The following is a 57,671-nucleotide window of genomic DNA, read 5'->3' on the forward strand; positions in this document are numbered from 1 at the left end:
CCGATCGACCTGATCGACGGCATCGACCTGGAAGGCTTGATCGTCAAGCGCACCACGGGCCTGATGAACCCGCGCGACGCGGAAAAGATCACCAAGGCGACGCGCAAGGAATTCCCGGAAGGCATTTCGGCCTACGGCACGGACGCCGTGCGCTTCACCATGGCCAGCTATGCCTCGCTGGGCCGCAACATCAATTTCGACCTGGGCCGCTGCGAAGGCTACCGCAACTTCTGCAACAAGATGTGGAACGCCACCCGTTTCGTCATGATGAATACGGAAGGAAAAGATTGCACGCCAAATGACGCCGACCTGTCGCAGGCGGACAAGTGGATTATTTCCCTGCTGCAAAAGGCGGAACTGGACGTGGCCAAGGGCTTTGAAGACTTCCGTTTCGACAATATCGCCGCATCGATCTACAAATTCGTCTGGGACGAGTATTGCGACTGGTACCTGGAAGTAGCCAAGGTGCAAGTACAGCAAGGCACGGAAGGCCAGCAGCGCGCCACCCGCCACACCTTGCTGCGCGTGCTGGAAGTGGTGCTGCGCCTGGCCCATCCGATCATCCCGTTCGTCACGGAAGCCCTGTGGCAGACGGTGGCGCCATTGGCCGGCAAGACCTTGAAGGCCGAAGGCGATTCGATCATGATGCAGCCGTATCCGATCGCCAACACCGACAAGATCGATGAAAGCGCGGAAGCGTGGATGCAGCAGCTGAAAGCCTTGACGGACGCGACGCGCAACCTGCGCGGCGAAATGCAGATCTCGCCTTCCGTGCGCGTGCCGCTGATCGTCGAAGCGGGCAATGCCACTGAAAAGGCCGCGCTGGCGTCGTACGCACCGTACATCCAGTCGCTGGGCAAGCTGGCGGAAGTGCAGATCGTCGATGCGTTGCCGGACTCGCCAGCAGCCGTCGCCATCGTCGGCACCACCAAGCTGATGCTGAAAGTGGAAATCGACGTGGCTGCCGAACGTGAGCGCCTGGGCAAGGAAATCGCCCGCATCGAAGCGGAAATTGCCAAAGTCAACAGCAAATTGGGCAATGAAAGCTTTGTCGCGCGCGCTCCGGCCGCCATTGTTGCGCAAGAAAACGAGCGTTTGCTCAGTTTTTCGGCGACAATTGAAAAACTGCGCGAACAGTTTGCTAAACTAGCCAGCGCATAAGGCAAGTTTGGAAGGATTGCGCGGCCGTCCCAGTGACGCCGCGCAGCACTGCTGGTCTTGCCTTGGTATATAACTGTTCGTGACACGATCAAAAAACCAATGGAGACTAGCGATGCATAAAGTATTCAAAGCAAGTGTACTGGTGGCCGCCCTGGCCATCGCCGGCAGCGCCACCGCGCGCGATGGCAACTATACCCCCGTGGGCACGTGGAAAACCATCGACGACGCCAGCGGCAAGCCGAAATCCCTCGTCGTCATCACGGAAAACAACGGCGTCTTGCAAGGCAAGATCGAAAAACTGTTCCGTGCCCCGAATGAAGATCAAAATCCCAAGTGCGACAAGTGCGCGGGCGCCAACAAGGACCAGCCCATCATCGGCCTGGTGATCCTGTCCGGTCTGAAATATGACGGCAAGGAATGGACGGGCGGCGAGATCACGGACCCGGCCACCGGCAAGGTCTACAAGAGCAAGGCCGAGCTGATTGAAGGCGGCACCAAGCTGCAAGTGCGCGGCTATGTCGGCGTGCCGATGTTTGGCCGCTCGCAGACGTGGGTGCGCGAAGAGTAAGCAACCACCCCGCCCTGTCGAAGCCGGCCATGCGCCGGCTTTTTTGCGCCTGCCTTGCGCACACTGGCGTTGTTTTTCAGGCCGAATCGTGTCCTTTCGAACCCATTCGCAGCCAGAGACCAGCTATGCGCGCCACCGAACATACTTGAAGTTTCCTAAATGAAATAGTGCATGCCTGTGACGCCATCGCCCTGTAGCGACAGGCGGCATGGCTCTGCCGGATGACCCCATCCGCGGATGTCCGGCAATGACTGCCATGCACAAAGGAATTATATGAATCTCTTCAAGCGATATCTGAACCCGCTGCTCATCTCGGCAGGCTTGCTGACCATGGCCGCCCTCGCCGGCTGCGGCGGCGGCGACCAGGGGCGCGATCCCATCCTCGGCTTGCCGGGCGCTACCCTGTCCAGCCTCGTCGTCACGCCAGCCACGGCCACGGTCGCCATCGGCGCGGGCCAGCAATTCACGGCCATCGCCACGTATAGCGACGGCTCCTCGCAAGACGTCAGCGCCAAGTCGGCCTGGACGTCGGCCACGCCGGCCAGCGCGACCGTCAATGCCGCCACAGGCTTGAGTACCGGCATCGCTGTCGGCAGCAGCGGCATCAGCGCCGCGTTTGGCGGCAAGAGCGCCAGCACCGTGCTGACCGTCACGCCAGCGACCCTGCTGTCGATCGCCGTCACGCCGCAAAACCCGACCGTGCCAGTCGCCGCGACGCGCCAGCTGGCCGTCATTGCCACGTATTCGGATGGCAGCAGCGCTGACGTCACGGCCGGCAGCAGCTTCCTGTCCGCTACGCCAGCCTCGGCCACCGTCGCCAGCGGCGGCCTCGTCACCGGCGTTATCTTTGGTAGCAGCGTCATGAATGCCAGCTTCAACGGCAAGACGGCCAGCACCACCGTCACCGTGCCTGCCATTACCGTGGTCAGCATCGCCGTCACGCCGGCCACCGCCAGCATCGCTGTCGGCGCCACGCAACAATTCATTGCCACCGCAACGTATTCGGACAGCTCGAACGCCATCATCACCAACGGCGCCGCCTGGACCTCGGGCACGGTTGCCAACGCCAGCGTACTGAACATGGGCGTCGCCACCGGCATCGCCGCCGGCACCAGCAGCATCACGGCCACCGCTGGCGGCCAGTCGGGCAGCGCGCTGCTGACCGTCACGGCAGTGGCCATCCCGCCCGTCCTGAACCCGATCATCCTGGGCCGCGCGGCACCGTTCGGCGTACTGGCCGGCACTTCGATCACGAATAATTCGGGCGGCACCACCCTGATCACAGGCGACGTCGGTGCGCCGTCGCAGACCACCGATCCGACCCAGGCGGCCGGCTTTACCAACTACAAGTCAGGTGCCATCCTGGCCGGTGCCATGACGGACCTGCAGGCGGCGATCACGGACGGCAACAGCCGTACCTGCGACGTCAGCTTTGCCGGCGGCATCGACCTCGGTGGCCAGACCTTCGGTCCCGGCGTGTATTGCTATGCGGGCGCCATCAGCATCACGGGCACCCTGACACTGAACGGTCCTGGCGTGTACATCTTCCGCACGGCGCTGACCTTGAACTCGACCGTCAACTCGGTGGTTGCCCTGAACAATGGCGCCACGGCCGACAACGTCAGCTGGCTGCCCGTCGGCCCGACCACCCTGGCCGCGAATAGCGTCTTCAAGGGCAATATCCTGGGCCAGTCGGCTGCCATCACGGTGGGCGACAACACGACCCTGCTCAATGGCCGCGTGCTGACGGCTGCTGCCGTTACCCTGCGCAATAACCAGATCACCAAATAACCGGGACATGACCATGACTATCGCACACACATTGGGCGCACTGAGCGTCATGACCGGCGCCTTGCTGGCGGCGCAATCGGCGCAGGCGCAGGACAACACTTTCATCAACCCGGACTGGGCCAACAGCGCCTGGTACATCGGCGCGGGCGTGGGCCAGTCGCGCGCCAACATCGACGAGCCGCGCCTGCGCGCCAGCCTGGCCGCCAACGGCGAAACCGTTACCGGTTTTACCAAGGACCAGCGCGACACCGGCTATAAACTGTTTGTCGGCCGCCAGCTGAACCAGTATTTCGCCGTGGAAGCGGGCTACTTTGACCTGGGCAAGTTCGACTTCAAGTCGAGCACCAGCGGCAACGGCGTGCTGAACGGGCAAGCGGGCTTTCGCGGCGTGAACCTGGACTTGCTGGGCCAGCTGCCGCTGTCGCAGCGCCTGTCCCTGCTGGGCCGTGTCGGCATGCACTACACCAAGACCAACACGGAATTCAGCGGCAACCGCCTGCTGGGTTCGACCAATACCCATGCCAGCGAGCGCAAGCTCAACGCCAAGCTGGGCCTGGGCCTGGAATACAAGTTCAGCGAAGCACTGGCCTTGCGCGGCGAAGTCGAGCGCTATCGCCTGAACGATGCCGTCGGCAACCGCGGCGATGCGGACCTGTACTCCGTCAGCCTCGTGTATAAACTGGGCCGCCCGGCCAGCGCCACGCCCGCCTACCAGCCGGCGCCCGAAGTTGCCCCTGTCGTCGCCATGCCGGCGCCCGTCATCGTGGCCGCACCGGCGCCAGCCCCCGTGTCGGAAAAAGTGTCGTTTGCCTCCGAAGCGCTGTTTGATTTCGATCAATCGACGCTCAAGCCGCAAGGCAAGGCGGCGCTGGACCAGTTGCTGGGCCAGTTGTCGGGCATGGATCTGGAAGTCATCGTCACGGTGGGCCATACGGATGCCGTCGGCCCGGACGCCTACAACCAGAAACTGTCGCAGCGCCGCGCCGAAGCCGTCAAGGCCTATCTGGTGGCGCAAGGCGTGGAAACGAACCGCGTCTACACGGAAGGCAAGGGAGAAACGCAGCCCGTGGCCGACAACACGAGTGCCGCCGGCCGCGCCAAGAACCGCCGCGTCACGGTGGAAGTGGTGGGCACGAAAAAAGTTGCACGCTAAGTTAGATGCACGTAAAAAACCGGCTTGCGCCGGTTTTTTTTCGTCCACAGATTACTGCGCCGGGGCCGGCTTGCGGTGGTGCTTGCTCAAATGCCGGTCCAGGCTGTTGGCGAACTGCTGCCGGTCGGACGGGCTGAAGGCGGCCGGGCCGCCGGTGTCGACGCCGCCGCTGCGCAACTCTTCCATGAAGGCGCGCATCGTCAGTTGCTGGGCGATATTGTCCTTCGTGTAAAACTCGCCACGCGGGTTCAGCGCAAAACCGCCCTTGGTCAGCACGTCGGCGGCCAGCGGAATGTCGCCCGTGATGACCAGGTCGCCCGGATTCAACAGCCGCACGATTTCCTGGTCGGCCACATCGGCACCGGACGCCACTTGTACGGTACGGATAAAACGCGAGGGCGGCACGCGCAAGCCCTGGTTGGCGACCAGGGTGAGCGGCAACTCCAGGCGGTCGGCGACCCTGTACAGGATTTCCTTGATGACAACGGGACAGGCGTCCGCGTCGATCCAGATTTGCATACCCGGCATACCTTCTTGCACCATCACAGTTCCCACGCTTCGCCGCCCGGACCCATGCGCGGTGCGCTGACGCCGAAGTGCAAATAGGCGGCCGGCGTGGCGACACGGCCACGCGGCGTGCGCTGCAGGAAACCTTGCTGTATCAGATACGGTTCCAGCACGTCTTCGATGGTATCGGCCGCTTCGCCGATGGCTGCCGCCAGGTTGCCTATGCCGACGGGGCCGCCGCCGAACTTGAACAGCACGGCTTCAAGCAGCTTGCGGTCCATCACATCGAAGCCGGCGGAATCGACGTCGAGCATGGCCAGCGCGCGGTCGGCCACCACCTTGGTGATTTCACCATTGCTTTTGACTTCCGCGAAATCGCGCACGCGACGCAGCAGGCGGTTGGCGATACGGGGTGTGCCGCGCGCGCGCTGGGCGATTTCGTGCGCGCCTTCCGGGTCGATCGGCGCCTTCAGCAAGGCGGCGCTGCGCGTGACGATCTTCGTCAATTCGCCCGTGTTGTAAAACTCCAGCCGCGCGACGATGCCGAAGCGGTCGCGCAGCGGGTTGGTCAGCATGCCGGCGCGCGTGGTGGCGCCAACTAATGTAAACGGTTGCAGATCGAGTTTCACGGAACGGGCGGCCGGGCCTTCGCCGATCATGATATCGATTTGATAATCCTCAAGCGCCGGATATAAAATTTCCTCGACAACCGGCGACAGCCGGTGGATTTCATCGATGAACAGGACGTCGTTCGCTTCCAGGTTCGTCAGGATCGCCGCCAGGTCGCCTGGACGCTCCAGCACGGGGCCGGAAGTCTGGCGCAAGTTGACGCCCATTTCGCGCGCGATGATGTGCGCCAGGGTCGTCTTGCCCAGGCCCGGCGGGCCGAACAGCAAAGTGTGGTCGAGCGCTTCCTTGCGCTGGCGCGCGGCCGTGATGAAAATCTCGAGCTGGTCGCGGATCTTTTCCTGCCCGACATACTCATCGAGCTGCTTGGGACGCAAGGCCCGTTCGATCGCCTCCTCGTTGTGCGAGATGGGCGCCGCGTCGATGATGCGCTGTTCCGTGAAGATGTCGGTCTGGATGCTCATGCCCTATCAGCCTTTCGACAGCGCTTTCAGCGCCAATTTGATGCCGTCCGACACGCCGGTACCGGCCGGCACGTTCTTCACGGCGGCCAGCGCTTCCTTGTCCGAGTAACCGAGCGCAACGAGCGCGTTCAAAATATCCGATTGCGCGTCGGGCGCCGCGTGCGCGCCCAGCGGACCAAGATCGGCACCGATCTTGCCCTTCAATTCCAGCAACAGCCGTTCCGCCGTCTTCTTGCCGATGCCCGGCACCTTCACGAGGCGGCCGGAATCCTGCAGGGTGATCGCTTGCGCCAGGTCCGCAATCGTCATGCCGGAGAGAATCGACAAGGCCATGCGCGCGCCCACGCCCGTGATCTTGATCAGCTGGCGGAAGACGGCACGCTCGGCCGCATTGCCAAAGCCAAACAGCAAATGCGCATCTTCGCGGATGGCCTGGTGCGTAAACAGCACGACTTTTTCGCCCACGTGGGGCAAGTTGTAAAAGGTGCTCATCGGCACGTCGACTTCATAGCCGACGCCCTGGCAATCGACCAGCAATTGTGGCGGATTCTTTTCAAGCAAAATACCGGAGAGACGGCCTATCATCGCGTGTTCCTAATGTTGTGTATATATATGGGGGCCATGCGCCTACCCTACTAAACGGCCGCGCTTCATACGCAAACCCTGCAGTTGCGGCGCCAGCGCGCCGAGCATGGCCAGCGCATCGATGCTGTTGGCGTGGCAAATGGCCACGCCCAGGGCATCGGCCGCATCCGAGCCGGGCAAGCCAGGCAAGGACAGCAGCCGGGACACCATGTCCTGCACCTGCTCCTTGGCCGCCTTGCCGTGGCCCGTGACAGCCTGCTTCACTTGCAACGCCGTGTACTCGGCCACCGACAGGTCAGCATGGACGAGCGCGCAAATGGCCGCGCCACGCGCCTGGCCCAGCAGCAAGGTCGATTGGGGATTGACGTTGACAAACACTTTTTCGATGGCAGCGCAATCGGGCTGGTAGGTGCCGACGATCTCGCTCACGCCCCGCAGGATGACCTTCAGGCGCGGCGGCAATTCCCCTTCGGAACCCGTCTTGACGGTACCCGACGCGATATAGCGCAGCTTGTTGCCAAGTTTTTCAATGACCCCAAAGCCGGTCGTGCGCAGGCCAGGATCGATGCCAAGAATAATCATCGCCAGATTCTATAATGAATACGGCAGGCACCGGTGAATAACCGGTGCCTGCCGTATTGTGTCGCAGCAACCCAAAACAACATCTGGGGTCGGACCCTCAGGGTCCGACCCCGGTCATTGCCGTTGGGTTCAATTATTAATGACGGAAATGACGCGTGCCCGTGTACAACATCACCACGCCACGCTCGTCCGCCGCATCGATCACTTCCTGGTCGCGCATCGAGCCGCCCGGGTGAATGACGCAGGTCGCGCCCGCGTCGACGACGACGTCGAGGCCGTCGCGGAACGGGAAGAAGGCGTCCGACGCCACGACGGAACCGGTCAGCGACAGGCCGGCGTTTTGCGCCTTGATGGAAGCGATGCGGGCCGAGTCGATACGGCTCATCTGGCCAGCGCCCACGCCCAGGGTCATATTATTGCCGCAGAAGACGATGGCGTTCGACTTGACGAATTTCGCCACTTTCCAGGCGAACATCAGGTCGGCCAGTTGCTGCGGCGTTGGCTGCAGTTTGCTGACCACGCGCAAGTCGCCGATACCGACGTTTTTCGCGTCCGGCGATTGCACCAGCAAGCCGCCACCAACGCGCTTGAAGTCCATGGCGTGCACGCCGCTGCCCAGCGGGATTTCCAGCATGCGCACGTTTTGCTTGCTCGACAGAATCTGTTTCGCTTCGGCGGAGAACGACGGGGCGATCAGCACTTCGACGAACAGCTTGGCGATTTCGCCGGCCGTGGCGCCGTCGAGTTCCGTGTTGAAGGCGATGATGCCGCCGAATGCCGAGGTCGGGTCCGTCTGCAGGGCGCGCGCATACGCTTCCGCCGCATTCTTGCCCAGGGCCACGCCGCATGGGTTCGCATGCTTGACGATGACGCAGGCGGCGCTCTGCTCGAAGCCGCCCATGCTCTTCACGCATTCCCAGGCCGCATCAGCGTCGGCGATGTTGTTGTACGACAATTCCTTGCCTTGCAGCTGGCGATAGTTGGCCAGCGCGCCATCGGTGGTGACGAGGTCGCGGTAGAAGGCGGCGCTCTGGTGCGGGTTTTCACCGTAGCGCATGTCTTGCACTTTTTCAAAGGCCACGTTGAGGATTTGCGGATAAGCGCCGCGCTCGGCGTGCACTTTCGTCGGGCCCAGGCTGGTCAGGTAGTTGGTGATGGCGCCATCGTATTGCGCCGTGTGCGCAAAGACTTTTTTCGCCAGCATGAACTTGGTGTCATAGCTGACGTCGCCTGCCTTGCCGTCGGCCGAGCGCATTTCCGCCAGCACCGCGTCGTAGTCGGTCGGGTCGCAGATGACGACCACGTCCTTGTGGTTCTTGGCTGCCGAACGCAGCATGGTCGGGCCGCCGATATCGATGTTTTCGATCGCGTCTTCCAAGGTGCAATCGGCCTTGGCGACCGTGCCCTGGAACGGGTACAGGTTGACCACCACCATGTCGATGGTCGGCATGTCGTGCTCGACCAGTTTCGACATATGTTCAGGGAAATCGCGGCGCGCCAGGATACCGCCGTGCACTTTCGGGTGCAGGGTTTTCACACGGCCATCGAGCATCTCCGGGAAACCCGTGTAATCGGCAACTTCCGTCACAGGAACACCGTTGTCTGCCAGCAATTTGGCGGTGCCGCCGGTGGACAGGAGGTTGACGCCGAGGGCGGACAGGGCGCGGGCGAATTCGAGAACGCCGGTCTTGTCGGAAACGGAGAGGAGAGCTTGTTTGATCATGGCTGTGGCTAGGTGGTTAAGTGTTCTTGGCGAATGGCACAGCGGTCAGCTATCAGGCTGGGCCCGCTGCGGCGGATTCAAATCTTGGCGTCACTTGCATGCCGGCATTACAGCAAACCGTGCTCCTGCAATTTCTTGCGCAGGGTATTGCGGTTGATGCCCAGCATCTGCGCGGCGTGCGACTGGTTGCCATCGGCGCGTGTCATCACGACTTCCAGGATGGGCTTTTCCACGGTCAGCACGACCATGTCGTAGATATTCGATGCTTGCTGTTCGCCCAGGTCATTGAAGTAATCTTCTAGACTTTTCTGTACGACTTCCTGAATGCTTTCTTTGCTCATTTGTATGCTTCAACCGGCTGAACACCTGGCCATCCGGCACCGCGCCGCTCATGCGGTCCGCGTGCTGCCCTCTTGCCTCGGTGTTGTAATTAATATTGCATGACGCTCTGTATAGGCGCTCGCCCTTGTACTGCCGACAACTGACTACCCTGCTTGTTGCTATCTGCTCATGCTGCCGTGGCCATCGGTTTGATCACATCGATCAGGCCACTTTCACTGGATTCGGAGAGGCGGTATTGTAACCGTTCGCCAAATTTCCATTGCGACTCAAAAAATTGATCGACGGCCAGCAACTGCGCGTCCGTCGACTCCAGCAAATTCATTTGCTGCCGGAACGCTTCGCCGCCCTCCAGATCCTTCACATACCAGCCGATGTGCTTGCGCGCCGTGCGCACGCCGAGAAATTCCCCGTAAAACGCGTAATGGGCGCGCAAATGCTCATCCATCAGGCTACGCACTTCATCCACGTACGGCGCCGGCAATAAAGTACCGGTGCGCAAAAAATGGTCGATTTCACGGCAAATCCACGGCCTGCCCTGCGCCGCGCGGCCGATCATGACGGCATCGGCGCCCGTTTGATCGAGCACAAAGCGGGCCTTTTCCGGACTGGTAATGTCGCCGTTGGCCACCACGGGAATGCCCACCGATGCTTTCACGGCGGCAATGGTTTCATATTCGGCATCGCCCTTGTAGCCATCGGCGCGCGTACGGCCGTGCAGGGTCAGCATCTGGATGCCGGCTTGCTCGGCGATGCGGGCGATTTTCAAGGCGTTCTTGTTTTCGCGATTCCAGCCCGTGCGAAATTTCAGGGTGACGGGCACGTCGACGGCGTTGACGACGGCGTGCAAGATCTTTTCGACCAGGCTTTCGTTTTGCAGCAGGGCCGAACCGCACCAGCTGTTGCACACCTTTTTGACGGGGCAACCCATATTGATGTCGATGATCTGCGCGCCCCGGTCCACGTTGAACTTGGCGCAGTCGGCCAGATCTTGCGGATCGGCGCCGGCAATCTGCACGGCTTTCGGCTCCATTTCGCCTTCGTGGTCCGTACGCCGCGCGCTTTTTTCCGTTGCCCACAGGCGCGGATTCGACGCCGCCATCTCCGACACGGCGTAGCCGGCACCCAACTGCTTGCACAACTGGCGGAAAGGCCGATCCGTCACGCCCGCCATGGGAGCGACGAAAACGTTATTGCGCAGAATGTGAGGGCCGATTTGCACTGAGGAACCTGGAATGGACGGAGGAACCTGCTATTTTAACCGATTCCCTGCCTAATTAATAAGCACTATTTTTTTAGCTCAGTGCGTCAGAGTGACGATGGGGCCGCTTATAGGGCTTAGCCCAGCTCGTCCATCGCGGGCGCGCTCAGGTGTTCGATATTTCCCCAGTGCACCAAATGCAGCTTGCCGTCCGCGTAAGAAAAACGGTTGACGCTGGCATTTTTGACCTGGAAGTCGCGCGGGCTGTCGAGCGTCATGCCGACCGCCTCGCGGTAGGCGCACTCGAGCACGCCGCCGTGGGCCACGATGGCGATGGTCTGACCGTCGTACTGCCGGGCCCAGCGGGCGATGGCGCCATTCGCGCGCGCATAAAACTGGCGGAAACTTTCGGCCTGGCGCTCGCCCGACGGCATCACGGCGTCGATCTGGCGCGATTGCCATTGCGCATACTCGTGCGGATAGCTTGCGGCAATGTCCGCATACAGCAAGCCTTCGAAAGCGCCGTAGCAGCGCTCGCGCAGCAAGGAGTCCGTTTGCACGGGTAAATCTTTCACGTCGGCCACGGCTTGCGCCGTCTGCCGCGCGCGCTGCAAATCGCTGGCGAGGATGGCGGCCAGCGGTTCGTCCGCCAGCGCCTGCCCCAGCGCGCAAGCTTGCGCCAGGCCCGCCTCGTTCAAGGCGATGTCGATATGGCCCTGCAGGCGGCGGCCCGCATTCCAGGCCGTTTCGCCATGGCGTATCAATAAAATCGTGGTGCTCATGCTTTATTTCTTCAGGGTAAGTGCCAACTCGGGATTGAGCGAATAGGCGACGACGAGCTGGGCTTCGTCGAGGATGTGGCCGTACAGGGCGGCATGCGCTTGCTGCCCTGTAAAACGCTCGGGCAAGGCCAACTGTGGCACGTCGAGCGCATACAGGCGGAAGATATAGTGGTGGATGCGCTCGTCATTCCACGGCGGGCACGGGCCATCATAGCCGTAATAATCGCCAGCCATGGCGGCATCGCCGGCAAACCAGCCCGTGTAATCGTTGAGGCCCTGGCGCAGGCCAGAACTCGCAGCCTTGCCGCGCGGCGTGATGCCGCTGGAAAACTCTCCGGCGGCAATCGCGCGCATGGCCAGGGGAATATCGAGCAAGCTCCAATGATAAAAATCGCCGCGCAGCGCCGTCAGCGACAGGGCCTGGCCTTCAACATTGGCCAGGCTGGCGTCTTGCGGCGCATCAGGGTCGATGCAAAACAGGGCCAGCGACTCGGTGCCGTTGGGCACCTCGTCCCAGGCCAGATGGGGATTGCGGTTGCCGGCGAGGCGCACGCGGCTGGCCGGATCGATCTCGGCAAAAGCATAGTCGGCCGGCATCAGGCCGCCATCACGAAACGTCTCGCTCCACAATTTCATCGCTTGCTCCTCTTTATAGTTATTGCTTTGCGTTCACTTGTAGCCAGAACGTGACGGGGCCGTCATTGGTGAGCGACACTTGCATGTCGGCGCCAAACTGCCCCGTTTGCACGGTCGCATGGCGGCTGCGCGCCTGGTCCACGAAATGCGTGAACAGGCGCAAGCCGTCCTGCGGCGCGGCCGCCGGCGTGAATGACGGGCGCGTGCCGGACTTGGTGTCGGCCGCCAGGGTAAACTGGGGCACCAGCAGCAGGCCGCCGGCCACGTCCGTCACGCTGCGGTTCATCTTGCCCGCCTCGTCGGCAAACACGCGGTAACCGAGCAGCTTGCTCAGCAGGGCGTCCGCCTCCTTCTCCGTATCGCCCCGCTCCGCGCACACGAGCACCATCAGGCCGGCGTCGATGGCGCCGATGGTGGCGCCGGCAACATCGACCTTCGCCTGGGTCACGCGCTGCAGCAGCGCGATCATGCCGTCAAGGTGACGCGCGCGAAACTGCGCTTGCCAACTTGCAACACGAACTGGCCGGCGGCCACTTGCAAGCCCTTGTCGCTGATGACGGTGCCATCGATGCGCACGCCGCCCTGGTCGATCTTGCGCATGGCTTCCGACGTGGACGGGCACAGGCCAGCCTGTTTCAGCAGTTGCGGGATGCCCAGCGGCGCGCCAGCCAGGCTCACTTCCGGAATATCGTCGGGGATGCCGCCCTTCGAGCGGTTGACGAAGTCGGCCAGCGCATCTTCGGCCGCCTGCTGCGAGTGGAAGCGGGCGACGATCTCTTGCGCCAGCGCAACCTTGGCATCGCGCGGATTGCGGCCTTCCTCGACTTCGCGCTTCAGCTGCGCCAGTTCGGCGATCGAGCGCCACGACAGCAGCTCGTAGTAGCGCCACATCATGACGTCGGAAATGCTCATCAGCTTGGCGAACATGGTGTTGCCCGGTTCCGTGATGCCGATGTAGTTATTCTTCGACTTGGACATTTTTTCCACGCCGTCCAAACCTTCCAGCAGCGGCATGGTCAAAATACACTGCTGCTCCTGTCCATACTGCTTTTGCAGTTCGCGGCCCACCAGCAGGTTGAACTTCTGGTCCGTGCCGCCCAGTTCCAGGTCCGATTTCAGGGCCACCGAGTCGTAACCTTGCATCAGCGGGTACAGGAATTCATGGACGGAAATAGGAATGCCGCCCTGGAAGCGCTTGGTGAAGTCGTCGCGCTCGATCATGCGCGCCACCGTGTAGTGGGAAGCGAGCTGGATGATGCCGCGCGCGCCCAGCGGATCGCACCACTCGGAGTTATAGCGAATTTCCGTCTTGCTGGCGTCCAACACTAAAGATGCTTGCGCGAAATACGTCATCGCGTTAATCTCGATCTGTTCCTTGGTCAACGGCGGGCGCGTGACGTTGCGGCCCGAAGGGTCGCCGATCATGGACGTGAAGTCGCCAATGAGGAAAATGACTTGATGGCCGAGGTTTTGCAGCTGGCGCATCTTGTTCAGCACGACAGTGTGGCCCAGATGCAAGTCGGGTGCAGTCGGGTCCAGGCCCAGTTTGATGCGCAGTGGAACACCGGTTTTCTCGGAGCGGGCTAATTTTTGCGCAAATTCGCTTTCGATCAAGAGTTCGTCGACGCCACGCTTGGTAATCGCGAGGGCTTCTTGTACTCTGTCCGACAGCACAAGCGCGGTCTGAGCGGCGTTAGCCTTTGTAGGCGATGCGGTGGTGTTGATTTCCATAAAATTTGACTGTAGATCTCAAAATGGTAGTAGGTTTGCGGAGTTTGCTATAATGCTCGATCCCATCAATCTTGCCGTATGAAAACGAACCAAAATAACAATAACAAAGAGCACTAGTTCACGAATCGTTCAAGGGCAAATTTTAACTGATTGCATGAACCCTATACATAAAATCACAGGCTCACGCTTGTACACACAGCTGACGACGACCCGCAAGGCACGCATTATTGGTGCGTCCGCGGTGCTGCTCGCCGTGGCCGCCTTCGGCGCGGTCGCTGTGTCGCCCATGGCGCCCGACGCATCCGACCTGCCGGTCACGTCCATCGCCCAGAACCTGGAAATGCCTGATCTCGCTTCGCAAATTTCCGCGATGGAACAGGTCGACCAGAATTTCACCCACGAAGAAAAAGTCCGCGCTGGCGATACCCTCGCCACCCTGCTGACACGTCTCGGCGTGGATGATCCTGTGGCCGCCAATTTCATCAAAACCGACAAGATCGCGCGCGGCGTGATGTTGCTGAAATCGGGCAAGCGCGTACAAGCGCAAACGTCCGAAAACGGCGACCTCAACTGGATGCGCGCCACCCTCGTCGACGGCACGGACAAATCGGTCAAGAACATCCTGATCACCCGCAAGGGCGACAAGTTCGTGGCCACGGAAGTGGCAGCCCAGCTGGAACGCCGCGTTGAAATGCACGCGCGCAAGATTACTTCCACCCTGTTCGCCGCCACCGACTCCAGCCTGGACGGCACCCGCCTGCCAGACTCGATTTCCGCGCAAATCGTGGAAATGTTCTCCACCAATATCGACTTCCGCTCCGACCTGAAACGCGGCGACTCGTTCAATGTTGTCTACGAAACATTCTGGCAAGATGGCGAATTTGTCCGAGCGGGCCGCATCCTGGCCGGTGAATTCACCAACCGCGGCACGACTTACCAGTCCGTTTGGTTCGAAGACCCAGCCAGCAAGCAAGGCGGCGGTTACTACAGTTTCGACGGCAAGTCCCTCAAAAAAGCCTTCCTGAAATCCCCCCTCGAATTCTCCCGCATCTCGTCCGGCTTCTCCATGCGCGTGCACCCGATTTCCGGCAACTGGAAAGCGCACAAAGGCATCGATTTCGCTGCAGCAACGGGCACCCCTATCCGCGCTTCGGGCGACGGCGTGGTCGATTCCGTCGGCAGCCAAAATGGGTATGGCAATGTTGTTGTCCTGAAACACTGGGCCAACTACACCACCGCCTACGCACACATGAGCCGCTTCGCTTCGGGCCTGAAAAAAGGTCAAAAAGTCAGCCAGGGCGATGTGATCGGCTACGTCGGCACCACCGGCTGGTCGACGGGCGCCCATTTGCACTATGAATTCCGCGTTGGCGGCGTGGCACAAGACCCAAGCAAGCTGAACGTACAAGCCCAGGCGCCATTGACGGCTGCCGAGCTGAGCCGCTTCCGCATGGTATCGGCTGACATGATGCACCGCTTCACCCTGCTGCGTCCGAACGACACGGCGCTGGCGTCGCGCTAAGCAACACCGCCTTCGGGCAACATATAAAGGCACCGCCCATGCAAATGGCCGGTGCCTTTGTTTTATGTGTGCAGGAAAATCCGGCACAATGCATCCATCACTGACGCACTCAAGGAACACTCCATGCTGTATATCGGTTTAATGTCGGGCACCAGCCTCGATGGCGTCGACGGCGCGCTGGTCGACTTTTCCGACGATGGCGGCACGCGCAGCCTGGGCGACGCGTACATTCCCTTCCCCGCCAGCCTGCGCGCCGACCTGATGGCGTTGCAAAGTGCCGGCCAGAATGAAATCGAACGCGAAGCGCTGGCGGCAAATCAACTCGTGCGCCATTACGCGGATTGCGTCGCCATGCTCCTGAGCAACGCGGGGATCGGCCCGGACGCCGTCGCCGCCATCGGCGCACATGGCCAGACCATCCGCCATCGCCCCGAGCTGGGCTTTACGCGCCAGCTGAACAACCCGGCCCTGCTGGCTGAACTGACGGGCATCGACGTCATCGCCGACTTGCGCAGCCGCGACGTGGCGGCCGGCGGCCAGGGAGCGCCGCTGGTGCCCGCTTTTCACCAGGCCATTTTCAATTTACCAGGCCACACGCGCGTGCTGGCCAATATCGGCGGCATCAGCAATATCAGCGTGCTGCACGCGGACGGCACGGTGACGGGCTACGACACGGGGCCCGGCAATGCGCTGATGGATGGATGGGTTTTGCAACACCTGGGCCAGCCTTACGACGCCGACGGCGCCTGGGCAGCGACAGGCCAGGTCATCCCCGCCCTGCTGGCGGAATTGCTCAACGACCCGTATTTTGACTTGCCGGCGCCGAAAAGCACGGGACGCGACCTGTTCCATGCCGACTGGCTGAATAGCAAGCTGGCCAGCTATCCAGCCGCCCTGCCTGCCGACGTGCAGGCGACCCTGACGCAGCTGACGGCCGCCAGCCTGGCGCACGCCATCCTGCGCGACGGCGCACAGGCGGAAACGCTCTATGTATGTGGCGGCGGCGCGCAAAACGCCAGCCTGATGGCGGCGCTGGCCCGTGCATTGCCGGGCATGGCGGTGGAATCGACAGAAGCGCTGGGCGTGGCACCGAGCCAGGTCGAGGCGCTGGCCTTTGCGTGGCTGGCCTGGCGTTTTACGCAGCGCAAGCCGGGCAACTTGCCGGCAGTGACGGGCGCGGCGGGCTTACGCGTGCTCGGTGCGCTGTATCCGCGTTGAGCAGATGTAGAAACACAAATAGCGGATCGATGATCCGCTATTTTCTTGCTTGCCCCGTTTAGTACTTAAACGGAGAAGGACGAACCGCAACCGCAGGTCGACGTTGCTGTCGGGTTTTTAATCACGAACTGCGCGCCTTCCAGGTCATCCTTGTAGTCGATTTCCGCGCCGACCAGGTACTGGTAGCTCATGGAATCGATCAACAGCTGGACGCCGTTCTTGACCATGGTGGTGTCATCTTCGTTGACGATTTCATCGAAGGTGAAGCCATACTGGAAGCCGGAGCAGCCGCCGCCCTGCACGAATACGCGCAATTTCAGGTCGGGATTGCCTTCTTCTTCGATCAGCTGCGCGACTTTTTCAGCGGCGCTATCGGTAAAGATAATAGGGGAAGGGATCACATCTTGCATTTCAGCGACGGCATTCATATCAGGCACTCCTACTAGAAAACATTAAGTCATTATAGACTGTTGGCGCAAGTCGCGCTGCGGCCGCCGCTGATGCGGCTGGACGGTGTTGTTCCTGCTCACATTTCCGATACGGCCAGGTGCAGCACGGGGTCGGCGCTGTCGTGCCGGCTGAGCTTGCCTTGCACCAAGGCGCCGCTGTGCATTTCCAGCACCTTGTAATAGACCTCTCCTACAATGCGGGCTTTTGGCTGGATTTCAAGCATTTCGGACACATACACGGGACCATTGATCTCGCCGCTGACGACCAGGCTCGAGCAGCGCACTTCGCCATCGATGCGGCCCGCCTCGCCCAGCACCACGTACGTGGGCTCGCCCGGCTCGCCCGTGACATTGCCGCGCACATGGCCGTCGATGCGCAAGCCGCCGCAAAACAGCAGGTCGCCCTCGATCCGCGTGGCAGCGCCGATCAAGGTGTCGATGGGGTTTTTCGCGTTGCGCTCGAACATGAACGTCATCCTGTCGGGGTACGTGGCAGTCCAATTTATCACAGGTCCGGCAAAAAGGCGCCGGACCCGCGCAAGCACCGTCGCCTATCGTTACGGCATCACGGCGATGTGTTGCAAACCGGCCGTTTCTTTCAAACCAAACATCAAGTTCATGCATTGCACGGCCTGGCCCGACGCGCCCTTGACCAGATTATCCTGCACCACCAGCACGATGACGGTATTGCCGCCTTCAGGACGGTGCAAGGCCAGGCGCAGCATGTTCGAGCCACGCGTAGAACGCGTTTCCGGGTGCGAGCCGAATGGCATCACGTCGACGAAAGGCTCATCCTTGTATTGCTCTTCGAACAAGACTTGCAATTCCTCATTGCTGACATCCTTGTTCAGCTGCGCATACAAGGTCGAATGCATGCCGCGTATCATCGGCACCAGGTGCGGCGTGAAGGTCAGCGCCACTTTTTCATCCGTGAAGCGCTGCAATTGCGCCGTCGTTTCCGGCAAGTGGCGGTGGCCAGCCACGCCGTAGGCTTTGAAGCTGTCGCTGCTTTCCGAGAACAGGATGCCGATTTCCGCCTTGCGGCCGGCGCCGGACACGCCCGACTTGCAGTCGGCGATCAGGCTGCCCGCATTGACCAGGCCAGCCTTGAGCAGCGGGTAAAAGCCCAGTTGCATGGTGGTCGGGTAGCAACCGGGGTTGGCGATCAGCGTGGCTTGCTTGATGTCTTCACGGTTCAGTTCCGGCAAGCCGTACACGGCCTGTTCGATCAGCTCGGGCGCCGTATGGGGAATCTTGTACCACTGCTCGAACTTGGCCTGGTCTTTCAGACGGAAGTCGGCGGCCAGGTCGATGACTTTCACGCCGGCGGCCAGCAGGGCTGGTGCTTGCGCCATCGCAACACCATGCGGGGTGGCAAAGAAGACCACGTCGCACTGCTCCAGATTGGCTTTATCGGGCGAGGAAAACGCCAGTTTCACGTGGCCACGCAGGGAAGGATACATGTCAGCAACGGGCAAGCCATCTTCCTTGCGCGAGGTAATCGCCGTCAACTCGACATCTGGATGGGTAGCGAGCAAGCGCAGCAATTCCACGCCCGTGTATCCAGTGCCGCCGACGATGCCAACTTTGATCATGTTCTTTCCTTGTGTATAGATTGCATAAGATTGCATAAAGATGAGGGGAAACGCTGCCCCTGCGGGTTTTCCGCGTATTTTACAGCGCAACGGCGTATCCCGCTGAAATGCAAAAAAGCCGCGGGACCGAAGTCCAGCGGCTTTTCGACCAGCACCCCGGAAGGTGCTGTAGCGTAGAAATTAACGCTTCGAGAATTGCTTTGCGCGACGTGCTTTGCGCAGACCAACTTTTTTTCGCTCGACTTCACGTGCATCGCGGGTCACGAAGCCGGCTTTAGCCAGTTCCGGTTTCAACGCTGCATCGTAGTCGATCAGAGCGCGGGTGATGCCGTGACGAACTGCACCAGCCTGGCCCGACTCACCGCCGCCATGGACGTTGACTTTGATGTCGAAACGCTCGACATTGCCGGTCAGTTCCAGTGGTTGACGGATGACCATCAGACCCGTTTCGCGCGAAAAGTATTCGTTTGCTGGTTTGCCGTTAACAACGATCAAGCCTGTGCCAACTTTGATAAAAACCCGAGCCACTGCACTTTTGCGACGGCCGGTTCCATAATTGTAATTACCGATCATGTCAGTTCCTTAGAGAACAAGTGCTTTAGGTTGCTGAGCAGCGTGCGGATGGGAACCTTCCGCGTACACTTTCAGCTTCTTGATCATTGCGTAGCCGAGTGGGCCTTTAGGCAGCATGCCCTTGACCGCTTTCTCAAGCGCGCGACCTGGAAAACGCTGTTGCATTTTCTGGAAGTTGGTTTCGTAGATGCCGCCTGGATAGCCAGAGTGACGGTAGTAAATTTTCTCAGTAGCTTTGGTACCGGTCACACGCAGTTTGCCTGCGTTGATGACGACGATAAAGTCGCCGGTATCGACGTGAGGAGTAAATTCTGGTTTGTGTTTGCCGCGCAGTCGGAGTGCCACTTCGCTGGCAACACGTCCGAGGACTTTGTCCGTCGCGTCAACCACGAACCAATCGCGCTGGACTTCATGTCCTTTAGCGGAAAATGTTTTCATGTTGACTTCCTAATAGATTACACGCTCAAATGGTGGTTCCGCCGATGCTGCTATGCGGACTCTGCCTTATTTACTTTTCCTGAGCGAACGGAAAGCCGACAAGTATAAGCGGCTTTGCCTTGCCGCGTCAAGCCGCAATCGAGGCCAGCTGCGGGCCGGCGGCCGGCACATGGATGAGCATTCCTCTATTACAATACAAAACGCTTACAATTTTCGGAGAGTACGATGGAATGCAAAGTCAGCTGGAATGGCCCGTCGGGCATGAGTTTTCGGGCAGAAACGGGTTCCGGCCACCTGGTGACCATGGATGGCGCGCCCGATGGCGGCGGCCACAACCTGGCGCCACGCCCCATGGAAATGGTCTTGCTGGGCACGGGCGGCTGCACCGCCTATGACGTGGTGCTGATCCTGAAACGCGGACGCGAAGACATCAAAGGCTGCGAAGTGACCCTGAAGGCCGACCGTGCCGACACCGATCCGAAAGTATTTACCAAGATCCACTTCCACTTCACCGTGCGGGGCAAGGCCCTGAAACCGACGGCCGTGGAACGGGCCGTGGCCTTGTCGCACGACAAATATTGCTCGGCGTCGATCATGCTGGCCAAGACGGCGGAGATTACGCATTCCTTCGAAATCATCGAGGAGTAGGTCGGATTAGCGCGCAAGCGCGTAATCCGACGATACCGGTAGCGCCAACAATGTTGTCGGATTACGGCCTGCGGCCTAATCCGACCTACAGGTAATACGCCGTCTTGGTCATGACCTTCCCCATCAAGCCCATCAGCGCCTTCACGGGCGCCGGGGTATCGATGGCGCCCAAGCGCTGGGCGGCGGCGCCGTGTTCCACTTCGTCGATGGCCATCTGCTTGACGATGGCGCGCGACTTGGCGTCCTGCGGCGGCAATTCCTGCAAGTGGCTGGCCAGATGCGCTTCCACCTGGCGCTCCGTTTCCACCACAAAACCCAGGCTGCGGCCGTCGCCCATGCGCGCGGCGATGGTGCCCAGCGCAAACGAACCCGCATACCACAGGGGATTGAGCAGGCTCAGACGCGAGCCCAGCTCCGTCAGGCGCTGCGCCGTCCAGGCCAGGTGGTCTTCCTCTTCGCGTCCCGCTTCGTCGAACTGGGCGCGGATGGCCGGGCTGTGCGCATAGCGCGCCTGCGAGTTGTACAGGGCTTGCGCGCATACTTCGCCCACATGGTTGACACGCATCAAGCCGGCGCTGTGGCGCTGTTCGGCCGGGCTCAGTTCCGCATCGGGCGCATGCGCGGCCGGCGTGGGGCGCGAGGCCGAGGCCACGCCCGCCATGACGCGCAGGGCCTTGTCGGCGCCAACAATCAAACGATCCAGGGGGTCAAAATGGCGGTTCGCGGTCATCGTGGCTATGCTCATGAGTAGTAAAGCATGAATTATAGGACGATCAGGGCCGGCAGTCCCCACGCCGCGCGCAGGGTGAACGGGGCTTTATTGACTTGTGCGCGCTTTTTCTTGCTCGATCCAGTCCACCACGGGGCCGACGGCGTCCAGGCCGGACAGGCTTTTCGCCACGCCCAGGTTCAGTGAAATCAGGAAAGAAATGCTGTCGACGGGGATGTCCGGGCAGAACTCGGCAAACGCGGCGCGAAAACGCTCCGATTGCAGCACGCGCAAGACTTTCTCGCCGCTCATGAATTGCAGCACGCTGGCGATGCTGTGCCCGCCACCTAGCGAGTGGTAAATGAAACGGTTGTATTTCGCGTCTATCTCTTTGAAGTCGAGCGCTTCCTCCGTCATCAGGCCGGCCAGGTAATACAGCCCCAGGCTGACGCGGAAGAAACCGATGGCTTCGGCACTGGTCATACCGGCGCGGGCCACAGCCAGTACCTTGTCCTGCATCGCCTGATCGATCGTTCGCATTGCGCTCTCCCGCGCCGTCCGCCGGCGCCCACCGGGCCAGCTTGCATGAAGATGCTGTTTTTTTCAATAGACCAAACGATATTTCCACCTTGCAAGTTACATTTTTTGCATGCTACTCTCGTTCTTCACCGTTAAATGGATGAAGCACATGATTGAGGTCAAGCACCTGGCAAAACGTTTCCGCATGCCGCCCCACAAAGGCAAGGCCATGCACGTCAGCGATCCGCGCGAACATGAGGGCTGGTTTCACGCCGTGCGCGACGTCAGTTTCAGCTGCGCCCCCGGCGAAGTGCTGGGACTGCTGGGGCCGAATGGCGCCGGCAAGACCACCACCCTGCGCCTGCTGTCGACGGCCTTGCAAGCGGACGCGGGCAGCGCCCTCGTCAACGGTGTCGATGTCCTGCAGCAACCGCTGGTGGCGCGCCAGAGCATCGGTTTCCTGTCCGGCTCGACGGGGCTGTACGGCCGCCTGACGGCGCGCGAGAACGTGGAATACTTTGGCCGCCTGCACGGCATGCCGGCCGACAAGCTGAAACGCCGCTGCGACGAGCTGTTTGCCCTGCTGCAAATGGAGGAATACGGCGGCAAGCGGGCCGATCAGCTGTCAACGGGCATGAAACAGAAGTGCGCAATCGCCCGCACCGTCGTGCACGAGCCGCAAGTGGTGATCCTCGACGAGCCGACCACCGGGCTGGACGTGATGTCGGCCAAGATCCTGCTCGACTTCATCGCCAGCTACAAGGCGCTGCGCGTGCCGCTGATCTTTTCCACGCACCACCTGCACGAAGTGGAAAAGCTGTGCGACCGCGTCTGCATCATCAACCGCGGCACCACCGCCTTCAATGGCACGGTCGACGAACTGCGCCACCTGGGCGGCAGCGCGGACTTGTACGACGCCTTTGTCAGCGTCATCAACCAGGGAGCCTGAGCCATGTGGACCATTTATCTGAAAGAGTTGCTGGAACTCACGCGCGACCGCAAGACGCTGATTTTCACCATCCTCATCCCCATCTTTGCCATGCCGCTGATCTTTGGCGGCTTCGCTTATGTTTCCAGCAATATGTTCAAGAACGCGAAGACGGCGGAAATGCGCTATGCGCTGTTCGGCAAGGACCATTCGCCGGGCCTGAGCGCGCGTTTTGCCCAGCAGCACAACTTGCGCGAAGTGCCGCTGGCCAGCGAGGGCGACATCCGCCGCGCCATCGGCGACGACATGATCAAGTTCGCCGTCGTCATTCCGCCCCGGTTTGAAGAGGCGCTGCAGCAACAGCAGCAAGCCAAGGTGGTGTTGCACTACAACAGCGCCAGCACGGTCGACGTGACCCAGCAGCGGGTGCGCGAGATCGTCGAGGCGTATAACGCCAGCCTGCGCGAAAGCGCGCTGTCGGCCCTGAACCTGAGCCCGGCCCAGCTGGCCTTTGCCCTCAATCCCATCGTGCTCGACAAGCAATCGACGGCCAACGAACGCGAGCAGATGGGCGCCATCGTCGGTGGCATGCTGCCGTATTTGCTGCTGATGGTGTGCCTGACGGCGGCCATGTACCCGGCCATCGACCTGGGCGCCGGCGAAAAGGAACGGGGCACGCTGGAAACCCTGCTGCTGGCGCCCGTGCCGCGCAGCGCCATCGTGCTGGCCAAGTTCCTCGTGCTGTTTACGGTGGGCATGACCTCGGCCGTGCTGATGGTGGGCAGCATGGGCGCCCTGCTGGCCATCTTCGGCAGTTCGCTCGAAGGCAACATGGCCGTCATGGTGCGCAGCATCGGCTTGCCCGACCTGGCCATGGTGACCCTGATGCTGGTGCCGACGGCCGCCATCTTCGCCTCGCTGCTGTTGTCGATTTCGATCTACGCAAAAAGCTACAAGGAAGCGGCCGGCATGATCACGCCATTGATGCTGTTCGTCATCCTGCCCACGGTGGCGGCCATGCTGCCCGGCGTCGAACTGAACTGGATGTGGGCCATGGTGCCGCTGACCAACGTGTCGCTGGCCATGAAGGAACTGGTCAAGGGCACCATGGATTACCGCATGTTCGGCGTCATCCTGGCCTCGACCACGGTGATCGCGGGCGCCCTGCTGATGCTGTGCCGCTGGTGGTTCAATCGCGAATCCGTACTCTTCCGAAATTAAACCTGCAAATGGCTTGCGGCGGGGTGCCGTCCACCCCGCCCATCCGCACTCTGGGCACGTGAAAATGCCGTGTATCGCATGCAACTGCCCAGCACGTCTTAAATTCAATACAATGCCAGCATAGATAAGCTCCGCAGCATGGGGCCGCAACAGCATGAGCAAGGAGTTGTATGGAATTGCAGATTCGCAAATTGTCGAAGACCTACGCGAATGGCGTGGTGGCGCTGGATAACGTGTCGCTGACGATACCGCCCGGGATGTTTGGCTTGCTGGGCCCGAATGGCGCCGGCAAGTCGACCCTGATGCGCACCCTGGCGACCTTGCAGGAATGCGATTCCGGTTCCATCTTCTTCGGCGACTACGACGTGCTCGACGACAAGGACGAGATCCGCCGCATGCTGGGCTACCTACCGCAAGACTTCGGCCTGTACCCGAAAGTGACGGCCTACGAACTGCTCGACCACTTCGCCACGTTAAAAGGGCTGTCGCAGCGGGCGCGCCGGCGCGAGGTCGTCGATGGCCTGTTGCAGCAAACCAATCTGTTCGACGTACGCCACCAGCGCCTGGGCAGCTTTTCCGGCGGCATGCGCCAGCGCTTCGGCATCGCGCAAGCGCTGCTGGGCGACCCGAAACTGATCATCGTCGACGAACCGACGGCCGGCCTCGACCCGCAGGAGCGCGTGCGCTTCCACAATCTGCTGTCCGACATCGGCGAAGACAAGACGGTGATCCTGTCGACCCACATCGTCTCCGACGTGGCCGACCTGTGCGCCAACATGGCCATCATCAACAAGGGCCATTTGCTGCTGTGCGGCAAGACCCAGGAACTGATCGACGAAGTCAGCTGCAAGATCTGGGCGCGTTTTGTCGAAAAGAAAGAACTGGCCAGCTTCCAGCAGCGCCACGCCGTCATTTCCACGCGCTTGCTGTCGGGCCGCACCCTCATCCACGTCTACAGCGACGACGACCCGGGCGACGGCTTCGAGGAAGCCATCGGCGACCTGGAAGACCTGTATTTCGCCACCATTGCCGGGCGCCACCGCGTCGCCCCGCAGTGCGACTGAGGGGGCGGCCATGTTTGCCATCGCCCGCTTTGAAGCGCGACAGCGGCTCAAGCTGCTGTCCACCTGGGTGTATTTCGTCATGTTTCTGGCGCTGGCCATGCTGTGGATGGCTGCGGCCGGCGGCGTCTTCAAGGAAGCGAGCATCAGTTTCGGCGGCAAGTTCCTGATCAACGCACCGCGCTCGCTGGCATTTACGTGCAGCGTGCTGGGCTGCTTCGGCGCCGTGGTCGTGGCCGCCATGATGGGCCGCTCGGTGCAGCAGGATTTCGAATACGGCATGCAGCATTTCTTCTTCAGCGCGCCGATCAAAAAATACCAGTACGTGTTCGGCCGCTTCCTCGGCGCCTGGCTGGTGCTGGCGGTGGTGTTTTCCAGCATCGTCATCGGCGCCTGGCTGGGCGCCTGGCTGCCCGGCATCGATCCGGAACGGCTGGGGCCGCAGCGGGCGCTGGCCTACCTGATGCCGTATGTGTTTACCCTGCTGCCGAATCTGTTCATCTTCGGCGCCATTTTCTTCGTCATCGCGGCCCTGACGCGGCGCATGCTGCCCGTGTACATCAGCTCGGTAGTCATGCTGATCGGCTATCTGGTGGCGCCGTCGCTGGCGCGCGATCTCGACTACAAGACCCTGGCCGCCCTGATCGACCCCTTCGGCACCACGGCGCTGATACGCTTGACGGAATACTGGCCGAATGCGGAGCGCAACACGCGCTTGGTCACCCTGGAAGGCGTGTACCTGCTGAACCGCGCCATCTGGTCCGGCTTCGCCCTCGTGGCCTTGCTGCTCGGCTACTGGCGCTTCCAGTTCCACGCGACGACGGACGCGGGCGCCGGCAAGCGCCGCAGCGAGGGCGAGGCGCCGCAGCGCCTGTCGAACGCCTCGCTGTCCACGCAGGAAACACCGGACTTCGCGCAGCGCAATCTGGCCGCCCTGCTCGTCAAGATGAGCTGGCTGAACCTGCGCGAAACCATCAAGAACATCTATTTTGTCGTCATCGTGCTGGCCGGCGTGCTGACCATGTATGCGGGCGCGCTGGACATGGGCTCCATTTACGGCACGAATACCTATCCCGTGACGGAAAAGGTGCTGGACATGGTCAACGCCTCGTTCGCACTGTTCATGCTGGTCATTACCACTTTCTATGCGGGCGAGCTGGTGTGGCGCGAACGCGAGGCGGGCACGTATCTGATGCTCGACGCCCTGCCCGTGCCGAACTGGCTGCCCCTGCTGTCGAAACTGTTTGCGCTGATCAGCCTGCAAGCCTTGCTGAGCCTGGTCATCATGCTGTGCGGCATGTCGATCCAGGTCTTCAAGGGCTATTACCGCCTCGACCCCGGCCTGTACCTGGAATCGCTGTTCCTGTCGCACCTGCCCTACTATGCGCTGATCGCCGTGCTGGCCATCTTTTTGCAGGTGTTAATCAATCACAAGTACCTGGCGTATTTCGCCATGATCCTGTACCACATCGCCAGCATCAGCTTTTCCTCGCTGGGCCTGGGCGACCCGCTGCTACTGTACGGCAACACGCCAGACTTCGTGTATTCGGCCATGAACGGTGCCGGCCACTATCTGTTGCGCGAACGCTGGTACTTGCTGTACTGGAGCGGCGCGGCCGTCATGCTGACGGTGCTGTCGCTGCTGTTCTGGCCCCGCGGCGCGCAGGACAGCTGGCGCATCCGCCTGCGCCTGGCGCGCCACGGCCTCACGCAGGGCGTGCTGGCCAGCTTTGCCGGCGGCGCCCTGATCTTCGTCAGCGCCGGCGGCGTGCTGTTCTACGTTTTCCACGTGGCCAACGATTACCAGTCCGAATTTTCCCGCGATGCGGACCGCGCCAGCATCGAGCGCCAGTACCGCAAGTTTGCCGCCACGCCGCAACCGAGAATCACCGACGTGAAACTCGACGTGGCGATCTATCCGGCGCAGCGCACCCTCATCGTCACGGGCCGCTATGTGCTGCAAAACAAGAGCAGCCTGCCGATCAGCCACATTTTTGTGCAGCAAGACCCGACCTCCACCATGCGCCTGCGTTTCGATGCCCGCGTGCATCCCGGCCTCGATGACGGCAAACTGGGCTTTTACAGCTACCGCCTGGCCGCGCCGCTGGCGCCGGGCGCCAGCCTGGGCCTCGATTTCGACATTCGCTACGCGCCGCGCGGCATCTTTGGCCTGGGCCAGGACACGCCCGTGGTGGCCAACGGTACCTTCTTCACGAATGCCGTGCTGCCGCACATCGGTTACCAGCCGCAGCAGGAATTGACGGACCCGCGCGACCGCAAGAAACACGGCTTGCCCGCGCGCGAACGGGCCTTGCCGCGCGACGATGCGAAGGGATTGGCCGACAATTACGTCAGCAACGACGCCGACCGCATCAACTTTGACGCCACCGTCAGCACCGTCGACGGCCAGACGGCCATCGCGCCGGGCATGCTGGACAACGACTGGATCGCCAAGGGCCGCCATTACTTCCACTACACGATGGAGCAGCCGATCCTGAATTTCTACGCCTTCCAGTCGGCCCGCTACGCCGTCAGGCACGAGCGCTGGCAGGACGTGGCCATCGACGTGTATTACCACCCGGGCCATGAATACAACCTCGATCGCTTCGTGCGCGGCAGCAAGGAAGCGCTCGAGTACTACACAAAAAACTTCGGCCCCTACCAGCACAAGATCCTGCGCATCGTCGAGTTCCCCCGCTACGCCACCTTTGCGCAATCGTTCCCGAACACGATACCGTACTCGGAAGGGCTGGGCTTCATCGCCAAGGTGGACGACAAGAATCCGAAAGACATCGATTATCCGTTCTACGTCACGGCGCATGAAGTGGCGCACCAGTGGTGGGCGCATCAATTGGTGGGCGGCAATACGCGCGGCGCTACCGTGCTCAGCGAAACCTTGGCCGAATATTCGGCCCTGATGGTGATGAAAAAAAGCGTGGGGCCAGCCAAGATGCGCCGCTTCCTGCGCTATGACCTGAATCAATACCTGATGGGGCGCAGCGAAGAGCGCAAGAAAGAATTGCCGCTGGCCGAGAATGAAAACCAGGCCTACATCCACTACCACAAGGGCAGCCTGGCCATGTACTTGCTGCAAGATATCATCGGCGAAGACAAGGTCAACGGCGTGCTGCGCGACCTGCTCAAGACTTATGGCCAGAAAGGCCCGCCGTATGCCAGCGTGACCGCCCTGATTGCCGGCTTGCGCCAGGTGACGCCGCCCGAGCAGGCTTACCTGATCGACGACCTGTTCGAGAAAATCGTGCTGTTCGACAACCGCGCCCTGTCGGCCACGGCCACCAAGCGCGGCGACGGCAAGTACGCCGTCACCGTCAAGGTACAGGCGGGCAAATTGACGGCCGGCGAACAGGGAGAGGAACACGACGCGCCCCTGCACGACTGGATCGAGATCGGCGTCGACGACGCGAATGGCCATCCGCTGCTGCGCGAACGCCTGCGCATGACGGCGCGCGAGGCGAGCTACACCGTCATCGTCGGCAGCCGGCCCGGCAAGGCGGGCATCGATCCCGACAACAAGCTGATCGACCGCAAGCCGGACGACAATATGGCCACCGTCGAGCTCGAAGAACCATGACGAAAAATGGCCACCCTGAACAGGTGGCCATTTTTTTGAATATCAGGTGCTCATCAGACTGCGGCGCGGCGCGTCACCAGGCTCAGGCTGATGCCCATTTCCGTCAGATGCTGCATGTCCGCCAGGGTCAGGTCCAGCGGAGAGTCGAGCGTATCGTTGCCATTCAATTCCAGTTGCAGCTCGGCCACGATGCGCGGCATCGTGAAGCTGACGCCGCGCGAGCGGCATTCGGCCAGATAGCTGCGTATGCGCGAGGGCAACACTTGCGATTTGGGCGCCTGCGCGATCAGCACTTCAAAGCCGGAATCGAGATGCACACGATTCGCGCCCTTCGCCTCGCCTTTGCGCCATTGCCGTTCCGGATCCGTGGGCAAGACTTCGAGGATGGATTTGAGCGTGGGGTCATCCCCATGCACCGACAGCTTCGCCATATTCATATTGCAAGACTTTCTAGTCAGGACGCCGCCAGGAAGGCGGCGCGATCATCAGACCAACAAGTCTACGCATGGAAGACAAATATGTCCATACGGCAATATTTGGTATCCCATTCTAATTTGTGCTGCATCAACAACAGGCGGAACACACTTGTTCCGCCTGCAACATCCGCTTACACGGTCACGCCGCGTGCCTGCAAAGCGGCGCGCACGCCGGCGCCGTAGGCCGCATCGGCCCGGTCGAAGTGACCGAGTTGACGCTGCAAGGTTTCCGGGCGCACCTGGCTCAGGGGACCGGCCAGATTGTCGAACAGGTTTTGCTTCGCCTGGGCCGACATCAGACGGAACAGATTGCCGGCCTGCGTAAAGTCGTCTTCCACGCCGCGCCCATCGTAGCGCGCCGCGCCGCCATCGAGCGCCAGCGCCGGTTCACCATGGCCCAGCCCTTGCGGCTGCGTGCCCGCCGCCGCCACGTTCGCATAGTTGCGCGCCGCGCCGCCATTGTGAATCGCCATGCCGCCGTCGCGCTGCTGGTTGTGGAAGGGGCAACGGGCCGCATTCACGGGCAGATGCTGGTGATTCGTGCCGACGCGGTACAGCTGGGCGTCGTGGTAGGCGAACAGCCGGCCTTGCAGCATCTTGTCCGGCGAGTAACCCATGCCCGGCACGGCGTTGGCCGGCGAAAACGCTGCCTGCTCGACTTCCGCGTGGTAATTGTCCGGATTGCGGTTCAGCTCGAAAATACCGACCGGCAGCAGCGGGAAGTCCGCGTGCGGCCACACTTTCGTCAGGTCGAACGGGTTCCAGCCCGTGCGCTGTTCCCATGCATCGAGTTGCTCCTGCGTCGCCACCTGCAGCTTGACTTCCCACTGGGGGAAATCGCCGCGCTCGATGGCGCCGAACAGGTCACGCTGGGCGTAGTCGGGATCGGCACCGGCCAGGCGGCCCGCTTCCGCCGCAGGCAAATTCTTGATGCCCTGGCGCGTCTTGAAGTGCCATTTCACGTACACACGCTGGCCGTCGGCATTGATCAGGCTATACGTGTGGCTGCCGAAGCCATCCATATGACGGTAGCCGTCCGGCGTGCCGCGGTCCGAGAACAGCATGGTGACCTGGTGCAGGCTTTCCGGCGCATGGCTCCAGAAATCGAACATCATTTCGGCCGATTTCAAGTTGCTTTGCGGATCGCGCTTTTGCGTGTGGACGAAATCGGGGAACTTGATCGGGTCCTTGATGAAGAACATCGGCGTGTTGTTGCCAACCAAGTCCCAGTTGCCCTCTTCCGTGTAGAAACGCACGGCGAAACCGCGAGGGTCGCGTTCCGTGTCTGCACTGCCGCGTTCGCCGCCGACGGTGGAAAAGCGCGCGAAGGTGGCCGTCTGCTTGCCCACTTCAGCAAACAATTTGGCCTTGGTGTAGCGCGAAATGTCGTGCGTGACGGTAAAGGTGCCGTAGGCGCCCGAACCTTTCGCGTGCACGACGCGCTCAGGGATGCGCTCGCGGTTGAAATGCTGGAGTTTTTCGATCAGGTGGAAGTCTTGCAGCAGCAGCGGGCCACGGGGACCGGCACTGATGGAATTCTGGTTGTCGGCGACGGGAATGCCCGAGGCGGTACTGAATGGCGGCTGTTGACTCATGGCTGCTTTTCCTTCGTTGTTGACTAATGGAAGCAGTGTAACGAGGTCAGCAACAAAGGAAAAGCTAATTGATTTTATCGATCCGATAGATATTTACAATGCACACCCTTGTGCATCGCAGACGCCTCCGAGCTGCGCCTGCAACTTCGCCGGCTGGCCCAAAAAGCCGCCGATATCGATCACGGACAATTTCCCGCTGCCATCGTCGAGCACGAAGGTGGGAAAGCCCTGCCCACCCACCTGCGCCAGCAAGGCGCGGCTGGCATCGATATGCCGCTGCGTGGCGGCGCCCGCCTGGCGCGCATACTCGGCCTGGAAGGCGGCGCCATCCATGCCCAGCTCTTGCGCCAGGATCACCAGCACGGGCAGGTCGGCGATGCGCAAGCCGTCCACGTAATGGGCGCGCTGCACGCACTGCAGCATGTCCAGGCCCTTGCCAGCCAGGACTTCCGCCGCCAGGATGGCCGTGATCGGCGGTTCGGAATCCATCATGGCCGTCGTGTCGTTCAGCAAGCCATTCATATAAGCATCGCCGAATGGCTGGCCTGACAATTGCTCGATGCGCCGGTCATGCGGCAGCACATAGCCGCGCCATGCGGGCGTGATCTGGCGGCGATTGCTGCCCGTCATCATGCCGCCACCGTGGAAGGCCACCGCCAGGCCAGGCACGGCGCGCGCCGCCTCGACCAGCGGCGCGGCGCCGTAGCACCAGCCGCACAGCGGATCGAAAATGTAGTGCAGGGTGGGCATGCCGGCCTCCTGGTTGCCGCTTACCATTTCATCTCACCCTTCGCCACTTTCGCGCTGGTCTCTAAAGCGCCATCGAGGCCCAGCTTCGGATAGCGCATTTTCATCGCTTCGATCAGCGCGGCCGAATTGGCGGCCTTGGCCGTTTCCGCTTCAAACGTCACCAGGTAGTCGCGCGTAAAACCGATGCTGTCCGGCGTCAGGGGCGAACCGACCTTGAAGTGGCCAGGCACGACGGTGACGGGCTTCAGGGCGGCGATGCCGTCCAGGGTCTTGAGCCAGTCCTGGCGCGATTGCAGGCTTTGCGTATCGGCCGTCCACACGTGCAAGTTGCCAAACAGCACCACGCCACCGACGACGGCCTTGATCGATGGTATCCACACATAGGTGCGCGCTGGGGTCGGGCCGGCGATGTCCAGCGTCTGGCCTTCCAGGCTGATGCGCTTGCCCTTCAACGCTTCCGGAATTACGATGCTTTTCGGCGCATTGTCTTTCAGAATAGGCCCCCAGTAGGCGACCTTGGCGTCGGCCTTGCGGCGAATTTCCGCGACCGTTTCCGGCGTGGCGACGATCTTTGCCTGCGGGAAAGCCGCCTTGATCACGTCGAGGCCAAAGTAAAAATCGGGATCGCTGTGGCTGATATATACCGTCGTCAGTTTCTTGCCGCTGGCGCGAATCTTTTCCACCAGCTTTTGCGCTTCGGCGCGCGAAAACTGCGCATCGATCAGCACGGCGTCATGCTTGCCCGCAACCAATACAGAAGCGACGGGAAAGATGGCCGCTTCGCCCGGGTTGAAGACTTCCAGGGTCAGGGGGGCGCTGGCGGCGGCCGAGGCGGCGCCGGCGGCAAACACGGTGGAAACAAGAACGCTGCTGATGGTTTTGGTGAACATGATCTGCCTTCACAAGATGATTGGGATGACTGCATCTTACGTTGCTCGGTTCGGTAGAAAAACCCGTTAAAGCGCAATAGTTTGTTGCACATTTCGGCACAATGGCCAGCCATCGAACACCAAATGTGTCACAGCGTCATGATGGCGTCACATTGGATTGTTATCTTGCCAGCTCTTTCCAACCTAGCCGGATGAACCACATGACACGCAGAAAAATTTCCGTCGCTGGCTGCAGCGTCGCCATCACCCTGATGCTGGCCGCCTGCGGCAGCGATGCAAAAAAAGAAGAGGCAGTGGTCGAAGCACCGCCGAAAAACGTCATCTTCTTCCTCGGCGATGGCATGGGCCTGACCACCATGACGGCCGCGCGCATCTATTCGGTGGGCGAAGAAGGTGCGCTGACCATGGATACCCTGCCGGAAACGGCCTTCGTGAAAACCTTCTCGAACGACGCGCAAGTGACGGACAGCGCGCCATCGATGGCCGCCTACATGACCGGCGTCAAGATGAACAATGAAGTCATCTCGATGTCGGCCAATACGGTCGCCATCGATCCGGGCACGGATGCGAACGGCAACAAGCTGGTCAACAAATGCGGCACCGGCAACGGCACGCCCGCCACCACCCTGCTGGAACTGGCCAAGGCCAAGGGCTTTGCCGCCGGCGTCGTCAGCACGGCGCGCGTGACGCACGCCACGCCGGCCGCCACCTATTCGCACATCTGCCACCGCGACCTGGAAAACGATATCGCCGCGGCCCTGGTACCGGGAGGCACCGGCTACAACAGCGCGCTGGGCACCGCTGGCCTGGACGTGGTCCTCGGCGGCGGCGCGCAATTCTTCAAGCCGTTCAAGGATGGCGGCAAGCGTTCCGACGGGCGCGACCTGGTCGCCGAACTGAAGGCGAAAAGCTACACGGTCGCCAACAACGCCACCGACTTCAAGGCCGTCGATGCGGCCAAGACGGAGCGTTTGTTCGGCGTGTTCACGTCCAGCCACATGAGCTACGACCTGGACCGCGATGCGGCCAAGGAACCGAGCCTGGCGGAAATGACCACCAAGGCCATGGACGTATTGGCCAAGAACAAGAAGGGTTACTTCCTGATGGTCGAAGGCGGCCGCATCGACCATGCGCTGCACGAAACGACAGCCAAGAAAGCGCTGCAAGACACCGTCGCGTTCGACAACGCCATCAAGGCCGCCATCGACAAAGCCAAGCTCACCGACCCGACCCTGGCCAATACCCTGATCGTCGTCACGGCCGACCATGACCACACCCTGGTACTGAACGGCTACGCCAAACGCACGGGCAAGACGGCTGCCGGCAACCCTGGCGTGCTGGGCGTGGTGAAAAACTACGTCACCGGCGCGGTCGAAAAAGACCTGGACGGTGCACCGTATTCGATCATCGGCTTCGGCAATGGCGAAAACCGCACCCAATCGAGCCGCGCCGCCATGGCCAGCCTCGATGAAACCGTCACCAGCGCCAATACCTACCACCAGGAAGCGGTGATCCGCACGGCCATCGGCAATGAAACCCACGGCGGCACCGACGTCTTCCTGGGCGCCATCGGCAAGGGTTCGGAAACCTTCCTGGGCACCATCGACAACACCAAAGTATTCGGCCTGGTCAAGACGGCCGGCGGTCTGTAATCCCCAAGACATCAACATTGGACAAGCACATGAAACTTGCATTTAAACTCTCCTTGCTGACCACGCTCGTGGCCGCCAGCGTTGCCAGCGCCTACGCCGCCGACGCCAAGAACGTCATCTTCTTCCTCGGCGACGGCATGGGCCCGTCCGTCGTGACGGCGTCGCGCATCTACAAATACGGCGAAGACGGCAGCCTGACGATGGACACGCTGGAGCGCACGGCGCGGATCAAGACGTTCTCGAACGATGCGCAAACGACGGACAGCGCGCCATCGATGGCCGCCTACATGACCGGCGTCAAGATGAACAATGAAGTCATCTCGATGGCGCAGGAGACGATCGCCAAAGAGCCCGGCCGCGACGCCAACGGCAATCTGGGCGTGGACAACTGCCCGGCCGGCGGCAAGAGCGCGCCAACCATCCTGGAACTGGCGAAAGCCAAGGGCAAGGCCGTGGGCGCCATCACCACCACGGAACTGACGCACGCCACGCCGGCGACGACGTTCTCGCACATCTGCAACCGCAATGCGCAATACGCGATCGCCGCGCAAGCGACGCCAGGCGGCACGGGCTACAACACGGCGCTGGGCGACGGCGTCGACGTGCTGATGGGCGGTGGTCGCAACCACTTCACGCCTTGGTCGGCCAGCAACAAGTATGGCCGCGCCGATGGCCGCAACCTGTTGACGGAATTTGCCGCCAAGGGCTACACCGTGGCCGCGACGAAAGCGGAAATGGCGGCGGCGCCTAGCGGAAAAAAATTCATCGGCCTGTACAGCACCCGCAGCCACCTGGAATATGAACTGGACCGCACGGCCACGCCACCGCTGGGCGAAGGCGCGACCCAGCCTAGCCTGTCGGAAATGACCCTCAAGGCCATCGACTTGCTGTCGAAAAACGCGAATGGCTATTTCCTGATGGTTGAAGGCGGCCGCATCGACCACGCCTTGCACGGCATCAACGCCAAGCGCGCGCTGACGGACACCATCGCCTTCGACGACGCCATCAAGGCCGCCATCGCCAAGATCAAGGAAACCGATCCGACCCTGGCCAATACCCTGATCGTCGTCACGGCCGACCATGACCACACCCTGGCCTTCAACGGCTATGGCAAGCGCGGCAACAATATCCTCGACATCAACCGCGGCTACAAGGATAACCAGCCGAGCAAGGATGCCGATGGCAATACCTACACCACCCTGGTGTTCGGCAATGGCCCGAACCGCCCTGCCCTGCGCAGCAACGTCGACAGCGCCACGGCCCTGAAAGACAACTACCTGCAAGAAACAGGCGTGCGTCTGGCCAGCGAAACCCACGGCGGCGGCGACGTCAAGCTGCTGGCCACGGGCGCCGGCGCAAAACCCTTCAAGGGCACCCTGGACAACACCAAGGTGTTTGACTTGCTGAAGGCGGCTTTCGGCTTCTGATCCACATCAACACGGCAACCCCACCGGGGCGGATGGCGCAAGCCCTCCGCCCCTCTGCACGTAAAGGCAACACCATGAAATCGTCCCTGATCGCCGTCCTCCTCGCCGCCGGCTTTGCCGCCAGCGCGCAAGCCGCCCCCGCCACGCCATCCGCTCCTGCCGACCTGGACCTGGGCATCACCTATTACAGCCGCGTCCTGACACCGGAAGGCGTGACGCGCGAGAGCCGCTACGAAGAAAAGATGCTGCGCCGCCCCGGCCACGTGTGGGTCGAGCGCGTACTGGCGCCGTCGACCGATGCGCATGCGGGCCACAACCATGGCGACAACAAAAAAGTGGCGCTGAAAGCCACGCAGCATGAACACAAGCACTTCAATCCCGTGCTGATCCCGCGCCACGTGATGCTGGAAAAGAACACCGTGCGCGTGGAATACATCGATGCGCATGACAAGATCGTCGTCGCCATCCCCAAGGCCGAGTACGAAAACGTCAATTTCGACGGCTCCTGGGAAAACAGTTTTTACCTGCTGGATCCGAAACTGGTGGCCGCCATGCCGCTGTCGAAACAGGCATCGACCGTGACGGGCGCGCGCTGGCGCGAAGTGGAAAAGAATGGCGTGTTCCAGCGCATCCTGTGGGATGAGCAAAAACAGATTCCCCTGGTCATCGAAAGCGGCGACCGCGCGAATACCTTCTATCGCCGGGTCGACGTCAAGCTGCAGCCGACCGTCAGCAAGGCGCAGCCGTGGGCGAATTTGCAGAATTACGCGCAGCGCGAGTATTCCGACTACCTGGACTAAGCGCCAGACTAACGCCAAAAAAATCGGGACGTAAAAAAAGCCAGGGACATCCCTGGCTTTTGTCTGGCTGAGGCTAGATTACTCCGCCGCTGCCGCTTTCTTCGCCGGCGCCTTCTTGGCGGCCGGCTTTTTCACGGCCGCAGCTTTCTTCGCTGGCGCTTTCTTCACGGCAGCCTTTTTGACCGCCGTTTTCTTCGCTGGCGCCGCGCCTTCTTCGCCTTCGGCCTCAACGGCTGCCGCCTTCGTCTTAGCGCCCGGCTTGGCCTTGCGCTCTTCAAACTCGAAGCTCACCTTGCCATCCTTGCCGCGCACGAGGAAGGCCTTGAACGGACGACGGGTACGCTGGGATACGAACCCAGGCAACAGGTCCGTCTTGCCATCGTTGAGCAGTTTTGCCATTTGTTCTGGCAAGATTTCCTGCTGCAAGATGATGCGGCCGCTGCGGAAGTCGCACGTCTTCGGCTTGGCCATGCTGTGTTCGCACACATAGGCCAGGCCCATTTCGTACACGCCGGCATTGCACTTGGGGCAAGGTCCCACGGGCGTCTGGCCCGTGAAATCGACGCCTTCGCCATCTTCGCTCTCGTCGTTCTGGCCGAAATCGAATTCCAGCTTGAAGTTCTTGATCTCTTCATCGCGCACGATGCGCAGGATGGCGGCGAACGGACGGCCCATCTTCGAGCGGAAACCTTGCAGCGGGCCGATGGTACGGTCCTTCAGCAACTGCTCCACTTCGGCGATTTCGAACTGGCGCGAACCCGGCGTCTTGCTCATCGAGAATTCGCACTTGGTGCAGGCGAAACGACGGTAGTTTTCCTTCACCACGCCGCTGCAATTCGGGCATGGCGTTTCCAGGGTCGCGTAGTCGCCGGGAATCGTGTCGTTGTCGTATTCCTTGGCGCGCTTGACGATAATTTGCGTCATCTGCGCGATTTCACGCATGAATTCTTCGCGCGAAATCTTGCCTTTTTCCATCTGCGACAGCTTGTATTCCCACTCGCCCGTCAACTCCGGCGCCGTCAATTCGTTGACGCCCAGGCCTTTCAACAAGGTCATCAGCTGCGACGCCTTGGCCGTTGGGATCAGTTCGCGGCCTTCGCGGATCAGATAACGTTCCGTCAGCAAGCCCTCGATGGTGGCCGCGCGCGTCGCTGGCGTGCCGAGGCCCTTGCCAGCCATCGCATCGCGCAGCTCGTCGTCGTCGATCAATTTACCGGCGCCTTCCATGGCCGACAGCAACGTCGCTTCCGTGAAGCGCGCAGGCGGTTTCGTTACCAGGCCGTTCGCGTTGACGCTTTCCGTCTGTACTTTCTCGCCCTTGGCCACTGGCACCAGATTGCCGTTGCCATTGCTTTCCTTGTCGGCGTCCGTCGAGGCTTCCTTGCCGTAGATGGCCAGCCAGCCCGGATTGGTCATGACCTTGCCTTCAGTCTTGAACTGATGGCCGGACACTTCCGTGTAGCGCGTGGTGACCTGGAATTCCGCAGGCGGGAAGAACACGGCCATGAAGCGGCGCGTGACCAGGTCATACAATTTTTGTTCCGGCTCGGACAAATTCTTTGGCGCGATCGTCGTCGGGATGATCGCGAAGTGATCCGAGATCTTCGTGTTGTCAAAGATGCGCTTGTTCGGCTTGACCCAGCCCTTGTCGATGATCTGCTTGGCAAACTGGTGGTAATTGCTGTTTTCCTTGACCGTTTCCAGCGCCTGCAGCACGGTCGGCATGTAGTCTTCCGGCAGGTGGCGCGAATCGGTACGCGGATACGTCAATACCTTGTGCTTTTCATACAGCGCCTGGGCCAGGCCCAGGGTATTTTTAGCCGAGAAGCCGAAACGCGAGTTTGCTTCGCGCTGCAGGCTGGTCAGGTCGAACAGGCCCGGCGCCATCGAGGTGGTCGGCTTCGATTCTTCCGTGACGATGCCCTGGCGGCCGCGGCAAGCGGTGGCGATCGAATCGGCAGCCGTCTTGCTCCACAGGCGCTCGGCGCGCTTCTCGGGATCGTTCTCGTCCTTCTTGAATTTCGTGTCGAGCCAGCGGCCTTCATAGATGCCGGCCGCGCAGACGAATTCGGCGCGCACTTCCCAGAAGTCGCGCGGCACGAATTTTTTAATCTTGTCTTCGCGTTCGACCACGATGGACAGGGTTGGCGTTTGCACGCGGCCCACGGTCGTCAGGTAAAAGCCGCCTTCTTTTGAATTGAACGCCGTCATGGCGCGCGTGCCATTGATGCCGATCAACCAATCGGCTTCCGAACGGCAGCGGGCCGCATCGGCCAGCGGCAGCATTTCTTCGTCGCTGCGCAGGTGCGAGAAACCGTCGCGGATGGCGCCCGGCGTCATCGACTGCAGCCACAGGCGCTTGACCGGTTGCTTGGCTTTCGCGTTTTGCGCAATCAGGCGGAAAATCAGCTCGCCTTCGCGCCCCGCATCGCATGCGTTGATGAGGGTGGTAACGTCTTTACGTTTGATCAGCTTGTTTAATACTTTGAGACGCGCTTCCGTCTTGGCGATCGGGTTCAGCGCGAAATACGGTGGAATCATCGGCAAGTGCGCGAAACTCCATTTGCCGCGCTTCACGTCGAATTCTTCCGGTACGGCGATCTCCAGCAAGTGGCCGACCGCCGAGGACAGGACGTATTCATCCGATTCAAAGTACTCATCGTGCTTGGTGAAGCCGCCAAGCGTCTTCGCGATATCGTTCGCGACAGAAGGCTTCTCGGCGATGATGAGGGTTTTTGTCATATTTTGTGGTCTCGAAAAATGCTCTAGGATAGTTTCAGCATGCGCATCATACAGTGCATTGCCAGGCGCCGACGCTTTTGTCTGCGCAAGGCCTTGTGACTTGTGGTCTTGTCAAGCGGCCAATGATAAGCGCCTATTGAAGAATTCGGCAAGTTATCTGCAAGCAAGAATGCGCAGGCGCAAACAGAATGGTCTGGCGTGCGCGGTGCCGCAGCATATAGTAAGGGAGATGGCGCGGCAGCGGCGCCAGGTGCGGCCGGGGATGTGTAGGGACTAGTGCAGCAGGCGCGGCGGGAGATCTTCGTCGTCGACAAACAGGTCGTCGAACATCAGGGCGTCCGGTTCCTTGCCCTGGCTCCACAGCAGCATCAGCACGATGACTTTCAGCTTGCCCAGCGACACGGGCGCCTCGTCGAGCGCCAGCGCCCGTTCGATGACGATTTCGCGCTGCAAGGGCGAGAGCACTTTGGCGCTTTCCAGGAACTGGATGAAGCCGATGGCGGCCGTGCCCAGCACGTCGCTTTCCTGCTGCACATAAAAGCGCGTGCCCGTGGAACTGGCCGTCAGGGTCTGTTCGACGCCGGCCATGGCGTTCAAGTCCGTCAGCCAGACGAGCGCTTCGGAAATCTCCACGTCGTCAAAACCGACGGCCGACAGTTTGCGCGCCAGGACCGCCGGCTCGGGGCAGGCATCGGGGCGATAGTAAGTCTCGTAGAGGTACACCAGGATATCGAACATGGCTCTACTCTATCAGCTAAGTTCGCTGCGACACAAGGGTGCGCGCCGACAAAGCGCCCCCGTGCGGCAAGGCCGCCACACAAGTGCCTAGCTGTCATTTGCAGCGTTGAAACAGTCCTCCCGGCAAGCGTTCCACCCGGCCCGCCAGCTCCAGTGCCAGCAATTCGCTCATCAATTCTCCCATGGCCAGACCGCTGCGCGCGGCCAGGGTATCGGCGTCGAGGGGATCGTGGCCCAGCGCGGCCAGCAGCGGCGGTTCGTCTTCCACCGTTGGCGGCACGTGGGGAACGCCGCCCAGCCATTGCAGTTCCTGCAGCACGTCATCGGCCGACTCGACCAGCTTGGCGCCCTGCTTGATGAGTGCATGGCAACCCTTGGCCAACGTCGCATGGATGGAGCCGGGCAAGGCATACACGTCGCGTCCCTGCTCGCCGGCCAGGCGCGCCGTGATCAAGGAACCCGATTGCGCGGCCGCCTCGATCACCAGCACGCCGCGCGCCAGGCCGCTGATCAGGCGATTGCGGCGCGGAAAGTTACCTGGCATGGCCGGCAAACCCAGCGCATACTCGCTGACGATGCAGCCTTGTTCGGCGATTCTTTGCGCCAGATCAAGGTTACGTCGCGGATACACCAGATCGGCGCCCGTGCCGATCACGGCCACCGTGCCGCCCGCACCGCGCAAACCGCCCTCGTGCGCGTGCGTGTCGATGCCCAGCGCCAGCCCGGAAATAATGCTCAAGCCTGCCGCGCTGAGGGCTTGCGCGAAGGCGGCCGCATTCTGCATGCCTTGCGCGCTGGCATTGCGGCTGCCGATGATGGCCACGCCGGGACGCGACAGCAGTTCCGCCCGCCCCCGCACATATAACAAGAGCGGCGGATCGGCGATTTCCAGCAGCAACCGGGGATACGCGGCATCAGCCAGGGTCAGCACGGCGTTGCCGGGCCGCTGCAGCCATTGCAGGGTGAGTTCGAGCTGGCTGTTGGCCACCGACTTGGGCGGCTGCACGATGGCGCGCGCCACGCTGGCCGGCACCACCTCGCGCAAGGCCTCGAATGATGCGGCGAAAATGGCCGGCGGCAAGCCGAAGCGGGCCAGCAAGGCGCGCGCCGCCACGGGACCCACGCCGGGCAGGTGCTGCAGGCGCAGCCAGCCCGCCAGTTCCGTGGCCGTGTCCGCCGTCGTTGCAATTGCATGCATGACAACCTCGCTGTGTACGGTGCCATCCCATGCTAGCGCCATGGCGCGCACGCGATACCGACGCGCGCAACAATGCGTGCAATGGCCATGCAAAACGGCCCGCCGTCCACAGGGAAAGGGGCGTCTGTGATAAAATTTCCCTTTGCAGCAAACGAATAGCGCACTGGCAAACGCATCTGCCGCGCCGTTGCGCCACACGCGCCCAACCGTAGCGTACTCAAAAATAAAATAGCCCTGCCATCGTTCGCATGGCCCAGGCATGAATAATCCGGCGCACCGGCGCCCACCTTAACCAGTCGAATCCGTATGTCCATATTAAATATCCTGCGTTACCCCGATCCGCGCCTGCACACGGTCGCCAAGCCCGTCACCGAATTTGACGCGCGCCTGCAAACCCTGATCGATGACATGGCTGAAACCATGTACGACGCCCCTGGCGTCGGTCTGGCCGCGTCGCAAGTGGACGAACACATCCAGATGATGGTGATCGACACCACCGAAGAGAAAAACCAGCTGCAAGTGTTCGTCAACCCGGAAATCACCTGGGCCAGCGAAGAAAAGCAGGTCTACGACGAAGGCTGTCTGTCCGTGCCTGGCGTCTACGACGGCGTCGAGCGCCCGGCCCGCATCAAGGTGCGCGCCCAGGACCGCCACGGCAAGCAGTTCGAACTGGAAGCCGATGGCTTGCTGGCCGTCTGCATCCAGCATGAGATGGATCACTTGCTGGGCAAGGTATTCGTCGAATACCTGTCGCCGCTCAAGCGCAACCGCATCAAGACCAAGATGATCAAGGAAATCCGTGGTCTCGAGCGCGAAGCGAGCTTGCGTGCACAGAACCGCCGTTTCTAAGCTACTGCTGATAGACTAAGCAGCAACAGTAGTCGTCTTACCACGCCAGCCTGGCGCCCTCGGGCGCGGGCCTGCGCACCTCACGTCAAGGAACCATATGAAAGTGATCTTCGCAGGCACGCCTGAATTCGCCGCCACGGCCCTGAAAGACTTGCACGAAGCGGGATTCGAGATTCCGCTGGTGCTGACCCAGCCCGACCGCCCTGCCGGACGCGGCATGCAATTGCACGCCTCGGCCGTCAAGCAGTATGCCCAGCAGCACGGCATCGAGGTGCTGCAGCCCTTGTCCCTGCGCATGGACAGCAAGGACCCGCAGCGCGCCGCCGAAGCGAAAGCGGCCCACGAGCGCCTGCTGGCCACGGACTACGATGTCATGGTAGTGGCGGCCTATGGCTTGATCTTGCCGCGCAGCACGCTCGACCTCAAACCCTGCATCAATATCCACGGTTCCTTGCTGCCGCGCTGGCGCGGCGCTGCACCGATTCACCGCGCCATCGAAGCCGGTGACGATGAAACGGGCGTGACCATCATGCAGATGGAAGAAGGCCTCGATACGGGGCCCATGCTGGCCATCGAGCGCACGCCCATCGAAGCGGGCGACTCCACCGCCAGCCTGCACGACAAGCTGGCCACCCTGGGCGGCAAGATGATCGTCGAAACCCTGCGCAAGATGCAGCAGCAACCGCTCGAAGCCGTGCCGCAGCCGGAGGCGGGCGTGACCTATGCGGCAAAAATCGCCAAGGAAGAAGCGGCGCTCGACTTCAGCCTGCCGGCGCTGGAACTGGGCCTGAAAATTCGCGCCTTCAATCCGTTTCCCGGCGCCTGCGGCCAGGTCGATGGCACCACCGTCAAGATCTGGGCCGCCGAGGTAATCGAAGCGGACAGCAAGGAAGCGCCCGGCCAGGTGCTGGCGGCCGACGCCCAGCACGGCATCGTCGTCGCTTGCGGCAATGGCTCCCTGCGTCTGACGGAACTGCAAAAACCGGGCGGCAAGCGTTTGCCCGCGGCCGAGTTCATCAAGGGCTTCCCCCTCGACGGCAAACGCTTCGTTTAAGCCGGCAATCGCTACCGGCGGCACGCGCCCATGGACCAGCTGACCGCCTTGCGCGCCCTGCGCCGCGTCGTGGAACTGGGCAGTTTCACGGCCGCAGGCGCCGCGCTGGGCATATCCCACTCCATCGTCTCGCGCCAGATCCGCCAGCTGGAAAGCCAGCTGGGCGCCCAGCTGCTCAACCGCACCACGCGCCGCTTCGCCCTGACGGCCGCCGGCCAGGAATACTACCTGGCCAGCCGCGACATCCTCGACGCCCTTGACGCGGCCGACCGCGCCGTCGCCATGCACCAGGCGCAGCCGTCCGGCAGCCTGCGCATCAATGCGCCGATGGCTTTCGGCACCCTGGAACTGGCCGCCTGGCTGCCCGATTTTTCCCGCCAATACCCGCACATCCACATCGACCTGGTCTGCAATGACCGCATCGTCGACCTGATCGACGATGGCTTCGATGTGGCGCTGCGCCTGGCGCGCGGCTTGCCCGATTCCACCTTGGTGGCGCGCCAGCTGGCCAGCAGCCGCACGGTGGCCGTCGCCTCGCCCGCCTACCTGGCGCGCCATGGCCATCCGGCCACGCCGCAAGAGCTGGCGCAGCACAATTGCCTGATATACACCTCCGGCGAGAAGCCGGCGGAGTGGTCGTTCACGGATAGCGACGGCGCCGCGCACAAGGTGGCCGTGCGCGGCAGCCTGCAAGCCAATACCAGCGTCGCCTTGCGCGAGGCGGCCGTGGGCGGCATGGGGATTGCCGGCGCGGCCGCCTTCATCGTGCGCGACGCGCTGCGCAGCGGCCAGCTGGTGGAAGTGCTACCCGGCTACACCTTGCGTCCACGCACCCTGTACGCGCTGTATCCGCACAGCCGCCAGCTGTCGCCCAAGGTCAGGGCCTTCATCGATTTTGCCGTGCAACACTATCAAGATCGCCGCTGGGATTGATCACGGCTGCTGCAGCACCTTGCGCACGGCGCGGAACTGCTGCGTCAGGCCGCCGTAGCCCCAGGCCGCCTGGCGCGCGTCATGCACGTGGATGTAGCTGACGTCATGCAAGGCGCCGAGATACTCCCGCATGGCGGCGAACACGGCAGCGATATACGCGGCCTTTTCGGCGGCCGTATTCGTTTCATCGCTGATCAGGATATCGAGGAAAAAACTGGCCTTGCCTTGCGCTTGCAAGGATGGCCCGCCGACAAACCAGTGCGCCGCGTCAAGATGGCTGATCGCCACCGACGTCAGTTCGGGCGCCTTGTGCAGCAGCTGCGCCGTCAATTGGCTCAGGGTGGCGGCGATGGCGGCCGACTGGCGCGCATCGGGCGCGGTGGACAAACGCAGGTTCAGGATGGGCATGGGATGCTCCGCAAGTGGATGAAGTCCCATTCTAGGCAGGCGGGATGAGAAATGGCAGCCTGCGCCCGGCACAGGATCTGTGCAGTTTGCGCACGAATGCTGCGCACATAAAAAAAGGGCTTGCCGCGGCAAGCCCTTGTTGCATCCAGCGCCCTGGCTTAGCGGCGCTGCACCTTCATCAGGCGTGCGCCCACGGACGACGACAGGCTGACCTCGAAACGGCCGCCGGCCGGCAAGGCACTCACGTCGACGCTGGCTTTGCCACCCGTCAAGTCAGTGGCGACCACCGTCTTGCGGCCATCGGCGGCCACGTGCAGCACGGCGGCGTACGGTTCCGACTGGGCATTCCAGACCAGCGCCAGCTTGCCGCCGCTTTGTGTCGCATCGAACGTGGCATCGTTGGCGGCGACCTTGCTGCGGCGCGCCGGGCGCTCCAGCTTGGCTAAAGCCTTGCCATTTTGCAGCACTTGCACGTCGCTGATGTCGCCCGGGTTGGCGAAGCTGACGCGGAAATGGCTCATGGCGTTACCGCCATGGTCGGCCACGGAGACGGCATCGAAGGGCAAGTCGATAGTCTGCCCCGACGCCGTCAGCACGCGCAAGGTATAAGCATGGCCGCTGCCACTGGCAGCGACGCCGATGCGCACCGACGAAGCAACGGCAGGACGCAGACCCACGCCCGATGGCGTGATGCGGCCGGAAATCGTCAGATAGCCATTCTCGGCCACGGACATGCTGGCGGCCAGCACATTGCTGCCCGTAACTTGCGTGCTGCGTTTTTCCAGGAATTGCTGCACCCGCGCATAGCTGTAGTCGGAGAACCAGGCGCCGCTGCAATAGCTCATCACGTCCTTCATCGGCGTGTTGCCGTAGACTGCCTTGCTCAGTTGGCCGATGCTGCCCGCGTAGTTGCTGTTGTACAGCGCTTGCGGGCCCAGATCGCCATTGGCATACGGGTAGTCGGGAGCCGCATTGGCTGGACCGCCGCAGGCAACGTGCTGCAGCGAGTGGTTGTGGCCCAGCTCATGCACGAGCGTGGTCAGCCATAGAGGCCATTGATTGCCGAAGGGGTCGACCGCTGCGATGCGGTTGGAATGGGCATCGAGGCCGATGGCCGACGTAAAGTCGCTGCCGCTGCTGCGCTGGTTGATGTAGGCCAGGCCGGCGGCGTTGTTGACGGACATCTTCGGCACGAAACCATAATAATAGGCGCCGCTGTCTTCCAGCGCGCGCTGGTTTTCCAGCTTGCCCAGGGCATCGCTCCACCAGCTGTCGGCCGTGCTGCTGCCTGGCATGCTCAGCGCAGTGCGCGTGGTGATGCTGATATTTTCCGTCGCATACGGATACACGCGCAGCAACGCAGCACGGATTACCTCGGCGTCAGGCAGTTGCGCCACGCCATCATCGGTGCTCAAGGGCACGAGCACCAGACGAATTTTGGCCAGGCTGGCCACCACGGGCGCCGCTTCCTGGCTCACTTGCACGCCGTCATTGCCGACGGCCGTCACGCGCACGCGCACGCCGGGCAAGATCCAGCCGGAAGGCAGGACGGCACTGAAATTGCCGTTGAAACTGTCATCGTTCTTCGTCGCCGGCAAGAGCGCCGGCCCCGTCATCGCGATGCTGCCCAGATTGCTGCCATTGGCGGCCGTCGCATTCAAGGTGACAGCCGGGCTGGTCTGGCCCACTTGCGTGCCCAGCACGGACACCCGTACGGCGGCCGGCTTGCCGCGCGTCAGGCGCAAGGCCGTATTGCTGGCGTTCAAATTCAGTACTTGCGCGAAATCAATGCTGCCCAGGGTAAAGGCCGACACCGTGCCCGCATTCACGGCGATGCGCGACGCGGCCGACAGCATCACGTTGCCCGTTGCCGAGGCTGGCGCGGACAGCAGCAACTGGCTGGTGCTGGCGCTGACGATGACGGCCGGCGTATTGCCCACCGAAGCCGAGCTGACCTGGTCGAGATTGCTGCCCTGCAGCGTCACCGACAAGGTCGTGCCGTTGACGGCCGATGTGATCGACGTCACCGCCACGCTGGCCAGGACCGTGTATGCGTCGCCGCTGGCGACATCGTTGTAGGGACCGCGCACCGTCAGCGCGCCAGTCGCGGCGCCCGCAGGCACCAGCACCGTCACGCTGCTGGCCGTCTGGCTTTGCGGCGTTGCCGCCGCGCCATTGCCAAACTGCACCGCCGTCACGGCGCCCATGCCGGCGCCCGTGATCGTCACGCTGGAACCGACACCGCCCGTCGCCGGTGCGACGCTGCCCACGCTCAATGGCAGGTACACAGTGACGTTATAGCCGGTGGCCGCCGTGCCGCTGGCGCTGACCAGGCTCAAGGCGCCCGTGACGGGCACGCCCGGCATGGCCAGAGTCACGCTGGTGTCGCTGCTGGCACTGGCGGCAACGTTCACGCCACCCACCTGGAAAGCCGTCACACGGCTCAGATTCGTGCCCGTCACCACCAGGCTGCCACCGATGGCGACATTCGCCGCCGAGACGGCCGTCACGGCGGGAATCAGGACGGGCGTACCCGAGGTGGTCGCCACCACCGTGTCGCCACCACCACCGCCCCCGCCCCCGCAGGCGGACAGGCCCAGCATGACAAACAATGCTACAAGCAAATGGTTTTTCATGGCTGGCAACCATGTTGATGCAGCGCGATGCCGGGGAGGACACGAGATAAATGTGACATATTGGTGACTTTTGGTGAGAATTTAATTTCGAAGAACCAATATTATGGGTTAATTCGATTCCTAAAGACAACTATTAATGCTTTTGATTCAATTGGTTTTGATAATAATTAAAATATCTTCTTGGCAAATTTTATTTTGAGCATTATTGGCTTCACTCTGTATTGGCTTAAATCGAAATTACTTTCCTTTGCAGCTATTGCTATTCGGTTCATTAAAAATATGCTGATATGGCGCAAATAATGTGGAAATTTTTCCACAGCCTAGAGAGCAGTATCTCCCTGCCAACTTTGGCGGAAAAATTAACGTTTTGAGTAAGATTTTCAGGAATGTAATTTTCAGAAACAGGCGTGGCGGAGGGCGATGTGTTGCAATGTGTTGCAACCACGCCTGCCGTGGGGTGAACGGCCGCTTTTGCTTAAAACCAAAGCAGCCTGATGCCGTATAATTTTAGACCCGGTGAAATCAGGCGATTGCCACCTTCTGCCTGCCCTACCCGGCGGGCACTCTCCGTCAGCTGATCCTGCTGGCCGCATCCGCCTCTTGCCTGTCTTGTCGCCGCGCCGCCGCCCGTCTGCCTATTGAAAGCATGAAATGAACGATACCGTGATCCCCGCCATGTCCCCGACCGAAGCCACCTTGCGCGCCATTCTTGCGCGACGGATCATGATTCTCGACGGCGCGATGGGCACGATCATCCAGCAATACAAGCTCGACGAAGAAGCGTACCGTGGCGGCCCCGCCGGCCGCTTCATCGATTTCACCGCGCCGGCCGACAGTGGCGCGCGCGAACTGTTCGTCAAGGGCAATAACGAGCTGCTGACCCTGACGCAGCCGCACATCATCCAGGAAATCCACGAGCGCTACCTGGCGGCCGGCGCCGACCTGATCGAAACGAATACCTTCGGCGCCACGACCATCGCGCAAGACGATTACCACATGGCCCACCTGGCCTATGAAATGAATGTCCAGGCGGCAAAACTGGCGCGCGCCGCCTGCGATAAATATTCCACCCCGGACAAGCCGCGCTTCGTCGCTGGCGCCCTCGGGCCCACGCCGAAGACGGCATCGATCTCGCCGGACGTGAACGACCCGGCCGCGCGCAACGTCAGTTTCGACCAGCTGGTGGCCGCCTACCTGCAGCAGACACAGGGCCTGGTGGAAGGCGGCGCCGACGTGCTGCTGGTGGAAACCATCTTCGATACCCTCAACTGCAAGGCGGCCCTGTTCGCCATCGACCTGTTCTACGAGCAAAACCCGACCGTCGTGCGCCTGCCCTTGATGATTTCCGGCACCGTCACGGACGCGTCGGGACGCATCCTGTCGGGCCAGACCGTGCCCGCCTTCTGGAATTCCGTGCGCCACGCGAAACCGCTGACCATCGGCCTGAACTGCGCCCTGGGCGCCGCCCTGATGCGTCCCTACGCGGAAGAGCTGGCCAAGATCGCCGACACTTTCGTCTGCATCTACCCGAACGCGGGCTTGCCCAATCCCATGAGCGACACGGGCTTTGACGAGTTGCCAGCCGACACGTCCGCCCTGCTGCGCGAATTTGCCGATGCGGGCTTTTTGAACATGGCGGGCGGCTGCTGCGGCACCACGCCCGAGCACATCGCCGCCATCGGCGCGTTGCTGTCGAAAAACACGCCGCGCACCGTGCCGGCCCCATCGCACGACTTGCGTCTGGCGGGCCTGGAACCGTTCGTCGTCAATGACGAGTCGCTGTTCGTCAACGTAGGCGAGCGCACCAACGTCACGGGTTCGAAAGCGTTCGCGCGCATGATTCTCAACGAGCAATACGACGAAGCCCTGTCCGTGGCCCGCCAGCAAGTGGAAAACGGCGCGCAAGTGATCGACATCAACATGGATGAAGCGATGCTCGATTCGCTGGCCGCCATGACGCGCTTTTTGAACCTGATCGCCTCGGAACCCGATATTTCGCGCGTGCCCATCATGGTCGACTCGTCGAAATGGTCGGTCATCGAAGCGGGCCTGAAATGCGTGCAGGGCAAGGCCATCGTCAACTCGATTTCCATGAAGGAAGGCGAAGAGGAATTCCTGCGCCAGGCAAAACTGTGCCGCCGCTATGGCGCGGCCGTGATCGTCATGGCCTTCGATGAGAAGGGCCAGGCCGATACCTTCGAGCGCAAGATCGAGATTTGCGCGCGCGCGTATCACCTGCTGATCGATGCGCTGGACTTCCCGCCGGAAGACATCATTTTCGACCCGAACATCTTTGCCGTCGCCACCGGCATCGAAGAGCACAATAATTACGCCGTCGACTTCATCAACGCCACGCGCTGGATCAAGGAAAACTTGCCGTACGCGAAGATCTCGGGCGGCGTGTCGAACGTGTCGTTCAGTTTCCGCGGCAACGATCCCGCCCGCGAAGCCATCCACACGGTCTTCCTGTACCACGCCATCAAGGCCGGCATGACCATGGGCATCGTCAACGCCGGCATGGTGGGCGTGTACGACAACCTGGACCCGGAATTGCGCGAGCGCGTGGAAGACGTGGTGTTGAACCGCCGCGAAGACTCGACCGAACGCATGATCGAATTTGCCGGCACCCTGAAGGCGGGCGGCAAGGCCGAAGCGCAAACCCTGGCCTGGCGCGAAGGCACGGTGCAGGCGCGCCTGTCGCACGCGCTGGTGCATGGCATCACGCAATTCATCGTGGAAGACACGGAAGAAGCGCGCCAGGAACTGTTGCACAATGGCGGGCGCCCGATCCACGTGATCGAAGGCCCCTTGATGGCGGGCATGGACGTGGTCGGCGACCTGTTTGGGCAGGGCAAGATGTTTTTGCCGCAAGTGGTGAAATCGGCGCGCGTGATGAAACAGGCCGTGGCCCACTTGATTCCGTTTATCGAGGAAGAAAAGCTGCTGGAAGAAAAGCGCACGGGCATCGTCGCCAAGCCGAAAGGCAAGATCATCATGGCGACCGTCAAAGGCGACGTGCATGACATCGGCAAGAACATCGTCACCGTCGTTCTGCAGTGCAATAACTTCGAAGTGGTGAACATGGGCGTGATGGTGCCGTGCTCGGAAATCCTGGCCCGCGCCAAGGTGGAAAACGCGGACATCATTGGTCTGTCTGGCCTGATCACGCCGTCCCTGGAAGAAATGGCGTATGTCGCCAAGGAAATGCAGCGCGACGAACATTTCCGCATGCTCAAGATTCCCCTGCTGATCGGCGGCGCCACCACCAGCCGCGCCCACACGGCAGTGAAAATCGCGCACAACTATGAAGGCCCCGTGATCTACGTGCCGGACGCCTCGCGTTCCGTGTCCGTGGCGCAATCGCTGTTGACGCCGGAACAGCGCGACAAGTACGTGGAAGACATCGAACTCGACTACGCGCGCATCCGCGAACAGCACGCCAACAAGAAGGCCCTGCCCATCCTGCCGCTGGCGCAAGCGCGTGCCAACAAGATGGTCGTGCCCTTCGACGGCGCCTGCACGCCCGTGAAACCGAAGTTCATCGGCCGCCGCCTGTTTAAAAATGTCGACCTGGCAACGCTGGCCAACTATATCGACTGGGGCCCGTTCTTCCAGACCTGGGACCTGGCCGGCCCCTTCCCCGCCATTTTGACGGATGAAGTGGTGGGCGACGCGGCCACCAAGGTGTACGCGGAAGGCCAGGCCTTGCTGAAAAAACTCATCGACGGACGCTGGCTGACGGCCAATGGCGTCGTGTCCTTGCTGCCGGCCAACAGCGTCAATGACGACGATATCGAGGTGTACACGGACGATACGCGCAGTAGCGTGGCGTTCACCTACTACGGCATGCGCCAGCAGGGCGTCAAACCCGTGGTCGACGGCGTGCAGCGTCCAAACCAGTGCCTGGCCGATTTCATTGCGCCGAAGGCATCGGGCGTGAAGGATTACATCGGCATGTTCGCCGTCACGTCCGGCCTGGGCATTGAAAAGTACGAAAAACGCTTCGAGGATGCGCACGACGATTACTCGTCCATCATGCTCAAATCGCTGGCCGACCGCCTGGCCGAAGCATTCGCCGAATACCTGCACGAGCGCGTGCGCAAGGATTTGTGGGGCTATGTGCCGGACGAGCACCTGGGCAACGACGACATGATCGCCGAGAAATATGTCGGCATCCGCCCGGCGCCAGGCTACCCCGCGTGCCCCGAGCACACGGTCAAGAAACAGATGTTCGAGGTCATGCAGGCCGAGGAAATCGGCATGCAGCTGACGGAATCGTACGCCATGTTCCCCGGCGCGGCCGTGTCCGGCTTCTATTTTGCCCACCCGGAGTCGAAATACTTCGTCGTCGGCAAGATCGGCATGGACCAGGTGGAAGACATGGCCAAGCGCCGTGGCGCCAATATCGAGGACGTAGAACGCTGGCTGTCGCCGAACCTGTCATAAGCGGTGAGAAGGCGCGCGGAACTTTTCGCGCGCCGCAGCGCACTAACGCAGTATGCCGGCCGGCATGCTGCATGCCCGCTCCGGCCCGTTCTCAATTGGCAAGGAGGTAATATGGCAAGCAACTTCAAACTGAAACGCTGGCAGGATCAGGTGATCCTGTTGCTGGGCCTATGGCTCGTCGTCTCGCCCTGGGCCTTTTCCTACCCCGAGGGGTCACCGCAGATGATCAACGCCTTTGTCTCGGGCCTGGTGATCGCCGGTCTGGCCGCCTTCGACCTGTACAAGACCTATTTCTGGGCCGTCGTCGTCAACCTGCTGGTGGGCGTGTGGGTGGCGGCCTCGCCATGGGTGCTGCGGCTGGCCGATCAGCCCGTCGTCATGTGGAACGAGCTGATCGTCGGTATCGCCGTCGTCGTGCTGGCCCTGTGGGAACTGCGCACCGACCCCGAGCTGCACAAGCACTGGCCAGGCGCCGCGGCGTAGTGGCGTAAAAAAGCCCTGTCACGGCGACGCCGTGCAGGGCTGTTTTTTGGACGGGTCGCGTAGGTCGGATTAGCGCTTGCGCGTAATCCGACACCACAGTCATCGCCAACAATGTTGTGGGATTACGCGTGGCCTGGCGGCCGCGCTAATCCGACCTACAGTGCGTAGCGGACGACGTTATCGCTCCATTCGTAGGCGGCCATTTCCAGCTCCACCAGGTCGTCCGGCGACATGGCCAGGTCGCGCAGGGTTGGCACGATCTCGCCTTCCATGTCTTCGATGCGCTCGATGCATTCGGCCAGGCGCAGCAGGTCGCCGTAGAAGCCTTCGCGCGACAGCAGCGCTTCGGCCACTTCGTCGATGACTTCGATCTGGCTGAGGATTTCCGACATCGGCACGCCGAACAGGGTATCCATCAGGGACATGATGCCGACCGTAAAGGCGATATCGGCCGAATGGGCGTGGTTGGGGCGCAGTTTATGCGCAAGCAATTCCAGCAAACGGCCGCGCGTGGTGGCCAGCATCAGCAGCGGCGTCATGCTATGGCCGCGCTTGCTTGGTTCCGCATACAGCATGATTTGCAGCCAGCGCTGCAATTGGCGGCGGCCCAGCACGGTCACGGCCTGGCTCAGCGAATCGATGCGCTGGCGCGCGCCTACGGCCGGCGTATTGACCAGGCGCAGCAGATTCAGGGCCAGCGACACGTCGCGCTTGATGGCGCGCTCGATATCCATATTGTCGGCGTCGGACGTCACCAGTGTCATCAGTTCCATGACGGCCAGTTGCGACGGCGACAGCTTCTTGCCCGTCATGATGGCGGGCTTGGCAAAGTAATAGCCCTGGAAGTAATCGAAGCCCAGGTCCAGGCCCGATTTGAATTCTTCGCGCGTCTCGACCTTCTCCGCCACCAGTTTCTTGTTTTCCTGCTTGAAACGAGGCGCCAGGGTCGCCAGCACTTTCGGGTCGACCTTGCTCATGTCCATCTTGACGTACTGCACCAGCGGCAGCAGTTCCTGCACTTGCGCCGTGTCAGAGACGACGTTTTCCAGCGCAAAGGTGAAGCCATGGCCCACCAGTTCACTGATGCGCGCGCGCACTTCCGGCGTGACGGGCATCGATTCGACGATTTCCAGCACGACTTTTTCACGCGGCAGGAACACGAAGATGTCGCTCATGATCACGTCGGCATCGACGTTGACGAAACCGAGCGCGTCGCCGATGACCTTTTCCATGCCCAGCTGGGAAGCGTGGGCGATGACGGATGCCGTGGCGGACAGGTCGCTGGTAATATTGGCGGGACCGACCGGAGCGTTGCGGAATAGCAACTCATAGCCAAACAGGGCTTGATTGCGGTCAAGGATAGGTTGTCGCCCCAGATAAAACTCGCGCACGCGCAAGGGTTTCGGGGTGATGTCGTTGCTGGAAATATCGATCATTAACTCTTCATCAATCACGTCGAGTGACACCGGCCGCGCCGCGCCCGCATCAAGGTTCACTATTGACAATACTTTAGCTGAATTCCGCCCGCGCTGTGGGTATTTTGGCAGCAATCCAGTTTATTGTCGTCAACAAATTAGGGCACTGGCGTGTCTTGCACCATCCCGTCGACAAATAATTTCAACTCGCCCGGCGCAAACGCCGTCCATTGCTCATTTGTCGTCAGCGGCTGGGTAACGATCACGGCCACTCTGTCCTGCGGTGTCGTGACCTGGGAAAAGTCCACGCTCAGGTCTTCATCGGAGAGTTTAGCAGTTGGGAACGGATGTTGTCGCACCAGATAGTGCAAGCTGGTCGAGCAATGGGCAAACAGCGCCTCGCCGCTCGACAGCATCATGTTGAAGGTGCCGTGGGCAGCGATGCTGGGCAACAACTCCCCCAGGGCCGCATGCAGTTGCGGCAAGGCCGGCGGGGCGTCGCCAAAGCGCGCGTGCAGTTCCTGCAGCAGGTAGCAGAAAGCCAGCTCGCTGTCGGTGCAGCCGACGGGACGGTAACTGCCCGTCAGCACGGGGTGGAATTCCTTCAAATCGCCATTGTGGGCGAAGACCCAGTAGCGGCCCCACAGTTCGCGCACGAAGGGGTGGCAGTTTTCCAGCGCGACCTGGCCTTGCGTGGCCTTGCGGATATGCGCGATGACGTTGCGCGACTTGATCGGGTAGCGTTTGATCAGTTCGGCCACGGGCGAGGCGATGGCCGCCTGGTGGTCGACGAAATGGCGCACGCCGGCGCCCTCAAAAAAGGCGATGCCCCAGCCGTCATGGTGGGTATCGGTATGGCCGCCGCGCATGGCGAAGCCGGTAAAACTAAAGACAATGTCCGTGGGGACATTGCAATTCATTCCGAGAAGTTGGCACATGGTCTGTTTGCAGCGGGATAACACGGCCACCATACCACGCCGCCTGGCGGATTGGTATGGCGGCGATGGCCATCCGATCAGTGCAACAGCACGGGCTGGCTCATGAGGGAATCGTAGCTGCCCAGGAATTCATCGATCTCTTCCATGCTCGGTTCGCTGGCGATCAGCTCCGTGACGTCGCGGCGAAAGTTTTGCGCCAGGATGCCGGCGATAAACGTCTCGCGTTTGCCCCCCTTGTCGACGATTTCATAGCCGCCAAAGCGCAGGGCTTCCAGGTCGCCGTCGATGCCGAATTCCACGACGCTGTATTGTTCGCTGTTATAGATCAGGTTCATTTTGCATCCTTCGCTCAAGCAGGAGAAGCTCCTGCGGTGTCAGGACAGAGGTGGGGTTCACACGCCGCCATTTCAAGCGGCCAGGCCACCCTGCGGGCTACAGAGTTGTAACGAGATGCAAACTGCGACTGCGGTAAGTCGATCGAAAAATCGTCAGGCAACGACGATGTCCGCTTGCAGCGCCAGCAAGGCATCGTAGGGACTGGCGGTGAGCCAGGTGCGCAATTGTTCGATGTGCGTGGCGTCGGCCAGGCTGATGAACAAGTGCGCGGGTGGATGGCGCAGCAGACGATTCAATGTTACACGCAATACGAGATTGCCGCTGCAGCACAGGCAACCGGGTGCGATGCGCAACAGTTGCAAGGGAAATGATGGAGAAGGGGAAACTTGCTCGGCCAAGTCGGCCAGGATGCCGTTGCCATCGGCAAGGCCTTCGAGGATCACGGCGGCCGGCTGGTTCGGCGGCAAGGCTTGCGCGATGGCAGCCTCGCGCCCGGCGGCGCGTCCACCGCTGACCAGGGTCAGCGGCGTCGGACGCCGCACGGCTGCCGTCACAGGCTTTTCTTGGCCAGCTTGCCCGGTTCGACGCCCAGCTGTTTCAGCTTGCGGTACAAATGGGTGCGCTCCAGGCCCGTTTTTTCCGCCACGCGGGTCATGCTGCCGCCTTCGCGACCCAGGTGGTGTTCGAAATACATGCGCTCGAACGCGTCGCGCGCCTCGCGCAGGGGCAAGTCGAACGACAGGTTGTAGCCATGGCCTTCGGCCACCGCCGGGACGGCGATGCCTGGGCGCACCATCAGCTGTTGCGGCGCGCTGCCGCCAAAGCTGGGCACGGGATGGCTGCTTTCCTCGGCCACCACGGGCGCCACGGGACGCGCTGCCACGCTCGGCGCGCGCACGGTTTCCTGGGCCCGCGTCAAGCCTTGCTGCACCGCCTTCAGCAGTTTTTGCAGGGCAATCGGTTTTTCCAGGAAGTTCATGGCGCCGATGCGCGTCGCCTCGACCGCCGTATCGATGGTGGCGTGGCCCGACATCATGATCACCGGCATGGTCAGCAAACCGTCGCGCTGCCATTCCTTGAGCAAGGTGACGCCATCGGTGTCGGGCATCCAGATATCCAGCAATACCAGATCCGGCGCACCGGCGGCACGCGCTTCGCGAGCCTGCTGCGCATTTTCGGCCAGCTGGATAGCATGTCCTTCGTCGCCCAAAATTTCCGAGAGCAACTCACGGATACCCATTTCATCATCCACTACGAGTATGTTTGCCATTCGTGTCTTGCCTTCCTCATTTCGCCGGCCGTCGCGCACAAGATGCACACGGCGGACAACTATGATTTTATTAGTGTTTTAAATACTAAACCAGACCCTCACGCCAGGAATTCCTGGGCAGGAGTGTCGGGAGCTAACTTTAACAGCAAAATGACCACCGAAGCGCCATTGCCGTCGACCCGGTTCTCGATATCGATGCGTCCGCCGTGTTCATCGATAATTTTCTTGACCATCGCCAGGCCCAATCCCGTGCCGCGCGCCTTCGAGGTCACGTAGGGCTCGAAGGCCCGTGCCAGGATTTTTGGCGCGAAACCAGGGCCATTGTCGCTGATGGCCAGCCGCACGGCGATATTCACGCCGCCGTCCGCACTGCGATAATGAATTGCTTCCGTCCTTACGTCAATCCGCGGATGCGGCGAGTCCGGCGGCAAGTCGGCCATCGCGTCCTGCGCATTCTGCAGCAGGTTATGGATCACCTGGCGCAACTGGGTCGGATCGCCCATCACCATCGGCAGATTCGGCGCCAGCAGCGGGTGGATGATGTCGCCATCGTCGCCGCGCAGGTACAGGTTCAGGATTTCCTCGATCAGCTCGTTCAGGCGCAGCGGCGTGAGCACGGCCGGCGGCGTGCGCGCATAGTCGCGGAAGTCGTCGACCATGCGCTTCATCGCATCGACCTGCTTGACGATGGTGGTGGTGGCACGGTTGAGCAGGTCGGCATCGAGTTGCTCCAGCTTGCCTTCGAGCTTCATCTGCAGGCGCTCGGCCGATAGCTGGATCGGCGTGAGCGGATTCTTGATTTCATGCGCCAGGCGGCGCGCCACCTCGCCCCAGGCGATCGAGCGCTGCGCGGAAATCACGTCGGAAATATCATCGAAGACGACGATGTAGCCGCTGCCGGACTCCAGCGGCAGGCGCGAGCCGCGCGCCAGCAAGGTGATGTCATGCTCGTCGGCACTACTGCCCAGGCGGCGCGGAATCTCGATCTGCCGCTGCCAGTGCAATCGCTGCTGGTTGCGGCCCGACGCCGATTGCGCGCTTTGCGCCGTGAAGGCGCTGATGATGGCGCCGCCAAACTCTTCCATTCCAACAATATGCGCCAGCGGCTGGCCCACCATGCTCATGCCCGAATGCTGCAGGATGCGCTCGACCGATTCATTGCAGGTCACCAGTTTGAAGTCGCCGTCGAGCACCATCACGCCGGCCGACATGTTCGCCAGCACCGATTCCAGGTGGGCCTTGGCGTTTTGCAAGGCGGCGCGGTTGCTTTCCACAGCCGTGCGCGCATCGAGCAACTGGCGCGTCATGATATTGAACGACTGCGTCAAGGTGCCCAGTTCATCCTTGGTGGCAACGATGGGACGCGGCGACAGGTCGCCCTCGGCCACGGCGCGCGTGCCTTCGGCCAGCAGCAGCAGGGGCTGGGCCAGGTTGCCCGCGATCAGGAAAGCGCTGCCGATGGCGCCAAAGATGGCCAGCAGCAAGGTCAGGGTGAGGATTTCCATGTACATCTTGCGCAAGCCCACGCGCGCGACGAAACGTTCCTTGTATTCGCTGTAGGCGGCGCGCAGCACTTCGCCATTCGTCGCCAGCTTGGGCGGCACCGATTGCAGCAGTTGCAAATAGCGGGGCGAAACGGACGGTCCCGGCACGGCTACCAGCACGCGCAGGCGCAGGCTGGCCGCCGTTTCCAGCGACGCTGGCAGGCCCGAGCGGAAACCACCGCCACCCGATTCCGCGCCATCATCGTGCAACTCCAGTCCCCCTTCGGCCGAGGCATAGCCGGCCGGCAAGGCCGCCTGCACCAGCATGGCCGGCGTCGGCAAGTCGGCCGCGCTGTGCGGCCCGGCGCTGGCCAGCAGCACGCCGTCGCCGCTGACGAGCATGGCATTTTGCATGCCCTCTTCGCGCAGCAGGCTGGTCAGCACGGCAGGGCCGGCCACCGGGTCGGCACCCATTTCTTCGACGGCCTTGCGGCCCCGGTGGTCGAGCTCGACCAAGGCCGCGTCGAGGCCGGCACGGCCCAGCTCAATCCCCGATTCCAGCGCCGCTTCGATCTTGACGTTGAACCAGGATTCGATCGAGTGGGAAACAAATTGCACTGACACAAGGAAAATCACCAGGCCCGGCAGGATGCCGACGGCGGCGAACAGCATCACCAGGCGCGTCATCAGCTTGGAGCCGAACTTGCCGCTCTTGTAGCGCGCGTACAGGCGGGCCAGGGAAATGCCCACCAGCGCCAGCAGCGACACGGCGACGGCCGCGTTCAGGCCCAGCAGCCAGGTGTAGTAACGGTCGAAAAAGCCGGAATT

Annotated in this window: 52 protein-coding genes (2 of these 52 only partly in view); 19 read left to right on the forward strand and 33 right to left on the reverse strand. The window is 61.6% G+C overall.

Annotated features, from left to right (window positions below):
* From KO539_RS22585 to KO539_RS22600, 4 genes are all read left to right on the forward strand, one after another.
* On the forward strand, nt 1-1,161 hold the 3' end of the coding sequence (locus tag KO539_RS22585; protein ID WP_099403323.1) for a valine--tRNA ligase. Its footprint begins 1,647 nt before the window's first position; only the last 1,161 of its 2,808 coding nucleotides appear in the window; its start codon lies off the left edge, out of view; the stop codon is at nt 1,159-1,161.
* A gap of 112 nt (nt 1,162-1,273) precedes the next feature.
* A complete protein-coding gene (locus tag KO539_RS22590; protein WP_035824603.1) occupies nt 1,274-1,729 on the forward strand; it encodes a DUF2147 domain-containing protein in 456 nt (151 codons plus the stop codon).
* 273 nt (nt 1,730-2,002) lie between these two features.
* A complete protein-coding gene (locus tag KO539_RS22595; RefSeq protein ID WP_219311866.1) occupies nt 2,003-3,520 on the forward strand; it encodes an ice-binding family protein in 1,518 nt (505 codons plus the stop codon).
* Between the two features lie 13 nt (nt 3,521-3,533).
* The gene (locus KO539_RS22600) at nt 3,534-4,673 is read left to right on the forward strand and encodes an OmpA family protein (protein WP_219311867.1); all 1,140 of its coding nucleotides are present in this window, start codon (nt 3,534-3,536) and stop codon (nt 4,671-4,673) included.
* A gap of 51 nt (nt 4,674-4,724) precedes the next feature.
* Here the strand turns inward: KO539_RS22600 and KO539_RS22605 are convergent, their stop codons facing one another.
* From KO539_RS22605 to tyrS, 11 genes are all read right to left on the reverse strand, one after another.
* Nucleotides 4,725-5,192 (reverse strand): YaiI/YqxD family protein, encoded by a 468-nt coding sequence (locus KO539_RS22605; protein ID WP_219311868.1) that lies wholly within the window; start codon nt 5,190-5,192, stop codon nt 4,725-4,727.
* 23 nt (nt 5,193-5,215) lie between these two features.
* Nucleotides 5,216-6,271 carry a Holliday junction branch migration DNA helicase RuvB gene (ruvB, locus tag KO539_RS22610; RefSeq protein WP_035824600.1) on the reverse strand — a complete coding sequence of 352 codons (1,056 nt, stop codon included), beginning with the start codon at nt 6,269-6,271 and terminating at the stop codon, nt 5,216-5,218.
* Between the two features lie 6 nt (nt 6,272-6,277).
* A complete protein-coding gene (ruvA, locus tag KO539_RS22615; RefSeq protein WP_035824598.1) occupies nt 6,278-6,856 on the reverse strand; it encodes a Holliday junction branch migration protein RuvA in 579 nt (192 codons plus the stop codon).
* Between the two features lie 42 nt (nt 6,857-6,898).
* Nucleotides 6,899-7,438, reverse strand: a complete 540-nt coding sequence (gene ruvC / locus KO539_RS22620; RefSeq protein WP_099403326.1) for a crossover junction endodeoxyribonuclease RuvC — start codon at nt 7,436-7,438, stop codon at nt 6,899-6,901.
* Nucleotides 7,439-7,574: 136 nt separating this feature from the next.
* Nucleotides 7,575-9,161, reverse strand: a complete 1,587-nt coding sequence (gene purH / locus KO539_RS22625; protein WP_035824592.1) for a bifunctional phosphoribosylaminoimidazolecarboxamide formyltransferase/IMP cyclohydrolase — start codon at nt 9,159-9,161, stop codon at nt 7,575-7,577.
* Nucleotides 9,162-9,268: 107 nt separating this feature from the next.
* On the reverse strand, nt 9,269-9,502 hold the full coding sequence (locus tag KO539_RS22630) for a helix-turn-helix domain-containing protein (protein WP_008445162.1): 234 nt from the start codon (nt 9,500-9,502) through the stop codon (nt 9,269-9,271).
* A gap of 167 nt (nt 9,503-9,669) precedes the next feature.
* Nucleotides 9,670-10,722 carry a tRNA dihydrouridine synthase DusB gene (gene dusB / locus KO539_RS22635; RefSeq protein ID WP_219311869.1) on the reverse strand — a complete coding sequence of 351 codons (1,053 nt, stop codon included), beginning with the start codon at nt 10,720-10,722 and terminating at the stop codon, nt 9,670-9,672.
* A 116-nt stretch (nt 10,723-10,838) separates the two neighbouring features.
* Nucleotides 10,839-11,483: a histidine phosphatase family protein gene (locus KO539_RS22640; protein ID WP_219311870.1), complete on the reverse strand. Its 645-nt coding sequence runs from the start codon at nt 11,481-11,483 to the stop codon at nt 10,839-10,841.
* A 3-nt stretch (nt 11,484-11,486) separates the two neighbouring features.
* Complete coding sequence (locus tag KO539_RS22645; protein ID WP_219311871.1) at nt 11,487-12,119, reverse strand: YbhB/YbcL family Raf kinase inhibitor-like protein; 633 nt, start codon at nt 12,117-12,119, stop codon at nt 11,487-11,489.
* A gap of 19 nt (nt 12,120-12,138) precedes the next feature.
* Entirely contained in the window at nt 12,139-12,588 is a 450-nt protein-coding gene (gene dtd / locus KO539_RS22650; protein ID WP_099403329.1) for a D-aminoacyl-tRNA deacylase, read from the reverse strand.
* Nucleotides 12,585-13,850 (reverse strand): tyrosine--tRNA ligase, encoded by a 1,266-nt coding sequence (gene tyrS / locus KO539_RS22655; RefSeq protein WP_035824578.1) that lies wholly within the window; start codon nt 13,848-13,850, stop codon nt 12,585-12,587. Before tyrS ends, dtd begins: the two co-directional genes overlap by 4 nt.
* A 154-nt stretch (nt 13,851-14,004) precedes the next feature.
* On the opposite strand from tyrS, the gene KO539_RS22660 reads away from it, so the two are divergent.
* On the forward strand, nt 14,005-15,372 hold the full coding sequence (locus tag KO539_RS22660) for a M23 family metallopeptidase (protein WP_099403330.1): 1,368 nt from the start codon (nt 14,005-14,007) through the stop codon (nt 15,370-15,372).
* 123 nt (nt 15,373-15,495) lie between these two features.
* Complete coding sequence (locus tag KO539_RS22665) at nt 15,496-16,590, forward strand: anhydro-N-acetylmuramic acid kinase (RefSeq protein ID WP_176389147.1); 1,095 nt, start codon at nt 15,496-15,498, stop codon at nt 16,588-16,590.
* 65 nt (nt 16,591-16,655) lie between these two features.
* Here the strand turns inward: KO539_RS22665 and erpA are convergent, their stop codons facing one another.
* The 5 genes from erpA to rplM all read right to left on the reverse strand — a co-directional run bounded on the left by erpA (nt 16,656) and on the right by rplM (nt 19,645).
* Nucleotides 16,656-17,018 (reverse strand): iron-sulfur cluster insertion protein ErpA, encoded by a 363-nt coding sequence (erpA, locus tag KO539_RS22670; RefSeq protein ID WP_029496047.1) that lies wholly within the window; start codon nt 17,016-17,018, stop codon nt 16,656-16,658.
* 98 nt (nt 17,019-17,116) lie between these two features.
* Nucleotides 17,117-17,506: a polymer-forming cytoskeletal protein gene (locus KO539_RS22675; RefSeq protein ID WP_035828615.1), complete on the reverse strand. Its 390-nt coding sequence runs from the start codon at nt 17,504-17,506 to the stop codon at nt 17,117-17,119.
* Nucleotides 17,507-17,596: 90 nt separating this feature from the next.
* Entirely contained in the window at nt 17,597-18,634 is a 1,038-nt protein-coding gene (gene argC / locus KO539_RS22680; RefSeq protein ID WP_219311872.1) for an N-acetyl-gamma-glutamyl-phosphate reductase, read from the reverse strand.
* 180 nt (nt 18,635-18,814) lie between these two features.
* Nucleotides 18,815-19,207, reverse strand: a complete 393-nt coding sequence (gene rpsI / locus KO539_RS22685; RefSeq protein ID WP_010393285.1) for a 30S ribosomal protein S9 — start codon at nt 19,205-19,207, stop codon at nt 18,815-18,817.
* A gap of 9 nt (nt 19,208-19,216) precedes the next feature.
* On the reverse strand, nt 19,217-19,645 hold the full coding sequence (gene rplM / locus KO539_RS22690) for a 50S ribosomal protein L13 (RefSeq protein WP_010393282.1): 429 nt from the start codon (nt 19,643-19,645) through the stop codon (nt 19,217-19,219).
* A 225-nt stretch (nt 19,646-19,870) separates the two neighbouring features.
* Here rplM and KO539_RS22695 point away from each other — a divergent pair, with 225 nt between their 5' ends.
* Nucleotides 19,871-20,293: an OsmC family protein gene (locus KO539_RS22695; RefSeq protein ID WP_219311873.1), complete on the forward strand. Its 423-nt coding sequence runs from the start codon at nt 19,871-19,873 to the stop codon at nt 20,291-20,293.
* A gap of 85 nt (nt 20,294-20,378) precedes the next feature.
* On the opposite strand, the gene coq7 is transcribed toward KO539_RS22695, so the two are convergent.
* A complete protein-coding gene (coq7, locus tag KO539_RS22700; protein WP_219311874.1) occupies nt 20,379-21,023 on the reverse strand; it encodes a 2-polyprenyl-3-methyl-6-methoxy-1,4-benzoquinone monooxygenase in 645 nt (214 codons plus the stop codon).
* Nucleotides 21,024-21,110: 87 nt separating this feature from the next.
* Nucleotides 21,111-21,542 carry a hypothetical protein gene (locus KO539_RS22705; RefSeq protein ID WP_035824565.1) on the reverse strand — a complete coding sequence of 144 codons (432 nt, stop codon included), beginning with the start codon at nt 21,540-21,542 and terminating at the stop codon, nt 21,111-21,113.
* Between the two features lie 148 nt (nt 21,543-21,690).
* Here KO539_RS22705 and KO539_RS22710 point away from each other — a divergent pair, with 148 nt between their 5' ends.
* From KO539_RS22710 to KO539_RS22725, 4 genes are all read left to right on the forward strand, one after another.
* Nucleotides 21,691-22,470 carry an ATP-binding cassette domain-containing protein gene (locus tag KO539_RS22710; RefSeq protein ID WP_219311875.1) on the forward strand — a complete coding sequence of 260 codons (780 nt, stop codon included), beginning with the start codon at nt 21,691-21,693 and terminating at the stop codon, nt 22,468-22,470.
* A 3-nt stretch (nt 22,471-22,473) separates the two neighbouring features.
* Nucleotides 22,474-23,670, forward strand: a complete 1,197-nt coding sequence (locus tag KO539_RS22715) for an ABC transporter permease (protein WP_219311876.1) — start codon at nt 22,474-22,476, stop codon at nt 23,668-23,670.
* 170 nt (nt 23,671-23,840) lie between these two features.
* Nucleotides 23,841-24,734: an ABC transporter ATP-binding protein gene (locus KO539_RS22720; protein ID WP_035824559.1), complete on the forward strand. Its 894-nt coding sequence runs from the start codon at nt 23,841-23,843 to the stop codon at nt 24,732-24,734.
* Nucleotides 24,735-24,744: 10 nt separating this feature from the next.
* Nucleotides 24,745-28,323: a M1 family aminopeptidase gene (locus tag KO539_RS22725; RefSeq protein ID WP_219311877.1), complete on the forward strand. Its 3,579-nt coding sequence runs from the start codon at nt 24,745-24,747 to the stop codon at nt 28,321-28,323.
* A gap of 53 nt (nt 28,324-28,376) precedes the next feature.
* Here the strand turns inward: KO539_RS22725 and KO539_RS22730 are convergent, their stop codons facing one another.
* The 4 genes from KO539_RS22730 to KO539_RS22745 all read right to left on the reverse strand — a co-directional run bounded on the left by KO539_RS22730 (nt 28,377) and on the right by KO539_RS22745 (nt 32,034).
* Nucleotides 28,377-28,760 carry a hypothetical protein gene (locus tag KO539_RS22730; RefSeq protein ID WP_219311878.1) on the reverse strand — a complete coding sequence of 128 codons (384 nt, stop codon included), beginning with the start codon at nt 28,758-28,760 and terminating at the stop codon, nt 28,377-28,379.
* A 170-nt stretch (nt 28,761-28,930) separates the two neighbouring features.
* Nucleotides 28,931-30,394, reverse strand: a complete 1,464-nt coding sequence (locus KO539_RS22735; protein ID WP_219311879.1) for a catalase — start codon at nt 30,392-30,394, stop codon at nt 28,931-28,933.
* A 93-nt stretch (nt 30,395-30,487) separates the two neighbouring features.
* Nucleotides 30,488-31,144 (reverse strand): DsbA family protein, encoded by a 657-nt coding sequence (locus KO539_RS22740; protein ID WP_219311882.1) that lies wholly within the window; start codon nt 31,142-31,144, stop codon nt 30,488-30,490.
* A gap of 20 nt (nt 31,145-31,164) precedes the next feature.
* On the reverse strand, nt 31,165-32,034 hold the full coding sequence (locus tag KO539_RS22745) for an MBL fold metallo-hydrolase (RefSeq protein ID WP_219311884.1): 870 nt from the start codon (nt 32,032-32,034) through the stop codon (nt 31,165-31,167).
* Between the two features lie 200 nt (nt 32,035-32,234).
* On the opposite strand from KO539_RS22745, the gene KO539_RS22750 reads away from it, so the two are divergent.
* The 3 genes from KO539_RS22750 to KO539_RS22760 all read left to right on the forward strand — a co-directional run bounded on the left by KO539_RS22750 (nt 32,235) and on the right by KO539_RS22760 (nt 35,913).
* Nucleotides 32,235-33,686, forward strand: coding sequence for an alkaline phosphatase (locus KO539_RS22750; RefSeq protein ID WP_219311886.1), 1,452 nt, complete (start codon nt 32,235-32,237; stop codon nt 33,684-33,686).
* 29 nt (nt 33,687-33,715) lie between these two features.
* Nucleotides 33,716-35,113: an alkaline phosphatase gene (locus tag KO539_RS22755; RefSeq protein ID WP_219311888.1), complete on the forward strand. Its 1,398-nt coding sequence runs from the start codon at nt 33,716-33,718 to the stop codon at nt 35,111-35,113.
* Nucleotides 35,114-35,187: 74 nt separating this feature from the next.
* Entirely contained in the window at nt 35,188-35,913 is a 726-nt protein-coding gene (locus KO539_RS22760; RefSeq protein WP_219311890.1) for a hypothetical protein, read from the forward strand.
* A 78-nt stretch (nt 35,914-35,991) separates the two neighbouring features.
* Here KO539_RS22760 and KO539_RS22765 read toward each other — a convergent pair whose 3' ends face one another.
* The 3 genes from KO539_RS22765 to dprA form a co-directional block, all read right to left on the reverse strand.
* Nucleotides 35,992-38,655 carry a DNA topoisomerase III gene (locus tag KO539_RS22765; RefSeq protein WP_035824548.1) on the reverse strand — a complete coding sequence of 888 codons (2,664 nt, stop codon included), beginning with the start codon at nt 38,653-38,655 and terminating at the stop codon, nt 35,992-35,994.
* A 273-nt stretch (nt 38,656-38,928) separates the two neighbouring features.
* On the reverse strand, nt 38,929-39,393 hold the full coding sequence (locus KO539_RS22770) for a DUF494 family protein (protein ID WP_034749287.1): 465 nt from the start codon (nt 39,391-39,393) through the stop codon (nt 38,929-38,931).
* Between the two features lie 94 nt (nt 39,394-39,487).
* Entirely contained in the window at nt 39,488-40,591 is a 1,104-nt protein-coding gene (gene dprA, locus KO539_RS22775; RefSeq protein WP_219311892.1) for a DNA-processing protein DprA, read from the reverse strand.
* A 306-nt stretch (nt 40,592-40,897) separates the two neighbouring features.
* Here dprA and def point away from each other — a divergent pair, with 306 nt between their 5' ends.
* The 3 genes from def to KO539_RS22790 all read left to right on the forward strand — a co-directional run bounded on the left by def (nt 40,898) and on the right by KO539_RS22790 (nt 43,427).
* On the forward strand, nt 40,898-41,440 hold the full coding sequence (def, locus tag KO539_RS22780) for a peptide deformylase (protein ID WP_099403342.1): 543 nt from the start codon (nt 40,898-40,900) through the stop codon (nt 41,438-41,440).
* 97 nt (nt 41,441-41,537) lie between these two features.
* The gene (fmt, locus tag KO539_RS22785) at nt 41,538-42,494 is read left to right on the forward strand and encodes a methionyl-tRNA formyltransferase (RefSeq protein ID WP_219311894.1); all 957 of its coding nucleotides are present in this window, start codon (nt 41,538-41,540) and stop codon (nt 42,492-42,494) included.
* A 30-nt stretch (nt 42,495-42,524) separates the two neighbouring features.
* Nucleotides 42,525-43,427, forward strand: coding sequence for a LysR family transcriptional regulator (locus KO539_RS22790; protein ID WP_219311895.1), 903 nt, complete (start codon nt 42,525-42,527; stop codon nt 43,425-43,427).
* Here KO539_RS22790 and KO539_RS22795 read toward each other — a convergent pair whose 3' ends face one another.
* Both KO539_RS22795 and KO539_RS22800 read right to left on the reverse strand, forming a co-directional pair.
* Entirely contained in the window at nt 43,428-43,835 is a 408-nt protein-coding gene (locus KO539_RS22795; protein WP_176389135.1) for a 4-oxalocrotonate tautomerase family protein, read from the reverse strand. It abuts the gene before it with no gap.
* A 158-nt stretch (nt 43,836-43,993) separates the two neighbouring features.
* Complete coding sequence (locus tag KO539_RS22800) at nt 43,994-46,459, reverse strand: IPT/TIG domain-containing protein (protein WP_219311897.1); 2,466 nt, start codon at nt 46,457-46,459, stop codon at nt 43,994-43,996.
* A 687-nt stretch (nt 46,460-47,146) separates the two neighbouring features.
* Between KO539_RS22800 and metH the strand changes: the two genes are divergently transcribed.
* Complete coding sequence (gene metH / locus KO539_RS22805) at nt 47,147-50,917, forward strand: methionine synthase (RefSeq protein ID WP_219311975.1); 3,771 nt, start codon at nt 47,147-47,149, stop codon at nt 50,915-50,917.
* A 111-nt stretch (nt 50,918-51,028) separates the two neighbouring features.
* Entirely contained in the window at nt 51,029-51,400 is a 372-nt protein-coding gene (locus tag KO539_RS22810) for an SPW repeat protein (protein WP_099403347.1), read from the forward strand.
* 155 nt (nt 51,401-51,555) lie between these two features.
* Here KO539_RS22810 and KO539_RS22815 read toward each other — a convergent pair whose 3' ends face one another.
* From KO539_RS22815 to KO539_RS22840, 6 genes are all read right to left on the reverse strand, one after another.
* Nucleotides 51,556-52,836 (reverse strand): EAL and HDOD domain-containing protein, encoded by a 1,281-nt coding sequence (locus KO539_RS22815; RefSeq protein ID WP_219311899.1) that lies wholly within the window; start codon nt 52,834-52,836, stop codon nt 51,556-51,558.
* Nucleotides 52,837-52,973: 137 nt separating this feature from the next.
* Entirely contained in the window at nt 52,974-53,753 is a 780-nt protein-coding gene (locus tag KO539_RS22820) for a class II glutamine amidotransferase (RefSeq protein WP_081922850.1), read from the reverse strand.
* A gap of 77 nt (nt 53,754-53,830) precedes the next feature.
* Nucleotides 53,831-54,088, reverse strand: a complete 258-nt coding sequence (locus KO539_RS22825; protein WP_035824528.1) for a DUF3567 domain-containing protein — start codon at nt 54,086-54,088, stop codon at nt 53,831-53,833.
* 153 nt (nt 54,089-54,241) lie between these two features.
* A complete protein-coding gene (locus KO539_RS22830) occupies nt 54,242-54,643 on the reverse strand; it encodes a GTPase (protein WP_219311901.1) in 402 nt (133 codons plus the stop codon).
* Entirely contained in the window at nt 54,640-55,359 is a 720-nt protein-coding gene (locus KO539_RS22835; protein ID WP_035824525.1) for a response regulator, read from the reverse strand. Before KO539_RS22835 ends, KO539_RS22830 begins: the two co-directional genes overlap by 4 nt.
* 98 nt (nt 55,360-55,457) lie before the next feature.
* On the reverse strand, nt 55,458-57,671 hold the 3' portion of the coding sequence (locus KO539_RS22840; protein WP_099403349.1) for a PAS domain-containing sensor histidine kinase. 84 nt of this gene lie beyond the right edge of the window; only the last 2,214 of its 2,298 coding nucleotides appear in the window; its start codon lies beyond the right edge, outside the window; the stop codon is at nt 55,458-55,460.

Source organism: Janthinobacterium sp. NKUCC06_STL (genome assembly GCF_019345455.1).
Classification (GTDB): domain Bacteria; phylum Pseudomonadota; class Gammaproteobacteria; order Burkholderiales; family Burkholderiaceae_D; genus Janthinobacterium; species Janthinobacterium rivuli.

Bases quoted from the DNA above. Each gene is read 5' to 3' on its own strand.
- KO539_RS22640 (WP_219311870.1), bottom strand. From the start codon at position 11,483: ATGAGCACCACGATTTTATTGATACGCCATGGCGAAACGGCCTGGAAT.
- purH (WP_035824592.1), bottom strand. From the start codon at position 9,161: ATGATCAAACAAGCTCTCCTCTCCGTTTCCGACAAGACCGGCGTTCTC.
- KO539_RS22665 (WP_176389147.1), top strand. From the start codon at position 15,496: ATGCTGTATATCGGTTTAATGTCGGGCACCAGCCTCGATGGCGTCGAC.
- KO539_RS22595 (WP_219311866.1), top strand. From the start codon at position 2,003: ATGAATCTCTTCAAGCGATATCTGAACCCGCTGCTCATCTCGGCAGGC.
- dtd (WP_099403329.1), bottom strand. From the start codon at position 12,588: ATGATCGCGCTGCTGCAGCGCGTGACCCAGGCGAAGGTCGATGTTGCC.
- KO539_RS22735 (WP_219311879.1), bottom strand. From the start codon at position 30,394: ATGAGTCAACAGCCGCCATTCAGTACCGCCTCGGGCATTCCCGTCGCC.
- KO539_RS22770 (WP_034749287.1), bottom strand. From the start codon at position 39,393: ATGTTCGATATCCTGGTGTACCTCTACGAGACTTACTATCGCCCCGAT.
- KO539_RS22815 (WP_219311899.1), bottom strand. From the start codon at position 52,836: ATGATCGATATTTCCAGCAACGACATCACCCCGAAACCCTTGCGCGTG.
- KO539_RS22820 (WP_081922850.1), bottom strand. From the start codon at position 53,753: ATGTGCCAACTTCTCGGAATGAATTGCAATGTCCCCACGGACATTGTC.
- ruvB (WP_035824600.1), bottom strand. From the start codon at position 6,271: ATGAGCATCCAGACCGACATCTTCACGGAACAGCGCATCATCGACGCG.
- KO539_RS22765 (WP_035824548.1), bottom strand. From the start codon at position 38,655: ATGACAAAAACCCTCATCATCGCCGAGAAGCCTTCTGTCGCGAACGAT.
- KO539_RS22695 (WP_219311873.1), top strand. From the start codon at position 19,871: ATGGAATGCAAAGTCAGCTGGAATGGCCCGTCGGGCATGAGTTTTCGG.
- KO539_RS22750 (WP_219311886.1), top strand. From the start codon at position 32,235: ATGACACGCAGAAAAATTTCCGTCGCTGGCTGCAGCGTCGCCATCACC.
- argC (WP_219311872.1), bottom strand. From the start codon at position 18,634: ATGATCAAAGTTGGCATCGTCGGCGGCACTGGATACACGGGCGTGGAA.
- KO539_RS22675 (WP_035828615.1), bottom strand. From the start codon at position 17,506: ATGTTCGAGCGCAACGCGAAAAACCCCATCGACACCTTGATCGGCGCT.
- KO539_RS22730 (WP_219311878.1), bottom strand. From the start codon at position 28,760: ATGAATATGGCGAAGCTGTCGGTGCATGGGGATGACCCCACGCTCAAA.
- KO539_RS22710 (WP_219311875.1), top strand. From the start codon at position 21,691: ATGATTGAGGTCAAGCACCTGGCAAAACGTTTCCGCATGCCGCCCCAC.
- KO539_RS22725 (WP_219311877.1), top strand. From the start codon at position 24,745: ATGTTTGCCATCGCCCGCTTTGAAGCGCGACAGCGGCTCAAGCTGCTG.
- KO539_RS22645 (WP_219311871.1), bottom strand. From the start codon at position 12,119: ATGAAATTGTGGAGCGAGACGTTTCGTGATGGCGGCCTGATGCCGGCC.
- KO539_RS22720 (WP_035824559.1), top strand. From the start codon at position 23,841: ATGGAATTGCAGATTCGCAAATTGTCGAAGACCTACGCGAATGGCGTG.
- KO539_RS22810 (WP_099403347.1), top strand. From the start codon at position 51,029: ATGGCAAGCAACTTCAAACTGAAACGCTGGCAGGATCAGGTGATCCTG.
- KO539_RS22795 (WP_176389135.1), bottom strand. From the start codon at position 43,835: ATGCCCATCCTGAACCTGCGTTTGTCCACCGCGCCCGATGCGCGCCAG.
- def (WP_099403342.1), top strand. From the start codon at position 40,898: ATGTCCATATTAAATATCCTGCGTTACCCCGATCCGCGCCTGCACACG.
- fmt (WP_219311894.1), top strand. From the start codon at position 41,538: ATGAAAGTGATCTTCGCAGGCACGCCTGAATTCGCCGCCACGGCCCTG.
- KO539_RS22755 (WP_219311888.1), top strand. From the start codon at position 33,716: ATGAAACTTGCATTTAAACTCTCCTTGCTGACCACGCTCGTGGCCGCC.
- KO539_RS22590 (WP_035824603.1), top strand. From the start codon at position 1,274: ATGCATAAAGTATTCAAAGCAAGTGTACTGGTGGCCGCCCTGGCCATC.
- coq7 (WP_219311874.1), bottom strand. From the start codon at position 21,023: ATGACCGCGAACCGCCATTTTGACCCCCTGGATCGTTTGATTGTTGGC.
- KO539_RS22600 (WP_219311867.1), top strand. From the start codon at position 3,534: ATGACTATCGCACACACATTGGGCGCACTGAGCGTCATGACCGGCGCC.
- KO539_RS22605 (WP_219311868.1), bottom strand. From the start codon at position 5,192: ATGCAAATCTGGATCGACGCGGACGCCTGTCCCGTTGTCATCAAGGAA.
- KO539_RS22630 (WP_008445162.1), bottom strand. From the start codon at position 9,502: ATGAGCAAAGAAAGCATTCAGGAAGTCGTACAGAAAAGTCTAGAAGAT.
- KO539_RS22740 (WP_219311882.1), bottom strand. From the start codon at position 31,144: ATGCCCACCCTGCACTACATTTTCGATCCGCTGTGCGGCTGGTGCTAC.
- ruvA (WP_035824598.1), bottom strand. From the start codon at position 6,856: ATGATAGGCCGTCTCTCCGGTATTTTGCTTGAAAAGAATCCGCCACAA.
- KO539_RS22835 (WP_035824525.1), bottom strand. From the start codon at position 55,359: ATGGCAAACATACTCGTAGTGGATGATGAAATGGGTATCCGTGAGTTG.
- ruvC (WP_099403326.1), bottom strand. From the start codon at position 7,438: ATGATTATTCTTGGCATCGATCCTGGCCTGCGCACGACCGGCTTTGGG.
- tyrS (WP_035824578.1), bottom strand. From the start codon at position 13,850: ATGGAAATCAACACCACCGCATCGCCTACAAAGGCTAACGCCGCTCAG.
- KO539_RS22660 (WP_099403330.1), top strand. From the start codon at position 14,005: ATGAACCCTATACATAAAATCACAGGCTCACGCTTGTACACACAGCTG.
- KO539_RS22745 (WP_219311884.1), bottom strand. From the start codon at position 32,034: ATGTTCACCAAAACCATCAGCAGCGTTCTTGTTTCCACCGTGTTTGCC.
- KO539_RS22715 (WP_219311876.1), top strand. From the start codon at position 22,474: ATGTGGACCATTTATCTGAAAGAGTTGCTGGAACTCACGCGCGACCGC.
- metH (WP_219311975.1), top strand. From the start codon at position 47,147: ATGTCCCCGACCGAAGCCACCTTGCGCGCCATTCTTGCGCGACGGATC.
- rplM (WP_010393282.1), bottom strand. From the start codon at position 19,645: ATGAAAACATTTTCCGCTAAAGGACATGAAGTCCAGCGCGATTGGTTC.
- dprA (WP_219311892.1), bottom strand. From the start codon at position 40,591: ATGCATGCAATTGCAACGACGGCGGACACGGCCACGGAACTGGCGGGC.
- KO539_RS22760 (WP_219311890.1), top strand. From the start codon at position 35,188: ATGAAATCGTCCCTGATCGCCGTCCTCCTCGCCGCCGGCTTTGCCGCC.
- KO539_RS22790 (WP_219311895.1), top strand. From the start codon at position 42,525: ATGGACCAGCTGACCGCCTTGCGCGCCCTGCGCCGCGTCGTGGAACTG.
- rpsI (WP_010393285.1), bottom strand. From the start codon at position 19,207: ATGATCGGTAATTACAATTATGGAACCGGCCGTCGCAAAAGTGCAGTG.
- KO539_RS22705 (WP_035824565.1), bottom strand. From the start codon at position 21,542: ATGCGAACGATCGATCAGGCGATGCAGGACAAGGTACTGGCTGTGGCC.
- KO539_RS22825 (WP_035824528.1), bottom strand. From the start codon at position 54,088: ATGAACCTGATCTATAACAGCGAACAATACAGCGTCGTGGAATTCGGC.
- erpA (WP_029496047.1), bottom strand. From the start codon at position 17,018: ATGAATGCCGTCGCTGAAATGCAAGATGTGATCCCTTCCCCTATTATC.